Origin of the sequence: Staphylococcus sp. HMSC059F04 (assembly GCF_001812565.1) — a bacterium.
GTDB lineage: Bacteria > Bacillota > Bacilli > Staphylococcales > Staphylococcaceae > Staphylococcus > Staphylococcus lugdunensis.
In genome coordinates this window covers 1062-58647 of record NZ_KV809478.1, presented here as the reverse complement: position 1 = coordinate 58647, position 57586 = coordinate 1062, and the positions used below count along the sequence as shown (strand labels likewise).

Below are 57586 nucleotides of genomic sequence, written 5' to 3'. Positions count from 1 at the left end.
TGAGCCGCATTGAGACCGAGAGGTCTCTTTTTTTTATGCCAAAAATTGAAAAACAAGTCGATAAATAACGGCTTTGCGAAGAGAAAGCGATTGAAGCTGACGTATTCTGACCTATAGAAAATACAAATTAAATGCGATACTTCAAAAATGAAAAAGTTATTGCTTTTTTAAATGATTAAAATTATTTTAAAACATTTGCACTGAAACTTAGTTTTTAAGTCTACAAAATTCTCACTCATAGTCGTTTATGACGAGTGCGCTTATTAGTGCTTGGACATGATTAGACAAATCCTCATTTGAAATGCCACCAAACCCTAAAATAAAAGTAGGATAGCGCTCATTGGCATCATCGAAGTAATAGGGTTCCAGTTTAAGAGATATATTTGATGCGTTTTCTAGACATTGTTCCATTGTTAGCCCATTTATAACCCGAATGGTAAAATGCATGCCAGTTAATGCGCCATCAATCTTTAATTGGTTAGAGTAAGGTGCAAGTTGATTTAAAATATAAGTAAGTTTGTCGCGATAAATTTTTCTCATTTTATTTAGATGGCGTTCAAAACTGCCTGATGCCATAAATCTTTCGACGATATGTTGAATATGAACGGGAACTGTATTTCCTTCTTTATATGGATGATGATTATATATGTTTAATATTGGATAAGGTAAAACGATATACGCTATACGACAACTTGGAAATAGAGACTTAGAAAATGTACTAATATAAATAACTTTTCCTTTCGTGTCTAAACTTTGTAAAGCGGGTATCGGTTTGCCATAATATCTAAACTCAGAGTCGTAATCATCTTCAATAATATAACGTTTTTCTTGCTGCTGTGCCCATTGAATTAATTGGGTGCGTTTTTTTAAATTCATGATATGCCCCGTTGGAAATTGATGTGAAGGGGTAATATACAAAATATCATTATTGTATTCAAAGATGGGATCGACTTGGATGCCATCTTTTTCTACTATAACTTGTTTATAAGGCATCTGTTTCTTGTCTAATGTTTGTTTAATTGGTGGATAGCTTGGTTGTTCGATAATAAAGGAGCTATCTGATAGTACATCTGTAATCATATCGAGTAATTGTTCTGTAGAAGAACCGATAATAATTTGATTTGGATGACAAGTAACCCCTCTGCTGTTAAATAAATAATGGGCAATTTGTTGTCTTAATGCCAATTCACCCTGTGGATCTCCATGTTGTAAAAGGTCTATATTACTATCATCAAAAACATCTCGAGCATATTTTCTTAATGTATGCAATGGAAAGTTTTCAGCATCTATTTCAGCCAAGTTGAAGGCATAGCGGTAATGTGATTTTGGCGTTGACTTCTGAATGAAGTTGATTTCATGAAACCCTGATGTTTGTGGTACGACAGGCAGTGATTCGATATCTGATACATAATAGCCTGAACGTGGTTTGGCATAAATAAATCCTTCATCTAGTAAAAGTTGATAGGCATGTTCGATTGTTGTATGACTAAGTGATAAATGTTCACTTAATTGTCGCTTTGAAGGAAACTTTTCATTTGCCTGATAATGACCTTCAATAATTTGGGCTTTTAATTTTTCATAGAGTGATTGGTATAGTGCAGTTTTCTTCTTCATATCATCTGGCCTCTTTATTTATTATAAAATTGAACCTTTTTCAATATCAGTTTATCGTTTAGAATGGATTTAATCAATTAGAAAAGGGGCAATTTACATGTCTAAAATTGTAGGATCTGAAAGAGTTAAACGAGGTATGGCTGAAATGCAAAAAGGCGGCGTCATTATGGACGTTGTTAATGCAGAACAAGCTAGAATCGCGGAGGAAGCTGGAGCGGTTGCTGTTATGGCATTAGAGCGTGTGCCTTCTGATATTAGAGCGGCAGGAGGGGTAGCACGTAGCGCTAACCCTAAAATTGTTGAAGAAGTAATGAACGCTGTTTCTATACCGGTTATGGCTAAAGCACGTATTGGACACATTACTGAAGCGCGTGTGCTCGAAGCTATGGGGGTCGATTATATTGATGAATCTGAAGTATTAACACCAGCTGATGAAGAATATCATTTAAGAAAAGACCAGTTTACTGTACCGTTTGTTTGTGGGTGTCGTGATTTAGGTGAAGCCGCACGTCGTATTGGTGAAGGTGCAGCAATGTTACGTACGAAAGGTGAACCTGGAACTGGAAACATTGTTGAAGCAGTACGTCATATGAGAAAAGTAAATGCTGAAGTTAGTCGTTTAGTAGTAATGAACGACGATGAAATTATGACGTATGCTAAAGAATTAGGTGCGCCATATGAAATCTTGAAACAAATCAAGGATAGCGGTCGCCTACCAGTTGTTAACTTTGCTGCTGGAGGTGTAGCAACACCTCAGGATGCTGCTTTAATGATGGAATTGGGTGCAGATGGCGTCTTTGTAGGTTCAGGTATTTTCAAATCAGAAGATCCTGAAAAATTTGCGAAAGCGATTGTACAAGCGACGACACATTATCAAGATTATGAGTTAATTGGTAAATTGGCTGCAGAATTAGGAACAGCAGTGAAAGGCTTAGATATAAATAAAATTTCATTAGAAGAACGTATGCAAGAGCGTGGTTGGTAAGATATGAAGATAGGTGTATTGGCATTGCAAGGCGCTGTGCGTGAACATATTCGTCATATTGAATTAAGTGGTCACGAAGGCATAGCAATTAAAAGAGTAGAACAACTAGAAGAAATTGATGGATTGATTCTTCCTGGTGGTGAGTCAACCACACTTAGAAGATTGATGGATTTATATGGTTTTAAAGAAAAATTACAACAATCTAACTTACCTATGTTTGGCACATGTGCTGGCCTAATTGTATTAGCTAAACATGTCGAAGGTGAAACAGGGTATTTAAAAAAATTGGATATCACTGTAGAACGTAATTCGTTTGGTAGACAAGTAGATAGTTTTGAATCAGAACTTGATATTAAAGGCATTGCTGAAGATATAGAAGGTGTTTTTATTAGAGCACCACATATTGCTAGCGTAGAAGATGGCGTAGAAGTATTAAGTACTGTTGGCGATAAAATTGTTGCAGTTAAACAAGGGAACTATTTAGGTGTATCATTCCATCCTGAGTTAACGGATGATTATAGAGTTACGCAATACTTTATTGAACATATGGTCAAATAACATAGTCTTGTTGAAAGAGCACTCAAAAAATGAGTGCTCTTTTTTAATATAACCTATTAATATGAGACAATGATACGATGCAAGATTTGCTCTACATTAAATAGCTATTTTAAAATATTCGCTTTTTTATAAGAGATAGCAAGAAAGTATAAAAAAATGATGCTATAAGATGCCTACGATATAGGCTCTTATAGCATCACAAAACGATAATATGTCTATTTAATATTTATTTAAATAAAGAATCCAGCAATTGTTGCGGAGATAAATGAAACTAGTGTAGCACCGAACAATAATTTTAAGCCAAAGCGAGCAACAATATCACCTTTTTCAGAGTTAAGTGATTTAATGGCACCAGAAATAATTCCAATTGAGCTAAAGTTAGCGAATGATACTAGGAATACTGAAGTTACGCCTTTAGCGTGCGTTGAAATATCTGATAGTTTACCTAATGATTGCATAGCAACAAATTCATTAGAAAGCAGTTTTGTTGCCATAACTGAACCAGACTGTACAGCTTCGTTCCATGGAACACCAGATAGAAAGGCTAAAGGTGCAAAGACAAAGCCAATTAAAGTTTGGAAATCCCAAGAGACAGCGCCATGCGTTATGACACTTAAAAGACCACTAACGATACCGTTTAGTAATGCGATAATGGCGATATAGCCAATGAGCATTGCCCCAACGATAACCGCTACTTTAAATCCATCTAAAATGTACTCTCCTAACATTTCAAAGAAAGATTGATTTTTAGTTTCTGTTTCATCTACTAATAATTTATCTTCTTCTTCATTCACTTTATAAGGATTAATAATTGATGCAATAATGAAACCACCAAAAAGGTTAAGTACAACTGCCGTTACGACATACTTTGGTTCAATTAAAGTAAAGTATGCGCCAATAATTGAAGCTGAAACGGTAGACATAGCTGAAGCGGTTAATGTATATAACCGTTGTTTCGGTATGTAAGGTAATTGTTTTTTTAAAGAAATAAAAACTTCAGATTGCCCTAAGATGGCTGCGGCGACGGCATTATAAGATTCTAAACGTCCCATGCCATTGATTTTAGAAATTAACCAGCCTAACCCATTAATAATGAGTGGTAGGATGCGAGTGTATTGTAGTATGCCGATTAACGCAGAGATAAATACAATCGGTAATAAAACACTAAAGAAGAATGGAGGGTTTTTAGGATTAACAAATTTAAATCCACCAAAGACAAAGTTAACGCCTTCTGCAGCTTTTTGTAGTAAATAATTAAATCCGTTTGAAATTCCTCCGATGACATGTATACCTGCCGTCGTTTTAAGTAAAATAAAGGCGAATATAAATTGAATCACAAGTAACAAAGCGACGTACTTCCAACGAATATGCTTTCTATCTGAGCTAAATGCAAAGGCAAGCGCTAAGAAGAAAACGATTCCAATTATCCCAATGAGAATATGCATAGACCTGCTCCTTAATCTTTTTTCTAAATCTTATCATACAATAAATAGATGTGAACAAACACCTTTATTTTATAAATTGAAAAACAAATTGGTTGAAAATGGTCAAAGTTGGTCATATAATATAGTCAAAGAAGGTCAAAAGGGGTGATAAGCATGCACAATATGTCTGACATCATAGAGCAGTACATTAAAAAATTGTTTGAAGAAACGAATGGAGACGCTGTTGAAATACAACGAGCCAATATAGCACAGCGGTTTGATTGTGTGCCTTCTCAATTAAATTACGTTATTAAAACCAGATTCACCAATGAGCATGGTTATGAAATAGAAAGTAAACGTGGAGGCGGTGGATACATCCGAATCACGAAAATTGAAAATAAAGATGCAACGGGGTATATTAATCACTTGCTTCAATTAATTGGACCAACCATTTCACAGCAGCAAGGTTACTATGTTATTGACGGCTTGCTTGAAAAAGGTTTGATTAGTGAAAGAGAAGCTAAAATGATACAAGCTGTCATTGACCGTGAAACATTAAAAATGGATGTCATGTCTAGAGATATTATCCGAGCAAATATTTTAAAACGAATCTTACCGGTGATTAATTACTATTAATACTGAAAAATGCGAGGTGTTAAGACGTGCTTTGTGAAAATTGCCACTTAAATGAAGCAGAGGTAAAGCTTACGGTTAAAAGTAAAAATGGAACCAGTGAGAAATGGGTTTGTCCTGTTTGTGCACAAGGAGAAAATCCATGGAATCAGAATTACACATCTCATCACCAGTATCAAGATGATATTGAAGAAGCATTTGTTGTAAAGCAAATATTACAACATTTAGCTACAAAACATGGTATTGATTTTCAAAATGTTGCTTTTCAAGAAGAAAAACAGTGTGCAACTTGTCATATGACCTTAAAAGATATTGCGCATGTTGGTAAGTTTGGCTGTGCACAATGCTATGCTACCTTTAAAGATGACATTATTGATATTGTGAGACGGGTGCAAGGTGGACAGTATGAACATGTTGGGAAAACGCCGCATTCATCACATCAAAAATTAGCAATAAAAAAACAAATTGAAGAAAAATCACAATATTTAAATGTATTAATAGATGAACAAAAATTTGAAGAAGCTGCTCTTGTAAGAGATGAGATAAAAGCATTAAAGCAACAGAGTGAGGTGTTACATGATGAATGATTATAATATTAATCCTGATGATATATTGACCAATATCGAAACAGCACCAGTTGTTATGTCATCACGAATTCGCTTAGCACGTAATCTTGAAAATCATGTACACCCACTTATGTTTCCATCTGAACAAGAAGGTTTTCGAGTTATTAATGAAGTTCAGGATGCATTGCCAGATCTAGATTTACAACGTCTAGATCGCATGGACCAGCAAAGTAAGATGCAACTTGTTGCGAAACATTTAGTCAGTCCTGAACTAATTAAGCAACCAGCATCGGCAGTGATGACTAACGAGGATGAATCTCTTAGTATTATGATTAATGAAGAAGATCATATACGCATACAAGCGATGTCACCTGAGTTATCTTTGTCTGAATTATATACGAAAGCATCTGATATTGATGATTTACTCGATAAAGCGTTAGATATTAGTTACGATGAACATTTAGGGTACTTAACTACATGCCCAACCAATATTGGAACAGGCATGAGAGCAAGTATTATGTTACATTTGCCTGGTTTATCGATAATGAAACGAATGAATCGTATTGCTCAAACAATTAATCGTTTTGGCTTTACAATTCGTGGTATATATGGAGAGGGATCGCAGGTCTATGGACATATATATCAGGTTTCAAACCAACTAACTTTAGGGAAAACAGAACAAGACATCATCGATAATTTAACAGAAGTTGTTAATCAAATTATTAATGAAGAAATGCAAATTCGCGAACGGTTACACACATATAACCAAATTGAAACGTTGGATCGTGTTTATCGTTCGCTTGGTATATTACAAAATTGTAGAATGATTTCTATGGAAGAAGCATCCTATCGACTTAGTGAAGTGAAATTAGGAATTGATTTAGGATATGTACAATTGCAAGATTTTAATTTTAATGAATTAATGGTGAGTATTCAATCTGCTTTCTTGTATAACGATGAAGACGAGGACGATGAGAAATCCGTCAATGAGAAACGTGCAGATATTTTAAGAGCTCAGACCATATAGGAGGTAAATAGATATGTTATTTGGTAGATTAACTGAACGTGCGCAGCGTGTTTTAGCACATGCACGAGAAGAAGCTATTCGTTTGAACCACTCAAATATTGGTACTGAACACTTGTTATTAGGTTTAATGAAGGAACCTGAAGGTATTGCTGCCAAAGTATTAGAAAGTTTTAATATTACTGAAGATAAAGTGATTACCGAAGTCGAAAAACTTATTGGCCACGGACAAGAACAAGCTGGGACGTTAAGATATACACCTAGAGCTAAAAAAGTCATTGAATTATCAATGGATGAAGCTAGAAAACTTCATCACAATTTTGTTGGTACAGAACATATTTTATTAGGTTTAATTCGTGAAAATGAAGGTGTAGCGGCACGTGTTTTTGCAAATTTAGATTTAAATATTACGAAGGCACGGGCTCAAGTTGTGAAAGCATTAGGTAGTCCAGAGATGGGTACGAAAAATGCACAAACAAATAAATCTAATAATACACCAACGTTAGATAGCTTAGCGCGTGACTTAACGGTGATTGCTAAAGATGGCACATTAGATCCGGTTATCGGTAGAACAAAAGAGATTACACGTGTGATTGAAGTCTTGAGCCGTCGAACTAAAAATAATCCTGTACTTATTGGTGAACCAGGTGTAGGTAAAACAGCTATTGCTGAAGGTTTAGCACAAGCAATCATAAATAATGAAGTGCCAGAAACGTTAAAAGACAAACGTGTGATGTCATTAGATATGGGTACGGTTGTAGCAGGTACGAAATATCGTGGTGAGTTTGAAGAACGCTTGAAAAAAGTAATGGAAGAGATTCATCAAGCCGGCAACGTGATTCTATTTATTGACGAGTTACACACGCTCGTTGGTGCAGGTGGTGCAGAAGGGGCTATTGACGCTTCAAACATTTTAAAACCAGCACTTGCACGCGGCGAGTTACAATGCATTGGTGCAACTACTTTAGATGAATATCGTAAAAACATTGAAAAAGATGCCGCTTTAGAACGTCGTTTCCAACCGGTACAAGTTGATGAGCCGTCAGTTGAAGATACAATCGAAATTTTAAAAGGATTGCGTGATCGATACGAAGCACATCATCGTATTAACATTTCAGATCAAGCTTTAGATGCGGCCGCAAAATTAAGTGACCGCTATGTTTCAGATCGCTTCTTGCCTGACAAAGCCATTGATTTAATTGATGAAGCAAGTTCTAAAGTAAGATTAAGAAGTCACACAACACCAACAAATTTAAAATCAATTGAACAAGAAATTGAAACTGTAAAAAAAGAAAAAGATGCTGCAGTTCACGCTCAAGAATTTGAAAATGCAGCCAACCTTAGAGACAAACAATCTAAATTAGAAAAGCAATATGAAGATGCCAAAAAAGAATGGCAAAATGCGCAAGGTGGTAGTAACACAGAATTGTCGCAAGAAGATATTGCTGAAGTTATCGCCGGTTGGACCGGAATTCCTTTAACAAAAATTAATGAAACAGAATCAGATCGACTATTAAATCTCGAAGCGACATTACATGGTCGTGTCATAGGTCAAAATGACGCTGTGACATCAATTAGTAAAGCTGTGCGTCGTGCACGTGCCGGCTTGAAGGATCCTAAGCGTCCAATTGGTAGTTTCATCTTCTTAGGACCTACAGGGGTTGGTAAAACAGAATTAGCACGTGCATTAGCTGAAACAATGTTTGGTGAAGAAGATGCGATGATTCGTGTTGATATGAGTGAATTCATGGAAAAACATGCTGTGAGTCGCTTAGTTGGGGCGCCTCCAGGATATGTAGGCCATGATGACGGTGGTCAATTAACTGAAAAAGTAAGACGCAAACCATATTCAGTTATTTTATTTGACGAAATCGAAAAAGCGCATCCAGATGTATTTAATATTTTACTTCAAGTATTAGATGATGGACATTTAACAGATACGAAAGGACGTCGTGTAGATTTCCGCAATACTGTAATTATCATGACATCAAACGTTGGTGCCCAAGAGCTACAAGATCAACGATTTGCTGGATTTGGTGGTGCAAGCGAAGGTCAGGATTATGAGACAATTCGTAAGACAATGATGAAAGAGCTTAAAAATGCTTTCCGTCCAGAGTTCTTAAACCGTGTGGATGATATTATTGTTTTCCATAAATTATCTAAAGACGAATTAAAAGAAATTGTCACAATGATGGTTAATAAATTAACGCAACGTTTGTCAGAACAAGATATTCAAATTGAGGTAACAGACAAAGCGAAAGAAGTTATTGCTGAAGAAGGTTATGATCCGGAATATGGTGCTCGTCCACTCATTCGTGCAATTCAAAAAACAGTTGAAGATAATTTAAGTGAATTAATTTTAGAAGGTAATCAAATCGAAGGTAAAGCAGTGACTATCGATCATGATGGTACGGAGTTTAAATATGATATTCATGATAGAACTGCTAATTCTGAAGAAGAAATGACTCAAGCATAGAAAGACTAGAAATTAATGCGCTCGCTAGATAGATTTAGCGAGCGTTTTTTTCATTTTTAATATAAAATGAATAAATGTACATAAACTATAGGTAAAAAATAATTTTATTGTAGTTATTTGATATATTATTTGTTAAATGATGATTTCCTATCTATTTGAATCTCTAAACATTTGTCATAACCGTGTGCAATGTATAAAATGGATTTAATGAAAATTGTGGAGGTGCGAAAGTGGCCAAGAAGAAAATCATTTTTGAGTGTATGGCATGTGGCTATCAATCTCCTAAATGGATGGGTAAATGTCCTAATTGTGGTGCTTGGAACCAAATGGAAGAGATTATAGAACAGAAGGCTGCACATCCTAAACATGGGGTTAAAGCACAAACGGCTACCGGAAAAGTTCAAAAATTAAACAGTATTCAACATGAATCGACACCACGTGTGCAAACGAAATCTCAAGAGTTTAATCGTGTGTTAGGTGGGGGGATTGTTAGTGGTTCTTTAGTGTTGATTGGTGGAGATCCAGGTATCGGGAAATCAACACTATTACTACAAATCTGTGCCTCGCTTTCGCAACAATTAAACGTGCTGTATATTACAGGTGAGGAATCATTAAATCAAACAAAATTGAGAGCAGAACGCTTAGAGGAAGACTCTAGTCAATTAAATGTGTTAGCTGAGACAGATTTAGAAGTTATTCACCAAACCGTTTCAGAAACTAAGCCAGATATTTTAGTGGTGGACTCTATTCAGACGATTTACCATCCTGAGATTGCATCGGCACCCGGATCTGTTTCTCAAGTGCGTGAGAGTACTCAAAGTTTGATGAATATTGCGAAGCAGATGGATATTGCCACATTTATTGTAGGACATGTGACTAAAGAGGGGCAGATAGCTGGTCCACGATTGTTAGAACACATGGTAGATACAGTGCTTTATTTTGAAGGTGATGAACATCATGCGTATCGTATTTTACGTGCTGTTAAAAACCGTTTTGGTTCAACAAATGAAATGGGTATTTTCGAAATGAAGCAAAGTGGTTTGAAAGGTGTCAAAAACCCGTCCGAAATGTTTTTAGAAGAACGTTCAACAAATGTTCCGGGTTCAACAATTGTGTCGACAATGGAAGGAACACGACCATTACTTATTGAAGTACAAGCTTTAGTGACCCCAACAACGTTTAATAATCCACGACGTATGGCAACAGGTATTGACCATAACCGTCTGAGCCTGCTTATGGCAGTGCTTGAAAAGAAAGAAAATTATTTATTGCAGCAACAAGATGCATATATTAAAGTGGCAGGTGGTGTAAGATTAACAGAACCGGCTGTAGACTTAAGTGTAATTGTAGCAACTGCATCAAGCTTTAAAGATGAAGCGGTTGATGGTTTAGATTGTTATATTGGAGAAGTAGGTTTGACTGGTGAAGTCAGACGTGTGTCACGTATTGAACAACGCGTTCAAGAAGCAGCTAAACTAGGATTTAAACGTGTGATACTCCCTAAAACAAATATCGGCGGATGGACATTTCCTGACAATATACAAGTTATAGGTGTTTCGACAGTACATGAGGCATTGAAATATGCTTTTAAAGCTTAAAATTTTCATACACAGCCAAAGAGGTGAAAGTTGAATGGATATACTTAAATTTATAGTAGTAATCATCTACTTTATTGTTGGTGCTGCTCTAGGAATTCTTATTATTCCAGAAGTCGTCAATGATATAGGGGTTACAAGTTATCCAATTTTAAAAAATCATTATATAGATGGGTTGCTTGGTGCGCTCATATTCTTTATTATTTTTGGTTTTTTCATTAACCAAGTAACACAATTAATCCGCACTATGGAACAGTGGATTATGAAGAGAAGTGCTGTTGAAATACTATTTGCGACAATTGGTCTTATTATAGGATTACTTATTGCAGTTATGGCATCATTTATTTTAGAAATGATTGGCAACTCGATATTTAATCATTTTATACCAATTATTATTACATTAATTTTATGTTATTTAGGATTTCAATTTGGTTTAAAGAAACGAGACGAAATGTTGCTATTTTTACCCGAAAATATGGCGCGTTCAATGTCGCAAAGTCATCGTAGTGCGGTGCCTAAACTGTTAGATACAAGTGCTATTATTGATGGGAGAATACTAGAAGTGATTCGCTGTGGATTTATAGATGGTGAAATTTTAATTCCACAAGGTGTAATTAATGAGTTGCAGATTGTCGCTGATGCCAATGACAGCGTTAAGCGAGAAAAGGGACAACGTGGCTTAGACGTATTAAATCAACTCTATGATTTAGACTATCCAACGCGTGTAATCCATCCGCAAAAGTCACACAGCGATATTGATACCCTATTAGTTAAATTAGCACAGTCGTATCATGCGCATGTCATTACGACGGATTTTAATTTAAATAAAGTTTGTCATGTTCAAGGCATTCAAGCACTCAATGTGAATGACTTATCAGAAGCAATTAAACCCAATGTACATCAAGGTGACTACTTAAACATCTTACTCACAAAGATGGGGAAAGAGCCTGGACAAGGTGTTGGCTATCTTGATGATGGGGCAATGGTCGTCGTAGATAATGCAAAACAGTTGGTTGGTCAGCAAGTAGAATTAGAAGTAATTAGTCTGTTGCAGACGTCATCAGGTCGTATTGTCTTTGCTAAAAAAATTGATGATAACCTGTGATTAACAAACCAATCATTAAACATTAACAGTTTCATGTGAAACGTATACGAGCAAAATTTAGTGTGTACGAATTACATGAAACTTTTTTGTTATAAGGCAAGGATATGACAAAACATGGTACTTATCAAAGTACTGAATAAGTGCTACAATATATGAGAAAATATTGTCTTACCAACTGAACATGGCCCTGAAAGTTATTCACTAAGAATTAATGTAGCGGAAAGTTGATTTTTAAGAATAGCTTTTTCTTATTAACTTAAAAGATATGCGAAGTGTTGCGTAAGTGATGAAAACAAGAAATAAATGACGTAGGAGTGAATATAATGAGTAATCGCGTTAGAGTAAGATACGCACCAAGTCCAACTGGATATTTGCATATTGGCAATGCCAGAACGGCGCTATTTAATTATTTATTTGCGAAACATTATGATGGAGATTTCGTTGTTCGTATAGAAGATACGGACAGTAAACGTAATTTGGAAGACGGAGAAGCTTCACAATTTAATAATTTAAAATGGTTAGGCTTGGATTGGGATGAATCTGTAGATAAAGACAAAGGTTATGGCCCTTATCGTCAATCTGAAAGAGCAGATTTTTATAACCCACTTATTCAACAATTACTAGATGAAGATAAAGCTTATAAATGTTATATGACAGAAGAGGAATTAGAAGCAGAACGTGAAGCGCAAATCGCGCGTGGCGAGATGCCTCGATACGGTGGACAACATGCGCATTTAACAGAAGAACAACGTCAACAATTTGAAGCGGAAGGACGTCAACCAGCTATTCGCTTTCGTGTACCTCAAAATCATACGTATACATTTAATGACATGGTTAAAGGTGAAATTTCATTTGACTCAAATAATATAGGTGATTGGGTTATCGTTAAAAAAGACGGGGTGCCAACATACAATTTTGCAGTAGCTGTTGATGATCACTATATGGAAATATCAGATGTTATTCGCGGAGATGATCATGTTTCAAATACGCCAAAACAATTAATGATTTATGATGCGTTTGGTTGGGAACCGCCGCGTTTCGCACACATGTCATTAATCGTCAATGAAGAGCGCAAGAAACTAAGTAAACGCGATGGTCAAATTTTACAATTTATCGAGCAATATCGTGACTTAGGATATTTACCAGAAGCATTGTTTAACTTTATTACATTGTTAGGTTGGTCTCCTGAAGGTGAAGATGAAATCTTTTCTAAGGAAACGTTTATTAAAATCTTTGATGAAAAGCGTTTATCTAAATCACCAGCAATGTTTGATAGACAAAAATTAGCATGGGTTAACAACCAATATATGAAGACCAAAGATACTGAAACAGTATTTGAACTCGCGTTACCACATTTAATCAAAGCAAATCTAATTCCTGAGCAACCAAGTGAGGAAGATCGCGAATGGGGTCGAAAATTAATTGCCTTGTATCAAAAAGAAATGAGCTATGCAGGAGAAATTGTGCCATTGTCCGAAATGTTCTTTAAAGATATGCCAGAATTAGGTGCAGAAGAACAAGAAGTAATCAATGGTGCGCAAGTTCCTGAATTAATGCAACATTTGTATGGCAAACTCGAAGCGCTAGAACCATTTGAAGCTGCAGAAATCAAAAAAACAATCAAAGAAGTTCAAAAAGAAACAGGTATTAAAGGTAAACAATTATTTATGCCAATACGTGTTGCTGTTACTGGACAAATGCATGGTCCTGAACTGCCAAATACAATTGAAGTGTTAGGTAAAGACAAGGTGTTAAGTCGTCTGAAACAATATGTATCATAGGAAGTCATGTTCGAGTGAGGAACTACTTGAAATTTTGAGCTAAACGACATATGATTAGAGTTGTATCGTCCACAAAGGATTAGTAAATAATGATATTGTGCTATAGAGAATGTACGGTTGGTGAAAGTACATCACAATAGTTATGGAATGCACCTTTGTGTAGACAATTGAATAATATAAACGAGAGTAAAGTGATATACTGATATTGCTTTACTGAATTAAGAGTGGAACCGTGCAAAAGCGCCTCTAACATCATACTTGTTAGAGGCGTTTTTTCATAAGAAACGTTTAAAGAACAAATTGATGTTATTAAATGGGCAAGGAAAGAAATAAGTTATTATGAAATCGGGGAGGAGATTATCTTGCTAAGAAGAATGAGAGACGACGTTAAAATGGTCTTTGAGCAAGATCCAGCAGCAAGAACAACATTTGAAGTAATCACTACGTATGCTGGGCTTCATGCGGTATGGAGTCATTTAATTGCACATAAATTATATAATAAGAAAAGATATGTACTAGCACGTATTATTTCACAAATTTCACGCTTTTTTACTGGTATAGAAATACATCCTGGTGCACAAATTGGCAAGCGCCTATTTATTGACCATGGCATGGGTGTAGTCATTGGTGAAACATGTACGATTGGAGACAACGTCACGATTTATCAAGGCGTTACGTTAGGTGGAACTGGAAAAGAAAAGGGTAAACGCCATCCAGACATTGGAGACAATGTTTTAATTGCAGCTGGATCGAAAATTTTAGGCAATATTCAAATTGAGTCGAACGTCAATATTGGCGCAAACTCTGTAGTATTGCAATCTGTACCTAGTTATACAACTGTAGTGGGTATTCCAGGACATATTGTAAAACAACAGGGTAAACGAATCGGGAAAACATTTGATCACCGTAACTTACCGGATCCATTATATGAGCAAATTAAGCAGCTAGAAAAACAACTAGAAAAAGCCAAGAACGGAGAGATTAAAGATGATTACATTATATAATACATTGACACGTCAAAAGGAAGTATTCAAACCCATAGAACCTGGGAAAGTTAAAATGTATGTCTGTGGGCCGACCGTATATAACTATATTCATATAGGGAATGCACGACCAGCGATTAACTATGATGTAGTACGTCGCTACTTTGAATACCAAGGGTATGACGTAGACTACGTCTCAAATTTTACTGATGTTGATGATAAACTTATTAAACGTTCACAAGAACTGAATGAATCCGTTCCTGAAATTGCTGATCGTTATATTCAAGCATTTTATGAAGATGTTGGTGCTTTAAACGTTAAGAAAGCCACTTCAAATCCACGTGTGATGGACCATATGGAAGATATCATTGAATTCATTAAAAATTTAGTCGACGAAGGTTATGCCTATGAAAGTCATGGAGATGTCTATTTTAGAACACGTAAATTTGATGGCTATGGTAAATTAAGCCATCAGTCTATTGACGACTTAAAAGTAGGCGCTCGCATTGAAGCGGGTGAACAAAAAGAAGATGCTTTAGACTTTACATTATGGAAAAAAGCTAAGCCTGGTGAAATTAGCTGGTCTAGTCCCTTTGGAGAAGGGCGCCCAGGGTGGCATATTGAGTGCTCTGTGATGGCATATCATGAACTTGGTAAGACCATTGATATTCATGCTGGAGGCTCCGATTTACAATTTCCTCATCATGAAAATGAAATTGCGCAATCAGAAGCACATAATCATGCACCATTTGCAAATTATTGGATGCATAACGGTTTTATCAACATAGACAATGAGAAAATGAGTAAGTCATTGGGGAATTTTATATTAGTGCATGATATCATCAAGGAAATTGATCCTGATGTCTTGCGTTTCTTTATGATTAGCGTACACTATCGCAGTCCAATCAACTATAATATGGAACTTGTTAGTGCAGCTAAAAGCGGCCTAGAACGCATTCGCAATAGCTATCAATTAATTGAAGAGCGTGAAACAATAGCTACCAATATTGTTGAACAAACAGACTACATTGAACAAATTGATGAAATATTAAAACAATTTGAGCAAGTGATGAATGATGATTTTAATACAGCTAATGCGGTAACTGCATGGTATGATTTAGCAAAATTAGCCAATAAATATGTATTGGAGAAATCAACTTCAACCGCAGTAATCGAGCGTTTTAAAGAAGTGTATCAAATATTTAGTGATGTACTAGGCGTTCCTTTAAAAGGTCAAGAAGCAGATGTACTATTAGATGAAGAGATAGAGCAAATGATTGCTGAGCGTGATGAAGCACGTAAAAATAAAGATTTTGCGAGAGCAGATGAAATTAGAGATACATTAAAGGCACAACATATTATTTTGGAAGACACGCCTCAAGGTGTGAGATACAAACGTGGCTAATATGGATATAAAATTATTAAATCCACTAACATTAGCTTACATGGGTGATGCGGTTTTAGATCAACATGTTAGAGCATATATTGTGTTGAAATTACGCAGCAAACCTAATCGTCTTCATCAAGCAGCTAAACGCTATGTCTCAGCTAAAAGTCAGGCACAAACACTAGAAAAATTATTAGCACAGCAGTGGTTTACAGAAGAAGAATTAGATATCGTTCGGCGTGGTCGCAATGCCAAAAGCTATACAAAAGCTAAAAATACTGATATTCAAACGTATCGTAAAAGCTCTGCAATAGAAGCAGTGATTGGCTTCTTATACTTAGAGCAACGAGAGCAGCGTCTTAATTCACTATTAACAGAAATCATTCACATTGTTGACGAAAGAGAGGGAAGATAGCATTGGAAGATCATATAATAGTAGGTCGTCATGCCGTAAAGGAAGCCATTGTCACTGGTCATACAATAAATAAAATACTGATTCAAGAAGGTATTAAAAAACAACAAATCAAAGAAATTTTAACAAACGCAAAAACTCAAAAATTAGTCGTGCAAACAGTGCCAAAATCTAAATTAGATCATATGTCAGATGCGCCTCACCAAGGTGTTGCAGCCTTGATTGCACCATATGAATACGCCGATTTTAACCATTTTATTAAAATGCAACAACAAAAGGAAAGCCTATCTACGGTCATTATTTTAGATGGATTAGAAGATCCACATAACTTAGGTTCTATTTTGCGGACAGCAGATGCAACAGGTGTGGATGGTATTATTATTCCTAAACGTCGTTCAGTAGCGTTAACACAAATTGTAGCTAAAGCATCTACAGGAGCGATTCAGCATATACCTGTAATGCGTGTAACTAATTTATCTCAGACAATTGACGATTTGAAAGCGCATGGTTTTTGGATTGTAGGAACAGAAGCAGATAATGCCACAGACTATAGAGACATGGCAGCTGATATGTCATTAACAATTGTCATTGGTAGTGAAGGCCAAGGGATGAGCCGTCTAGTTAAAGATAAATGTGATTTTTATATTAAAATTCCAATGGTCGGTCACGTGAATAGTTTAAATGCATCCGTGGCAGCTGGTTTGATGATGTATGAAGTATATCGTAAACGTCATTCATATGGAGACAAATAATGAAGCAAAAATATTTAGTTATAGACGGTTATAATATGATTGGCCAATCGCCAGAGTTGATGACCATTGCTAAAGAAAGCCTTGAAGAAGCACGCGAACAATTGTTGGATGCCATAGCGAATTATAGCGCTGTGATAGCTGATGAAGTGGTATGTGTCTTCGATGCATATGAACAATCAGGTATTGAACGTGAATATATGTATCATGGTGTAAAGATTATTTATACAAAAGAAAAAGAAACCGCAGATAGCTATATCGAACGTTATGTCTATGACTTATATAATAAACATACAACGCATATTACGGTTGTGACGAGTGATATGAGCGAACAGCATGCAATTTTTGGAACAGGTGCTTATCGTGTATCATCTCGAGAAATGTGGCGCGAATTAAAAGAAATGGAAATAACAGTAACAAAGTCGTTAGATGACTTTAGTCAATCAAAACCTAGAACTCGAATACCGTTATCTGATGATATACTTACTGAATTTGAAAAAATACGTCGAGGTCATCATCACAAACACTAGTATTGTGATATTGCCGAAATCCTATATCAGGGTATAAAATTTAGCACATAACTCTTATTGGAAAGTAGGCGACAAACATAACTGGTAGACATCTTGAAAGCGCGTTTAAAATGTACCGAGAGTGTGACAATAAAGATGATGCTTTTGCAGAACTTGTGAATTTGTGGAAACCCATTATTATTAATAAGCTTAAAAAGGTAGATTATTACCTAAATGATATCGACGATTTATATCAAGAGGTCTTAATTAAACTTTACTTGGTCATTGATCGCTATGACACACAACAAGATAAACCATTTGAGTATTATGTGAATTGTGTTATTAGGTCAGTTAAATATGATTATTTACGTAAACAATATGCCTATCATAAACGAATACAAAGCATGATTAAAGAGAGTCATGTAAACGTATATTACAATCAACATGTGAATCCTGTTGAAATAAAAATGTTACAACGCGCAGATTTAATGAATATATTTGAACACACGAAGTATTTTACTAAGGTAGAAAAAAGGGTGTTTTACGCGCTGATTGCAGGATATAAACCATTAGAAATTGCACGAATACTTAAGTTACAACGCAAAGCGGTTTACAATAGTATACAACGTTGTAAAATGAAATTATATAAAGTGATATTAAAGACTACGGAATGAGTTTTATTGATCATATTGTTTCATAGCTTCGTTTGACATTTAAGCCTAAATATAGGTATAGTATATTGGTATTAAAATGTGTAAGGGTGAATAAATGTGAAAAAAGTCCCTTTAAATTGCGATGTTTGTGGCAATAGAAATTATCATGTTCCAAAGAAAGATGGCTCAGCATCAAGGTTAACACTTAAAAAATATTGTCCAAGATGTAACTCACATACAGTACATAAAGAATCGAAATAATACTATTAGTGCTATGAAAAGTGGTTATTCGATGTTGCAACATGAGACAACGTATAGGCTAGTTAATGAGTGAGAGTATGGAGGTTGTTTTTGATGGCTAAAGACAAAAACAAAGAAAAAGATAACTTTTTCAAAGGCGTTAAGTCTGAAATGGAGAAAACAAGTTGGCCAACGAAAGAAGAATTATTCAAATACACTGTTATTGTAGTATCTACAGTGCTATTCTTTATGGCTTTTTTCTATGTTTTAGATATCGGTATCGGAAATCTTATTGAATTATTTAGATAAAAGTAAGGAGTGACAACATGTCTGAAGTAGTTGGTGCTAAACACTGGTATGCAGTGCACACATATTCTGGATATGAGAATAAAGTTAAAAAGAATTTAGAAAAAAGAGTCGAATCAATGAATATGACAGAACAGATTTTTAGAGTTGTCATACCCGAAGAGGAAGAGACTCAAGTCAAAGATGGCAAAGCTAAAAAAGTAGTTAAAAAGACATTTCCAGGATACGTTTTAGTGGAACTCATCATGACAGACGAATCATGGTATGTCGTGCGAAATACTCCTGGCGTTACTGGATTCGTTGGTTCTGCAGGCGCAGGATCTAAGCCGAATCCATTACTACCTGACGAAGTTCGTTTTATATTAAAACAAATGGGTCTTAAAGAAAAAACAATAGATATAGAATTAGAGATTGGCGAGCAAGTGCGTATCAAATCAGGTCCGTTTTCTAATCAAGTTGGAGAAGTTCAAGAGATTGAAGCAGATAAATTTAAATTAACTGTGTTAGTAGATATGTTTGGCAGAGAAACACCAGTAGAAGTTGAATTTGATCAAGTAGAAAAGCTTTAAAGTAAAGCCTCGACACTGGAACTGTGTTAATAAATGTTGAACGCTTTAAATGTTGAAATATTACTATTGATTTTTGTAACGAAAAGGTGTTAAAATAATGTGGTCGCGTTTTTAAGACGCTCATTTCGTCACGAAATGTTTGAGTGGGAGGGCAAAACTGAGCCCTGTGACCACATCACGATATCAAGGAGGTGCACATCGTGGCTAAAAAAGTAGAAAAAGTAGTTAAATTACAAATTCCTGCAGGGAAAGCAAATCCAGCACCACCAGTTGGACCAGCATTAGGTCAAGCAGGTGTGAACATCATGGGATTCTGTAAAGAATTCAACGCACGTACGCAAGAACAAGCAGGTTTAATCATTCCGGTAGAAATCAGTGTATATGAAGATCGTTCATTTACATTTATTACAAAAACTCCACCGGCTCCAGTACTACTTAAAAAAGCAGCTGGCGTAGAAAAAGGTTCAGGTGAACCTAACAAAACTAAAGTTGCTACAGTTACTAAAGAACAAGTACGTGAAATTGCTAATTCTAAAATGCAAGATTTAAACGCTGCAGACGAAGAAGCAGCTATGCGTATTATTGAAGGTACTGCTCGTAGCATGGGTATTACTGTAGAATAATTAAGAATTTAAACTTGAAATGAATTGATAGACGATAACAGCAGATAACGAAATGGCAACCAACGCTATTGTCTTCGATGGATTTAAGTGAAATTGGGTGAACATCTTCTCCCAAAATTAACATAGATATCATCAGTTATCTGCTCTTAACTTGTGTGATACGCAAGTGAAATGTGGGAGGAAATTCCGCTAAAACCACTAAAGGAGGAAGAATAATGGCTAAAAAAGGTAAAAAGTATCAAGAAGCAGCTAGCAAAATTGATCGTACGCAACACTACAGTGTTGAAGAAGCAATTAGCTTAGCTAAAGAAACTAGCGTAGCGAACTTTGATGCATCAGTTGAAGTTGCATTCCGTTTAGGTATTGATACACGTAAAAATGATCAACAAATCCGTGGTGCAGTTGTACTACCAAACGGAACTGGTAAATCACAACGTGTATTAGTATTTGCGAAAGGTGATAAAATCACTGAAGCAGAAGAAGCAGGCGCAGATTATGTAGGTGAAGCAGAATATGCTCAAAAAATCCAACAAGGTTGGTTTGATTTCGATGTAGTTGTTGCTACACCTGACATGATGGGTGAAGTTGGTAAATTAGGTAGAGTATTAGGACCAAAAGGTTTAATGCCTAACCCTAAAACTGGCACTGTTACGATGGACGTTAAAAAAGCTGTTGAAGAAATCAAAGCAGGTAAAGTTGAATACCGTGCTGAAAAAGCAGGTATTGTTCACGCTACTATCGGTAAAGTTTCATTTGATACTGATAAATTAATTGAAAACTTTAACGCATTACAAGACGTTTTAGCAAAAGCAAAACCAGCTTCAGCTAAAGGTACTTACTTCAAATCCGTTGCTGTTACTACAACAATGGGTCCTGGCGTTAAAGTTGATACTTCATCATTTAAATTATAATTATATAATGACTTCAAAGACTGGCAACTTTTGCTAGTCTTTTTTAAAAAAACGATTGACATATTACAATAACAACGTTATATTAATTATTGTGATTATTTTACCTAAGACAGTAGGAGTTAATTATAACTTAAAAATCAATCCTACCGAGGCTAAAATTGACTTGAACGTGATGATTAATTGATCTTTCAAGCACTTTTTGCCGTGGGTAGAAAGTGCTTTTTTTATTGCTATTAAAAAAAGCACCGAACAAATTTAAATGGAGGTGTCTGAATGTCTGCTATCATTGAAGCAAAAAAACAACTTGTTGACGTTATTGCTGATCAACTTAAAAATTCAGTATCAACTGTCGTTGTCGATTACCGTGGTTTAACAGTTGCAGAAGTAACAGAATTGCGTTCACAATTACGTGAAGCTGGTGTTGAGTATAAAGTATACAAAAACACAATGGTTCGTCGTGCAGCTGAACAAGCAGGTATCGAAGGCTTAAACGATTTCTTAACAGGTCCTACAGCAATTGCAACTTCAACTGAAGATGTTGTAGCACCAGCGAAAGTTATCGCAGGTTTTGCAAAAGAACACGAAGCTTTAGAAATCAAAACAGGTGTCATGGACGGTAGTATTATATCAGCAGAAGAAGTTAAAACTGTTGGTTCATTACCTTCACACGACGGTCTTGTATCTATGCTTTTATCAGTATTACAAGCTCCAGTCCGCAACTTCGCTTATGCAGTTAAAGCTGTTGGAGAACAAAAAGAAGAAAGCACTGAGTAATTGCGCATAAATTTTAAAATAACGGAGGAATTATAAAATGGCTAATCAAGAACAAATCATTGAAGCAATTAAAGAAATGTCAGTTTTAGAATTAAACGATTTAGTAAAAGCAATTGAAGAAGAATTTGGTGTAACTGCAGCAGCTCCAGTAGCAGCAGCAGGTGCAGCTGGTGGCGGAGACGCAGCAGCAGAAAAAACTGAATTTGATGTTGAATTAACTTCAGCTGGTTCATCTAAAATCAAAGTTGTTAAAGCAGTTAAAGAAGCAACTGGCTTAGGATTAAAAGATGCTAAAGAATTAGTAGATGGCGCTCCTAAAGTAATTAAAGAAGGCCTTGCTAAAGACGAAGCTGAAAAACTTAAAGAACAATTAGAAGAAGTAGGCGCGACTGTAGAATTAAAATAGTTCTCTCGTCTAAACTTAATATAGGTTAAGATAAATGAGATACATCGTTTGAATGTAGGAAGACTTAACCTAAATGCTTTGAGAAATGAAAACCCCGTTATCACGATAACGGGGTTTAGTTCATTTTCAGAATACAGTGGTACTTAATTAACGCATCCAAGTAGTTCAAGAAAAATGAAAAAATACACGAATAATATGTACTTTTTATGCTCATGGAGTAAGAATACACGGTGATAATTCTTTAATACAAATCTATAAAGGAAAGAGGTGGGCTTATGAGTCATTATTATGATGAGCGCCCAGACGTTAAAAGTAATCAACAAACCATTGTTTACTCATATCAGCACGATAAATTACAGCTAGTGACAGATGCAGGTGTCTTTTCTAAAGATAAGGTAGATTTCGGCTCTGACTTGCTAATTCAAACGTTTTTGAATGAACATCCGCCTGGTCCGAGTAAGTCGATTGTTGATGTTGGATGTGGATATGGTCCTATTGGCTTAACCATAGCAAAGGTCTGTCCGCACCATAAAGTGACAATGCTTGACGTTAACCAACGCGCATTAGCACTAGCTGAAAAAAATAGTAAGCATAATCAAATTGATAATGTCATTATTAAAGAAAGCGATGGTCTTTCTGCAGTAAAGCATAACGCTTGTGATTATATTTTAACTAATCCGCCAATTAGAGCTGGTAAAGAAGTTGTTCATCGAATTTTTGCTGAAGCATATGACAGGTTAAGGACACAGGGTGAGCTGTTCGTTGTCATACAAAAGAAACAAGGTATGCCATCCGCTAAAAAGAAATTGGCTGAACTATTTGATAATGTAGAAGTCGTCACAAAGAATAAAGGATATTATATATTAAGAAGTTCAAAAGGTTGATTTAATATTCGTATTCTGATATAGTTATAAAATGTAAAAATTTATGTTCAATAAGTGTGTACTTTTACCTAATAAGAGTAAGTGGAACAGGAATAACATGAAACGGAAATGGTGTCATCTTTAGTGTTGCCGTTTTCTTTTTGTCTTGTTAGCACACTTTTAAATGGACGGTAGCACACAATATTTGAGGGGTGAATCTGTTTGGCAGGTCAAGTTGTCCAATATGGAAGACATCGTAAACGTAGAAACTACGCGAGAATTTCAGAAGTATTAGAATTACCAAACTTAATAGAAATTCAAACTAAATCTTATGATTGGTTCCTAAAAGAAGGTTTACTAGAAATGTTCCGTGATATCTCACCAATTGAAGATTTCACAGGTAACCTATCATTAGAGTTTGTAGATTACAGATTAGGTGAACCAAAGTATGATTTAGAAGAATCGAAAAATCGTGACGCTACTTATGCTGCACCTCTTCGTGTTAAAGTGCGTCTCGTTATAAAAGAAACAGGTGAAGTTAAAGAGCAAGAAGTATTTATGGGAGACTTCCCATTAATGACAGATACAGGTACGTTTGTTATTAATGGTGCAGAGCGTGTTATTGTATCACAATTAGTACGTTCACCATCCGTTTACTTTAATGAAAAAATTGACAAAAACGGACGAGAAAATTATGATGCTACAATCATTCCTAACCGTGGTGCCTGGTTAGAATACGAAACAGATGCTAAAGATGTTGTCTATGTTCGTATTGATAGAACTCGTAAATTGCCATTAACTGTCTTATTACGCGCATTAGGCTTTTCAACTGATCAAGAAATTGTTGAGTTGTTAGGCGATAACGAATACTTGCGTAATACGTTAGAAAAAGACGGAACAGAAAACACTGAACAAGCGTTATTAGAAATTTATGAACGTTTACGTCCTGGTGAACCACCAACAGTTGAAAATGCAAAAAGTTTATTATATTCTCGCTTCTTCGATCCGAAACGCTATGATTTAGCAAGCGTTGGACGTTATAAAGCGAACAAAAAATTGCATCTAAAACACCGTTTATTTAATCAAAAATTAGCAGAGCCTATCGTAAACAGCGAAACAGGTGAAATTGTTGCTGAAGAAGGTACTGTATTAGATCGTCGCAAATTAGACGAAATTATGGACGTTCTTGAAACAAATGCGAATAGTGAAGTATTCGAATTAGAAGGAACAGTAATAGACGAACCGGTTGAAATTCAATCAATCAAAGTCTATGTACCAAATGATGAAGAAGGTCGTACAACAACGATAATTGGTAATGCTTTACCAGATTCAGAAGTGAAATGTATCACACCTGCAGATATTATTTCTTCTATGAGTTACTTCTTCAACTTATTAGCTGGCATTGGTTACACGGATGATATCGATCATTTAGGTAACCGTCGTTTACGTTCAGTTGGTGAGTTATTGCAAAACCAATTCCGTATTGGTTTATCAAGAATGGAACGTGTTGTGCGTGAAAGAATGTCAATTCAAGATACAGAATCTATCACACCACAACAATTAATTAATATTAGACCAGTTATTGCATCAATTAAAGAATTCTTTGGTAGTTCTCAATTATCACAATTCATGGACCAAGCTAACCCATTAGCAGAATTAACACACAAACGTCGTTTATCTGCGTTAGGACCTGGTGGTTTAACACGTGAACGTGCACAAATGGAAGTTCGTGACGTGCATTATTCTCACTATGGCCGTATGTGTCCGATTGAAACACCAGAGGGTCCAAACATTGGTTTGATTAACTCATTATCTAGTTATGCGCGTGTCAACGAGTTTGGCTTTATTGAAACGCCTTATCGTAAAGTAGATATTGATACAAATGCAATCACAGACCAAATTGACTACTTAACTGCTGATGAAGAAGACAGTTATGTCGTCGCACAAGCGAACTCTCGCCTTGATGAAAATGGTCGTTTCTTAGATGATGAAGTAGTATGCCGTTTCCGCGGTAATAATGCTGTTATGGCTAAAGAAAAAATGGACTACATGGATGTATCACCTAAACAAGTTGTTTCAGCTGCGACAGCATGTATTCCATTCTTAGAGAACGATGACTCTAACCGTGCATTGATGGGTGCAAACATGCAACGTCAAGCAGTTCCGTTGATGAACCCTGAAGCGCCGTTCGTAGGAACAGGTATGGAGCATGTTGCTGCTCGTGACTCTGGTGCTGCGATTACTGCAAAATACAGAGGTCGTGTAGAACACGTTGAATCTAATGAAATCCTAGTGCGTCGATTAATTGAAGAAAATGGAAAAGAATATGAAGGCGAACTTGATCGCTATCCATTAGCGAAGTTTAAACGCTCTAACTCTGGTACATGTTATAACCAACGTCCAATTGTTTCTATTGGCGACGTTGTAGAATACAATGAAATTCTAGCTGACGGTCCATCAATGGAGCTTGGTGAAATGGCATTAGGCCGCAACGTTGTAGTTGGTTTCATGACTTGGGACGGCTATAACTATGAAGATGCTGTCATCATGAGTGAACGTTTAGTCAAAGATGACGTTTACACATCTATTCATATTGAAGAATATGAATCAGAAGCACGTGATACGAAATTAGGGCCTGAGGAAATCACACGTGATATTCCTAACGTCTCTGAAAGTGCACTTAAAAACTTAGACGATCGCGGTATTGTTTATGTAGGTGCAGAAGTTAAAGATGGCGATATTTTAGTAGGTAAAGTAACGCCTAAAGGTGTCACAGAGCTAACAGCTGAAGAACGTCTATTACATGCAATCTTTGGTGAAAAAGCACGTGAAGTGCGTGACACTTCATTGCGTGTACCACATGGTGCTGGCGGTATTGTGCTAGATGTTAAAGTCTTCAACCGTGAAGAAGGAGATGACACACTTTCTCCAGGTGTTAACCAATTAGTACGCGTATATATTGTGCAGAAACGTAAAATACACGTTGGGGACAAAATGTGTGGTCGTCATGGTAACAAAGGTGTCATTTCTAAGATTGTTCCAGAAGAGGACATGCCTTATTTACCAGATGGACGTCCAATTGATATTATGTTAAACCCACTTGGTGTGCCATCACGTATGAACATTGGACAAGTTCTAGAGTTGCATTTGGGTATGGCTGCTAAAAACTTAGGTATTCATGTTGCGTCACCAGTATTTGATGGTGCTAACGATGAAGATGTATGGTCAACAATTGAAGAAGCTGGTATGGCACGTGACGGTAAAACCGTATTATATGATGGCCGTACAGGTGAGCCATTCGACAACCGTATCTCAGTTGGAGTTATGTACATGCTTAAACTTGCACATATGGTTGATGACAAATTACATGCTCGTTCAACAGGTCCATACTCATTAGTTACACAACAACCACTTGGTGGTAAAGCACAATTTGGTGGACAACGTTTTGGTGAGATGGAAGTATGGGCACTTGAAGCTTATGGTGCTGCCTATACATTGCAAGAAATCCTTACTTATAAATCTGATGATACGGTAGGCCGCGTTAAAACATACGAAGCTATCGTTAAAGGTGAAAACATTTCTAGACCAAGTGTTCCTGAATCATTCCGTGTATTGATGAAAGAACTTCAAAGTTTAGGTTTAGATGTGAAAGTGATGGATGAGCACGATAACGAAATCGAAATGGCAGATGTTGAAGATGAAGATACAACAGAGCGCAAAGTAGATTTGCAACAAAAAGATGCGCCACAATCTCAACAAGAAGAAACTGCTGATTAGTCAATATATTAGATATAAGGAATGGTGTTAGGAACAAGTGCTACGGATGTTTAAACATAATGTGTTTTGAGTTGCATCCATCCTAACCTTTCCTTAATTTCAATAGATGTAAATCAATCAAATGGCACAGCTAATCTAAATTGAAGGAGGTAGGCTCCTTGATTGATGTAAATAATTTCCATTATATGAAAATCGGTTTAGCCTCACCTGAAAAAATTCGTTCATGGTCATATGGTGAAGTGAAAAAACCAGAAACAATTAATTATCGTACGTTAAAACCAGAAAAAGATGGCTTATTCTGTGAGAGAATATTCGGCCCAACTAAAGATTGGGAATGTAGTTGTGGTAAATACAAACGTGTGCGTTATAAAGGCATGGTTTGTGATAGATGTGGTGTTGAAGTCACTAAATCTAAAGTTCGTCGTGAAAGAATGGGACATATTGAATTAGCAGCTCCTGTATCTCATATTTGGTACTTCAAAGGTATCCCAAGTCGTATGGGTCTGTTATTAGACATGTCTCCTAGAGCATTAGAAGAAGTTATCTATTTCGCTTCATATGTTGTCGTCGATCCAGGTCCAACTGGTTTAGAAAAGAAAACTTTATTATCTGAAGCTGAATTTAGAGACTACTATGACAAATATCCAGGACAATTCGTTGCTAAAATGGGTGCAGAAGGCATTAAAGATTTATTACATGAAATTGACCTTGATGAAGAGCTTAAGCAATTACGTGATGAATTAGAATCAGCAACTGGTCAAAGATTGACACGTGCAATTAAACGTTTAGAAGTTGTTGAATCTTTTAGAAATTCTGGCAATAAACCTGAGTGGATGATTTTAGATGTACTTCCAATTATTCCACCAGAAATCCGTCCTATGGTTCAATTAGACGGGGGCCGTTTTGCTACAAGTGACTTAAATGACTTATATCGTCGTGTCATTAATCGTAATAATCGTTTAAAACGTTTATTAGATTTAGGTGCGCCTGGTATTATCGTGCAAAATGAAAAACGTATGTTGCAAGAAGCAGTAGATGCTTTAATTGATAATGGACGACGCGGACGCCCAGTTACTGGACCAGGTAACAGACCTTTGAAATCTCTTTCTCATATGTTGAAAGGTAAACAAGGTCGTTTCCGTCAAAACTTACTCGGTAAACGTGTTGACTATTCAGGACGTTCAGTTATCGCAGTAGGTCCAAGCTTGAAAATGTACCAATGTGGTTTGCCAAAAGAAATGGCGCTCGAATTGTTCAAACCTTTTGTTATGAAAGAGTTAGTACAACGTGAAATTGCCACAAACATTAAAAATGCGAAAAGTAAAATTGAACGCATGGATGATGAAGTTTGGGATGTATTAGAAGATGTTATTAGAGAACATCCGGTTCTGTTAAACCGTGCGCCTACGCTTCATAGACTAGGTATTCAAGCATTTGAACCAACATTAGTAGAAGGTCGCGCAATTCGACTTCACCCACTTGTAACAACAGCTTACAATGCGGACTTTGATGGTGACCAAATGGCTGTTCACGTACCATTATCTAAAGAAGCTCAAGCAGAAGCACGTATGCTTATGCTGGCTGCACAAAATATTTTGAACCCTAAAGATGGTAAACCAGTTGTTACGCCATCACAAGATATGGTATTAGGTAACTACTACCTTACTTTAGAGCGCAAAGATGCAATTAATACTGGTGCTATTTTTAACGATACAAACGAAGTGTTAAAAGCATATGCCAATGGCTATGTACACTTGCATACACGTATCGGTGTACATGCTGGGTCATTTAACAACCCGACATTTACTGAAGAACAAAATAAAAAAATCTTAGCTACATCTGTAGGTAAAGTCATTTTTAATGAAATTATTCCAGAATCATTTGCGTATATTAATGAACCATCACAAGCAAATTTAGAAGACAAAACACCTGATAAATATTTTGTTGATCCATCACAATTAGGTGAAGGTGGACTTAAAGCATTCTTTGAAGAACAAGAATTGACTGAGCCATTCAACAAAAAATTCTTAGGTAATATTATTGCTGAAGTCTTTAATAGATTTAGCATTACTGATACATCAATGATGCTTGACCGTATGAAAGACTTAGGTTTCAAATTCTCATCAAAAGCAGGTATTACTGTAGGTGTCGCAGATATCGTTGTATTACCAGACAAAAAAGATATCTTAGATGAACATGAAAAACTTGTTGATCGAGTAACAAAACAATTCAATCGTGGTTTAATAACAGAAGATGAACGTTATAATGCAGTCGTTGAAATTTGGACAGATGCTAAAGACCAAATTCAAGGCGAATTAATGCAATCACTTGAGAAAACAAACCCAATCTTTATGATGAGTGATTCAGGTGCGCGTGGTAACGCATCTAACTTTACGCAATTAGCTGGTATGCGTGGTTTAATGGCTGCGCCATCAGGTAAAATTATTGAGTTGCCAATCACTTCTTCATTCCGTGAAGGTTTAACCGTATTAGAATACTTCATTTCTACCCATGGTGCACGTAAAGGTCTTGCCGATACAGCGCTTAAAACAGCTGACTCTGGTTACCTTACTCGTCGTCTTGTTGACGTTGCACAAGATGTTATTGTACGTGAAGAAGACTGTGGCACTGACCGTGGTTTACTTGTATCTGATATTAGAGAAGGTACAGAAATGATTGAACCGTTTATCGAACGTATCGAAGGTCGCTATTCTAAAGAAACAATTCGTCACCCTGAAACGGATGAAATTATCATTCGTCCTGATGAATTGATTACAGCTGAAATCGCGAAGAAAATTACCGATGCAGGTATTGAGCAAATGTACATCCGTTCAGCATTTACTTGTAACACACGTCACGGCGTATGTGAAAAATGTTATGGTAAAAACCTTGCGACAGGTGAAAAAGTTGAAGTGGGTGAAGCAGTTGGAACAATTGCTGCTCAATCAATTGGTGAACCAGGTACGCAGCTTACAATGCGTACATTCCACACAGGTGGTGTAGCAGGTAGCGATATCACTCAAGGTCTTCCACGTATCCAAGAGATTTTCGAAGCGCGTAATCCAAAAGGACAAGCTGTGATTACTGAAATCGAAGGTGTTGTTGAAGATATTAAATTAGCGAAAGACCGTCAACAAGAAATTGTTGTTAAAGGCGCAAACGAAACAAGATCTTACCTTGCTTCAGGTACTTCAAGATTAAAAGTAGAAGTAGGACAATCAGTTGAACGAGGAGAAGTATTAACAGAAGGTTCAATTGAGCCGAAAAACTTCTTAGCTGTGGCTGGTTTAAATGCTACTGAAAGTTACTTGCTTAAAGAGGTACAAAAAGTTTATCGTATGCAAGGTGTAGAAATCGATGATAAACACGTTGAAGTAATGGTTAGACAAATGCTACGTAAAGTGCGTATTATCGAAGCTGGCGACACTAAATTATTACCAGGTTCACTTGTAGATATTCACCACTTTACAGACGCAAACCGCGATGCATTTAAACAACGTAAACGCCCAGCAACAGCCAAACCAGTGTTGTTAGGTATTACTAAAGCATCTCTTGAAACAGAAAGCTTCTTATCAGCGGCTTCATTCCAAGAAACAACACGTGTCCTTACAGATGCAGCTATCAAAGGTAAACGTGATGACTTACTTGGACTTAAAGAGAATGTTATTATTGGTAAACTTATCCCAGCTGGTACAGGTATGAGACGATACAGTAGCGTTAAATACGATAAAACCACTGTTCCAGTAGCTGAACAAACAGAAGAACAATTAACAGACAAATAATAAAATTGACTGGGACATTTCCTGAAAAAATAGCTAGTAAATGCGGTTTTTGTAACGTCATTTACTAGCTATTTTATTTACAATACTTGTATTGAAAGCTCACTTGCTTAGTCGACACTTCTGAGTGTGGTCCCAACTTGTTGGAAATATTTGTTTCTGACACTATGATTTTCAATCAATTTTGCTATTATATATTGACTGTAATAAAGTTAAGTGTTATTATTGTAAAGGTTGATGCAAGCAGAACTTTGGAGGATGTTCATGTCTAATGAAAAAGTTGCACGCTTTAACAAACAACACGTTGTAGTTGGTCTTAAAGAAACGCTCAAGGCGTTAAAGAAAGATCAAGTTACAGCATTGATTATTGCAAAAGACGTCGAAGTATTTTTATTATCTCGCGTGTTTAGCTATGTCAATCACACAAATATACCTGTTTATTATTTCGAGAGTAAACAAGCTCTTGGCAAATATGTAGGTATTAATGTTAATGCGACAATTGTTGCATTATTGAATGAGAATTAGTAAGTATTTGCTTACTAACTTTTATTTAACCTTAAAATGAACCACCTGGATGTGTGGGATTAAAAAGTGAAGAGAGGAGGACATACTCAATGCCAACTATTAACCAATTAGTACGTAAACCAAGACAAAGCAAATCTAAGAAATCAGATTCACCAGCTTTAAATAGAGGTTTCAACAGTAAAAAGAAACAATTTACTGACTTAAATTCACCTCAAAAACGTGGTGTTTGTACGCGTGTAGGAACAATGACTCCTAAGAAACCTAACTCAGCGTTACGTAAATATGCACGTGTGCGTTTATCAAATAACATTGAAATCAACGCATACATCCCTGGTATCGGACACAACTTACAAGAACACAGTGTTGTACTTGTTCGTGGTGGACGTGTAAAAGACTTACCAGGTGTGCGTTACCATATTGTACGTGGTGCACTTGATACTTCAGGTGTTGATGGACGTAAACAAGGTCGTTCATTATACGGAACTAAAAAACCTAAAAACTAAGTTTAAGATTGTGTAAATTTTAAATGAGAAAACTAAAAATATACTATAATGTGAAGGGAGGATTTTAATTATGCCTCGTAAAGGATCAGTACCTAAAAGAGACGTATTACCAGATCCAATTCATAACTCTAAGTTAGTTACGAAATTGATTAACAAAATTATGTTAGACGGTAAACGTGGAACAGCACAAAGAATTCTTTATTCTGCTTTCGACTTAGTTGAACAACGCAGCGGTCGAGATGCATTAGAAGTATTCGAAGAAGCAATCAATAATATTATGCCAGTATTAGAAGTTAAAGCTCGTCGTGTAGGTGGTTCTAACTATCAAGTACCAGTTGAAGTTCGTCCAGAACGTCGTACAACATTAGGTTTACGTTGGTTAGTAAACTATGCGCGTCTTCGTGGTGAAAAAACGATGGAAGATCGTTTAGCTAACGAAATTTTAGATGCAGCTAATAATACAGGTGGTGCAGTTAAGAAACGTGAGGATACTCACAAAATGGCTGAAGCGAACAAAGCATTCGCGCACTACCGCTGGTAAAATGAAAGCTTTTACCCTGAGCGTGCTCCAATCCATTGGTTTACCAGTGCTGGTACATGCTTAGGGCATCGCCATATCTAAAGTACTTATTCAGTAAATACTGGAAGGAGAAAAAATACATGGCAAGAGACTTTTCTTTGAAAAATACTCGTAACATCGGTATCATGGCTCACATTGATGCTGGTAAAACAACTACGACTGAACGTATTCTTTATTACACAGGTCGTATCCACAAAATTGGTGAAACACATGAAGGTGCTTCACAAATGGACTGGATGGAACAAGAGCAAGATCGCGGTATCACTATTACGTCAGCTGCTACAACTGCGCAATGGAATGGTCACCGTGTTAACATCATCGATACACCAGGACACGTAGACTTCACTGTTGAGGTTGAACGTTCTTTACGTGTACTTGATGGTGCTGTTACTGTACTTGATGCACAATCAGGTGTAGAACCACAAACTGAAACAGTATGGCGCCAAGCTACAACTTATGGCGTACCTCGTATTGTATTCGTAAACAAAATGGATAAATTAGGTGCGAACTTTGACTACTCTGTAAGCACATTACATGATCGCTTACAAGCAAATGCACAACCTATCCAATTACCAATTGGTGCTGAAGATGACTTTGAAGCAATCATCGACTTAGTCGAAATGAAATGTTTCAAATACAACAATGATTTAGGTACTGAAATTGAAGAAATCGAAATCCCAGATAGCCATAAAGAAAAAGCTGAAGAAGCACGTGCAACATTAATTGAAGCCGTTGCTGAAACAAGCGATGAGTTAATGGAAAAATATCTTGGTGACGAAGAAATTACTGTTCCTGAATTAAAAGAAGCGATTCGTGAAGCTACTACAAATGTAGAATTTTACCCAGTACTTTGCGGTACAGCTTTCAAAAATAAAGGTGTTCAATTAATGCTAGATGCAGTAATTGACTATTTACCATCACCATTAGATGTTAAACCAATCATTGGTCACCGTTCTGAAAATCCAGACGAAGAAGTTATCGCGAAAGCAGACGATGATGCAGAATTTGCTGCATTGGCTTTCAAAGTAATGACTGACCCTTATGTTGGTAAATTAACATTCTTCCGTGTGTACTCAGGTACATTATCATCTGGTTCATACGTGAAAAACTCTACAAAAGGTAAACGTGAACGTGTAGGTCGTTTATTACAAATGCATGCAAACTCACGTCAAGAAATTAGTACCGTGTACTCAGGCGATATCGCTGCTGCGGTAGGTCTTAAAGACACAGGTACAGGTGATACTTTATGTGGTGAGAAAAATGACATTATCTTGGAATCAATGGAATTCCCAGAACCTGTTATCCACTTATCAGTTGAACCAAAATCTAAAGCTGACCAAGATAAAATGACAACAGCTTTAGTTAAATTACAAGAAGAAGACCCAACATTCCATGCACATACCGATGATGAAACTGGACAAGTTATCATTGGTGGTATGGGTGAATTACACTTAGACATCTTGGTTGACCGTATGAAAAAAGAATTCAACGTTGAATGTAATGTAGGTGCGCCGATGGTTTCTTACCGTGAAACATTCAAAAAAGCTGCACAAGTTCAAGGTAAATTCTCTCGTCAATCTGGTGGACGTGGTCAATACGGTGATGTTCACATTGAATTTACACCTAATGAAACTGGCGCTGGTTTCGAATTCGAAAACGCAATCGTTGGTGGTGTAGTTCCTCGTGAATACATTCCATCAGTTGAAGCAGGTCTAAAAGATGCTATGGAAAATGGTGTCTTAGCTGGTTATCCACTAATTGATGTTAAAGCTAAATTATTTGATGGTTCATACCATGATGTCGATTCATCAGAAATGGCCTTCAAAATTGCTGCATCATTAGCGCTTAAAGAAGCTGCTAAAAAATGTGATCCAGTTATCTTAGAACCAATGATGAAAGTTACAATCGAAATGCCTGAAGAATACATGGGTGATATCATGGGTGACGTAACAGCTCGTCGTGGACGTGTTGATGGTATGGAACCTCGTGGTAATGCACAAGTTGTTAACGCTTATGTACCGCTTTCAGAAATGTTCGGTTATGCAACATCATTACGTTCTAACACACAAGGTCGCGGTACTTACACAATGTACTTTGACCACTATGCAGAAGTTCCAAAATCAATTTCTGAAGAAATCATTAAGAAAAACAAAGGCGAATAATTTAACTTGTTTTAACCGTGCTAACTAGGTTAAAATACACTTTGAGTTAAAACAGCTTTGCTCACGCTTTTACAATTGATTTTTTGTAGAAAATGCATTATAAAGGAATTATGAATTTCTTTGAGGCAACTCAATCTATTATATTCTCATGATGGTGAGAAACTGTCATGAGAGATAATATTGAAATAACTTTTAACTAGAAGAGGAGAGATTTAATAATGGCAAAAGAAAAATTCGATCGCTCAAAAGAACATGCCAATATTGGTACTATCGGTCACGTTGACCATGGTAAAACTACTTTAACAGCTGCAATTGCAACTGTATTAGCAAAAAATGGTGACACTGTAGCACAATCATACGACATGATTGACAATGCTCCAGAAGAAAAAGAACGTGGTATTACAATCAATACTGCACACATCGAATATCAAACTGATAAACGTCACTATGCGCACGTTGACTGCCCAGGACACGCTGACTATGTTAAAAACATGATTACTGGTGCTGCTCAAATGGACGGCGGTATCTTAGTAGTTTCTGCTGCAGATGGTCCAATGCCACAAACTCGTGAACACATTCTTTTATCACGTAACGTTGGTGTGCCAGCATTAGTAGTATTCTTAAACAAAGTTGACATGGTTGACGATGAAGAATTATTAGAATTAGTAGAAATGGAAGTTCGTGATTTATTAACTGAATATGACTTCCCAGGTGACGATGTGCCTGTAATCGCTGGTTCAGCATTAAAAGCTTTAGAAGGCGACGAAAAATACGAAGCTAAAATCTTAGAATTAATGGATGCAGTTGATAACTACATTCCAACTCCAGAACGTGACTCTGACAAACCATTCATGATGCCAGTTGAGGACGTATTCTCAATTACTGGTCGTGGTACTGTTGCTACAGGCCGTGTTGAACGTGGTCAAATCAAAGTCGGTGAAGAAGTTGAAATTATTGGTATCCACGATACTACTAAAACAACTGTTACTGGTGTAGAAATGTTCCGTAAATTATTAGACTACGCTGAAGCTGGTGACAACATCGGTGCGTTATTACGTGGTGTTGCTCGTGAAGATGTACAACGTGGACAAGTATTAGCTGCTCCAGGTTCAATTACACCTCACACTAAATTTAAAGCTGACGTATATGTTTTATCTAAAGATGAAGGTGGACGTCATACACCATTCTTCTCAAACTACCGCCCACAATTCTATTTCCGTACTACAGACGTAACTGGTGTTGTTAACTTACCAGAAGGTACAGAAATGGTTATGCCTGGCGACAACGTTGAAATGACAGTTGAATTAATCGCTCCAATCGCTATCGAAGACGGAACTCGTTTCTCAATTCGTGAAGGTGGACGTACTGTAGGATCAGGCGTTGTAACTGAAATCATGGAATAATTTAATTATTCAAAGCTCCCTTTAGGGGGCTTTTTTAGATTTAGAATTGTTATATAAGTAAAAGCTACGCCATGACGATACTTGATTGTATCTTTGATGGCGTAGCTTTTTCAGTTAAAAAACATGTTCTAATTCTAGTATTTTTAAGAAGACACTAGCCGCATACTTAAATGCGGACTCATCAATATCAAAATGTGGATTATGATGAGGTGCTGTTATTCCTTTATCTACATTGCCACATCCCGTTAAGAAAAAGGCGCCTGGACGCACTTTTAAATAGTGAGAAAAGTCTTCTCCAATCATCATTAAATCAGACTCGTTAAATCTTAAGTGCAAGTCATTCGATGCTTGTTTCACTTGAGCATATGCTTGTGGATGATTATGCACTGGTAAATAGCCTTTAATGTATTCTAAATCATAAGTAATATCATTGGCTAAAGCTAGTCCCTGTAGTAGTTTGTCCATACGCATTTCGACGTGCTCTTGTATGTCAGTATCAAATGTTCGCACGGTACCTTTACAGAAAGCACTATCAGGAATAACACTATCAGATGAACCAGCTTGAATCATACCAAATGTTAATACAGCTTCTTTAACAGGGTCTATCGTACGAGAAATAATTTTTTGTGCACTTAATATAAATTCAGCCATAATAACGATAGGATCTATCGTTTCATGTGGCTTTGCACCGTGTCCACCTCTGCCTTTTATGGTAACTGAGAATTCGTCAGGGCTTGCCATGATTGCACCGGGTCTAGAATAAATCGTGCCTGTTTCATAACCACTCCATAAGTGTGTGCCATAAATTTTATCAACATCTTGTAAACAGCCATCTTCTATCATTTCTTGAGAACCGCCAGGCATGATCTCTTCACCATATTGGAATATGCAGACGACATTCCCTTTTAACAAATGACGATGCTCATGAATAATTTCTGCTACACCAAGTAAAATAGCGGTATGACCATCATGACCACAAGCATGCATAAAGCCTTCATGTCGCGATTTGTAAGGCACATCATTCAATTCTGTTACAGGTAATGCATCGAAATCAGCGCGAAAGGCTATAGTAGGGCCTTCTTCATTCCCTTTGAAAGTCGCCTTAATACCATTGCGGCCAACTGGGGCTTCGATATCACAGTCAAGATGGCTAAGTTGATTTAAAATATAATTATGAGTCCAAGTTTCTTCGAATGATGGTTCGGGATACTGATGCATATAGCGACGCATTTGAATCATTCGATTTTCTTTATGACTCGCTAATTGAAACCAATCTAACACGTGTTTCACTTCCTCCATTATGTTCGTATTTCTTAGTATATCAGACTCTGCACGAGCGATATAGATGTGAATAAAAATCTTTTATTTATAAAATTGATTATGCCATTTTTATATTAGGCTGGACATAAATTTCACAATAATATTCCGTATGATTGACTCGCTTGCTTAGGGGAAGTTTCAGCTTGTCCTATTCGCTTAAGTGTCTCACTAAAATACAGGGTATTTATATGAGTTTTCATATTTAAAATACTTTAAAAAAACAAGGCACTTTTATAGCATTTAATCAATGTTACTAAACAAAATGAACGAGCTACCTTATGTATAAAAACGATAACATGAGGCATCATAAACTATTAATAGAAACTTCAGTTTTAATCCCTTTAGTTAGAAATAACACTCGAAAGAAATACTTTGACAGTGCTATTTTAATTCGTTACAGTTATATCCCAAACTGAGGGATTGATTTAATAAATGAAAAAATAATCATACTGCAATAATGATAAGGCTTTCATGAGCGATTAAAATAAGGTATGATAAATGTGAAATTCGAATACAAGGGGGACATATTTGTGGTTCAATCATTACACAACTTTTTAGAAGAAAATATTCAATATTTAAAAGACAACGGTTTATATAATGAAATCGATTCAATCGAAGGTGCCAATGGTCCTGAAATTACTATTAATGGTAAAACGTATATTAACCTATCTTCAAATAATTACTTAGGACTGGCTACTAACGGAGATTTAAAAACGGCAGCTAAATCGGCAATCGATTCACATGGTGTAGGCGCAGGTGCTGTACGCTCAATTAATGGTACATTAGACTTACATGATGAGTTAGAAGAAACATTAGCGCAGTTTAAAGGAACTGAAGCAGCCATCGCATATCAATCTGGGTTTAATTGCAATATGGCTGCAATTTCGGCAGTCATGAACAAAAATGACGCGATTTTATCAGATGAATTAAACCATGCTTCAATTATTGATGGTTGCCGATTATCTAAAGCTAAAATCATTCGTGTAAATCACTCAGATATGGATGACTTAAGAGCTAAAGCTAAAGAGGCTGTTGAATCTGGTAAATATAATAAAGTAATGTATATTACTGATGGCGTATTTAGCATGGATGGTGATGTTGCCAAGTTACCTGAAATTGTAGAAATTGCTGAAGAGTTTGGTTTAATCACTTATGTGGATGATGCACATGGTTCAGGAGTTATGGGTAATGGTGCTGGAACCGTTAAACATTTTGGTTTACAAGATAAGATTGATTTCCAAATCGGTACACTTTCTAAGGCCATTGGTGTTGTTGGTGGTTACGTAGCAGGTACGAAAGCGTTAATAGATTGGTTAAAGGCACAATCTAGACCATTTTTATTCTCTACATCATTAGCCCCTGGTGATACGAAAGCTATTACAGAAGCTGTAAAAAAATTAATGGCTTCTACTGAGTTGCATGACAAACTCTGGGATAATGCACGATATCTAAAAGACGGATTAGCAAAACTCGGCTTTAATACAGGTGAATCAGAGACACCAATTACTCCGGTTATTATTGGAGATGAAAAAGAAACTCAAGAATTTAGTAAACGCTTAAAAGACGAAGGTATATATGTAAAATCAATCGTCTTTCCAACAGTACCACGTGGCACTGGTCGAGTAAGAAATATGCCTACTGCAGCGCATACGAAAGAAATGTTAGATAAAGCAATTGCGGCTTATGAAAAAGTAGGTAAAGCATTAGGCACAATCGAATAGTGTAAACTATCATTATCCACTGGCTACAAAGCTAGTGGATGTTTTTTATGGAGTGAAATGCTAAACTGAAATGCGTAAACACACTTGTATGGAGGTCTGGGAATGTTAGTTATAAATGAACAAGATCAACAGCAATTATTGAATATGAAAGAAGTGATCGATGAAGTTGCTCATGCACTGAAAGCTTTTTCAGAGGGAAAGACAGAAACACCATTACGCTATGTATTACCATTTAATAATGAAAATAAATATTTGGTTATGCCTGCGCTTTCAGATGAGTTAAAAATTGTTGGTATCAAAACTGTAACATTTGCACCAGAAAATCCTGAAAAAGGTAAAAAAACAATTACTGGTTCTGTATTATTAAGTGACTATGAGACTGGAGAAACACTAGCTGTGTTAGATGGGAATTATTTAACCAAAATTCGCACAGGTGCTATTTCTGGTGTTGCAACTAAATACTTAGCACGTAAAGAAGCTAAAACATTATGCGTGATAGGTGCAGGGGACCAAGCACAAGGATTAGTGGCTGCAGTTATGGCAGTGAGAAAAATAGATACTGTTCATTTTTCAAGTCGTACTAAAGAAAAAGTCAATCAATTCGCAGATACTGTTGCTAAAAATTATCACGTTACAACAAAAGTTTTTAATGTGGCCGATGATGCTATGGAAAAAGCCGACATTATTGTAACTGCTACGAATTCTAGTTACCCAGTTTATTCTCGTTCGCTAAAGCCTGGAGTGCATTTAAATGCGGTAGGTTCATTTAAGCCAGATATGCAAGAATTACCATCAGAATCAATGTTAGTTGCTAATAAAATTGTTGTAGAATCGGTTGAAGCAGCCATGGAAGAGACAGGGGATTTAAAAGTACCACAAGATGAAGGTTTAATTACAGTAAACTCACTGTATGGAGAGTTAGGTGATATTGTAGCGGGAAACATTCCAGGACGTGAAGACAATAAAGAAGTAACGCTATTTAAATCAGTTGGATTAGCAATTGTCGATATTGTCGTTGCACATTATTTTTATAAGAAAGCACTAAAAAACAGCAATAAATCATAAAATATGTTGAAACAAGTGCTTCAATAAAAATAAATTAACACAACACCAAACGTGAAGATTGTTAGTCTAAACTAAAGCTAATAACGGCAATTAAATTAATGAAAGAGAGATATTTTGTATGTTAGAACTGAGACCATTACGCAACAAAGATGAAGTTGCTTTAAGACATTATGTAGAAGCGTGGTATCATAACAATGAACCGATTGTGCCTAACAATACTGATTTAGCCAACTACACTTCCTTTAAACATATGGTTGAGGAATTGAATAACAAAGGTGTACATAAGGATTGGGTTCCTACAACAACACTATTTTGTTTTAAAAATGATGAAATTGTTGGTGCGGTAGATATTCGACATCAGTTAAATCAACGTTTGACCAATATAGGCGGTCATGTAGGTTATGGTGTAGTGAAATCTCAGAGAGGTCAAGGCATCGCTTTATATATGCTCAAAGAAGCGAAGAAAATATTGAAAGAATTGAATGTTGATAAAGTTTTAATGACGTGCAATCCTAAAAATTATGCGTCTCAAGCAGTTATAAAGCATTGTGCTGGCTATGAAATAGCACCTTATATTAAGAAAAATGGGCAGTTAGTCAGCCGTTTTGAAATTCCGAATGATTGAAGGTTAAAATATGAAAGAATTAAAAGTTGTATATGCATTAATTCAAAATGAAGATGGACAAGTCTTACTTGTACATAACACAGACGGTGGAGGTTGGTCATTGCCTGGAGGTAAAGTTGAGCCGGAAGAAACGTTAGTAGAGGCTGTAAAGAGAGAAATTATGGAAGAAACAGGTTTGGAAGGACAAATTGGTGATATATTAAGTATTAATGAGGGCAAGTCACGATCCATGGATGTCCACACACTATTCTTTATGTTTCGTGTAACGGTTACGTCATTTGAGACTCAAATCCAGGTGCCAAATGAAATATCCACAGTACGTTGGATGACGATAAGAGAAGCGGATGAGAAATTAATTTATTATCAACAAAGTTTAGCAGAACTGTTGAAAAATAGAGCAACTTACGATTATGAAGGTTATGTATCGTAAAAATAAAGGATGATAGAAGGTCTGTCTCAATAGGCCATTTATCATCTTTTTTATATCTTTATGATTAACTGAATCATATTTTTAACAATAATACAGGCAACAATTAAAATAATGAGACTTGAAATCTTATTTAACAGGGTGATATATTTACCTGTTTTATCGAGATGACCGATGACTTTACCAATAATTGCTAATAAAATAAACCAAAACCAAGAAACACTTATTGTTGCAAATGTAAACCACCATTTGTCTAGACCTTGATATAATGTTGAACTTGTACCAATGACTCCAATAGTATCTATAATAGCATGTGGATTAAGTAATGATACTGATAAAGTAAAACTAATTTGCTTCTTAGCAGACATAGGAGGTTGTGATTTTAAATCAGCCGGTTGTTCACGCCACAATGACCTAGCGATATATAATAAAAAAATGAAGCCAACAAGAAAAATGACGAGTTGTAACATAGGCAGTGAGATTAAGATAAGTGATACGCCTAGAACGGCTAGCAATATTAACACGCTATCACACAATCCTGCTGTGATAATGACAGGCAGTGTGCTTATGAAATGCTTATGATTAGCGCCTTGATTAAACACAAAGACATTCTGTGCGCCTAAAGGTAAAATTAAGCCTAATGCTAATAAAAAGCCATGGGAGATTGCTTGAAACATGTGAGTAACACGTCCTTTCAAGAATTTACTCAGCATATTATAAGTTCAATAAGTGGTAAAGACATTGTCGGAAACGCCTGACATCTTATGCGCTTAAAAATGAGTCAGTCGCAATAAATGAGTTTAGATTTAGAAGATTATGATAGCTAAAAATTAGTGGATTAAGTAATTGCTAATTAATAAAGATAATGCAATAGACATCAAGGAATAGCGTACACTTAAAAGTGCAGCATATTCCCAATTGCTATTGTTGGGTAGAAAACATACATATTATTGTCCCTGTTTTCTACCCGGCGTCAAAAGTTTATAAATAGTTTTACAATGAACTGTAAAATCGCAAGGCAATGAAGTAAAACTAGGACTGCCTTTTATTTATAAATTTTAATTTAGCACAATGTAAATCAAAAAACAATATGTAATTACTGTGAATTTTTATATCAGGATTCATTATTGAATGAAAAGAACCTAGTTTCGAATGTTTAATGAGTATCGAAATATCACTTAATAACAATCATATTTATAATAAATTGAATGTTTGATGAATTAAAAAGCTAATATTTTAAAATTAGTTAGTAAAAATGTACTTTGTGTATATACATGTAAGCGTTTTTATATTATAATATTTGTGTAAATACAGGTAATGTACATATAGTAAGGACAAAAATACTTTTAGCAAAAACAAAGGGAGCGTATATTTTTATGAAAAGAATAATGATTACGGGTGCTTTAGGACAAATTGGTACGGAATTAGTAGGTAAATGCAGAGAAATTTATGGCACAGACAATGTTTTAGCTACTGATATTAGAGAGCCTGAAGCAGATTCACCTGTGAAAGATGGTCCTTTTGAAATTTTAGATGTGACTGATAAGGATCGTATGTTTGAGATTGTTAAGGATTTTGAAGCAGATTCATTGATGCATATGGCTGCTTTATTATCAGCGACTGCTGAGAAAAAACCGTTATTAGCATGGGAATTAAATATGGGTGGACTTATGAATGCGCTAGAAGCAGCAAGAGAATATGACTTGCACTTCTTTACGCCAAGTTCAATAGGTGCTTTTGGTAGCTCAACACCAAAAGTAAATACGCCACAAGTGACCATCCAACGACCAACAACGATGTATGGTGTGAATAAAGTAGCTGGAGAATTATTATGCCAATATTACTATGAAAAGTTTGGTGTAGATACACGTAGTGTCAGATTTCCAGGGCTTATATCTTATGTTAAAGAACCAGGGGGCGGCACGACTGATTATGCTGTTGAAATATACTTTAAAGCTGTTCGTGAAGGGCGTTACACTAGCTATATAGCTAAAGACACATATATGGATATGATGTTTATGGATGACGCGATTGATGCTATCATCAAACTAATGGAAGCAGATAGTGAAAATTTAGTAACACGCAATGGTTATAATCTTAGTGCAATGAGCTTTGAACCAGAAATGCTCAAAGAAGCGATTCAACAATACTATCCAAATTTTGTTTTAGATTATGAAGTGGATCCAGATCGTCAAGGCATTGCGGATACTTGGCCTGACAGTATTGATACAAGTTGTTCACGCAATGAATGGGGCTTTAATCCTCAATATGATTTACCTAAGATGACTAAGATTATGCTTCGAGCAATTGAAGCGAAAGATAAAGCATAAATATATCTTCAAACACGATGCATATCAATAAAAAATAGGATAACTCTTACCTCATAAGCTTGAAAAATGCTTAAGGGGTAAGAGTTTTGTTATGCTTGTTAAATAACGGTTAATATTCTGATATATTTTGAATTTTTAGAAAATTTTATTGAAAGACGCCGTTGAGATTGCTATAATTACATATAATTATTGATAACGGAAATTTTTAGGAGGCAATATTCATGTCAGAAAAAGTAAAATTTGTAGAACGTCAAGCACTTAAAGAAAAACCAGATACTGCTGGTTTAGGATTTGGACAATATTTCACAGATTACATGCTCAGTTATGACTATGATACCGATAAAGGTTGGCATGATTTAAAAATCGTACCGTATGCACCATTAGAAGTATCACCAGCCGCACAAGGTTTACATTATGGACAAGCCGTTTTTGAAGGGTTAAAAGCATATAAAACGAATGATGAGGTTGTCTTATTCCGTCCAGACCAAAATTTTAAACGTATTAACGATTCTTTAGCACGTTTAGAGATGCCGAAAATTGATGAAGATGTATTATTAGAGGGATTAAAACAATTAGTTGATGTAGAACGCGACTGGGTACCAGAAGGAGAAGGTCAATCATTATATATTCGACCATTTGTTTTTGCAACGGAAGGTATCCTTGGTGTGCGCCCATCACACCAATATAAATTATTAATTATTTTATTACCATCAGGTGCATATTATGGTGGAGACACATTGAAATCAACAAAGATTTATGTCGAAGATGAATATGTACGTGCCGTACGCGGTGGTGTTGGATTTGCTAAAGTAGCAGGAAACTATGCTGCAAGTTTACTCGCACAAAGTAATGCGAATAAGCTAGGTTATGATCAAGTATTGTGGTTAGATGGTGTTGAACAAAAATATGTTGAAGAAGTAGGTAGTATGAACATCTTCTTCGTTGAAAACGGAAAAGTAGTTACGCCAGCATTAAATGGTAGTATCTTACCTGGTATTACACGCAAATCAATCATCGAATTAGCTAAAGAATTAGGCTATGAAGTTGAAGAACGTAAAGTATCCGTTGATGAATTATTTGAAGCATACGATAAAGGTGCTTTAACTGAAGTGTTTGGTTCAGGTACAGCAGCAGTCATTTCACCAGTAGGAACATTACGTTATGAAGACCGTGAAATTGTAATTAACAATAACGAACCAGGAGAAATTACTAAAAAATTATACGATACTTACACAGGCATTCAAAGTGGTAAATTGGAAGATAAACACGGTTGGCGTGTGGTTGTTCCTAAATATTAATAGGTTATTAGAATTAAACAGGATGGGACATCAATGTCTCTGACAAGTTGAAGAGGGAGCGGGATAGAATTCATTATGAATTCGTATTCTCGCTCCCTTCATTATTCATATGAAGTGTCATTAAGACAAAGCTCAATGCTTTTAAGTATCAAGTATTTTAGGATTTATGTTCAACCTGCTTTAAATTTCTTGAAATAAAAAGAGAAGATTTAACATTTTTATTAAATTATAGCTTTGATTAGAAAAACAATGTCATTCATACTTAGGTACTGAATGTTTTTTATCAACAACGCATACTTTTTTGTGTCATTATTGAATCATAATTACAGCTTGGTATATAGAGTGGTTGTGTAGGAAAAATTAACCAAAAAGATTTTAGAAGAGATTAAAATAAAAGTGACAATAATATATTGAGGTGAGCAAAATGAATGATTTATTTGGTTTCATAACTAAAGTTATTGATTTCTTACGTAGTATTCTTGTCAACGGTGAACCTAGAAGATAACCAACGAAAAAACTCCTTAAGTATACTGAGCCTCAAATGATGCGTCTTGGTTTAGTACACTAATTAAAGAGCTTGTTTCCCAAAAAGGGAACAAGCTCTTTGATTTTTTATAAACTATGAAGTTAAACAATGGTTAATTATTTTATTTAAATAATAAAATACGTAGACTGTGTAGTAATATTTTAAAGTTATAAAACGAGAGAACACTCATCCATAACATGGTTTGGAGAGTGTTCTCGATTTGTATCAATATATTTGTTGCCATTACATAAATAAATATTTAATTTCTATAATACTAGCTACAACTACTAAGTTGTTTTTTTAGTATAAAGATATATTGGGGTACCTGCTAACGTAATAGCTATCCCAATAAACGCTAGTATCGGTTGTGTAATTAAGGTATTAACTAGAACGAATATACCGGCAATAAGCGCGATACCAGGAATAAATGGATACAATGGCACTTTGTACGGACGGGGCAACTCTGGTTCTCGACGTCGTAACAAGAATACGGCTATAAATGCCATACAATAAAATGACCATATAACGAATATCAGCATATTTGTAATCGTATCAAAAGCGCCAAGTAAAATCATTACTGTAGCAATGATTACTTGTATCATGCCACCAAACCATGGTGCTTTTGTAGGTGTTAAGCTTGAGAATAGACGTTTAAATGGCAAGCGATTATTTTGCGCCATTGCGTATGGAATACGCATGCCTGTCATAGTATAACCATTCATTGTTCCATAGACTGATATTAAAATACCAATGGTAACCAGTTTACCGCCAATTGGTCCAAACAATAGGTTAGAAGCATCACTGGCAGCATTTAAGTTACCGGCAATATGAGAAATAGGTAATGTCATTAAAAATGCAGCATTTATTAATAAATATACTAGCATAATACAACCTATACCTATTGCGATAGCGCCAGGTAAATCTTTGCGTGGATTTTTAAGTTCTCCTGCAATATTTCCTACGTGAATCCAGCCATCATATGCAAACATCGTTGCTAGCAATCCACTACCAAGTGCTGTGAAGAAACCTGAATGCGTGCCGTTTTCTATAGGGAACAATGAGAAGTCTACATTGCTGCTATTGAACCAGCCGAATACTACGATAACGGCAATAGGAATAAGTTTGATTACTAAAGTTACGGATTGTAGAATACCACCGACTTTAGAACCCATGCAGTTAAATGCTAATATTGATACAGCACTAAGAAAGGCAATGGGAATAATCCAAGCTGGACTTAAATGAAACAAATTAATCAGTTGTGTCCCAAAGACAATCGCTAGTGCTGCGATATTGGCTGGGAAGTAAATAAAGGCTTGAGCCCACCCGGATAAAAAGCCCCAAAAATCACCATAGGTATATTCAATATATTTGGTGAGGCCTCCCGTTTCTGGGATAGCCGCAGCCAATTCAGCACCTGTTAGTCCCGCACAAATGGTCATGAGACCACCTAAGAACCATACAAGCATAGCCATACTTGTTGAGCCTGTTACTTCTGTTACATTGGATACTTTAAAAAATACACCTGATCCAATTACAGATCCCATAACAAGAGAAAGTGCTGCAAAAAAACCAATATTTTTCTTTAAATCTGTTGAGTTTGTATTCATGGTGCGACCTCCAATTTACGGGATTGAACTAGCCAACGACACCTTTACTAGTATCTGCAGGTTTTAATAAGTGATCAATAATATTTGATACACGACTTAAGTCAACGTTACCACCAGAAACTAGGGCAACAACATTTTTATCTTTAACCCAGCGAGGGTCTATTTTTCCACTAAGTAATGCGGCTGTTGGTAATGCACCAGCACCTTCAGTAATAATTTTGGTTCGTTGCATAAGTGTTTTCATCGCATTAGAAATTTCTTCTTCAGAAACTAAAATAAATTCATCTACTAATTCTTTTGTTATTTCAAATGTTTTATCACCTGGAATAGCAACTTCTGTGCCATCAGCGATTGTATGATCATTATATTGTGAAACGATTTCACCTTGTTTAATTGATTCAGCCATACCATGAACATTTTCGGATTGTACACCAATAATATGGATAGATGAATTAAATGATTTTAAAGCAGTTGCGACACCAGAAATAAGACCGCCGCCACCAACTGGAACAATCACGGTATCAACATCCCAAATCGCATCTAAGATTTCTAAGCCAATCGTACCTTGACCAGCCATAACTTCTGGATCGTTATAAGGATGTACGATTGTCATTCCTTTTTCTTTTGCCAACTCTTCCATATATAATCGAGAGTCATTAAAGGTTTCACCTTTTAAAATAACTTTGGCACCATAACCACGTGTAGCCTCTTGTTTAGAAATAGGTGCTTCTTCTGGCATAATAACTGTAACATCAACGCCAAGTAATTTCCCTGTTAAAGCTAAACCTTGCGCATGGTTTCCTGCTGATGCTGTAATGATACCTTTAGCTTTTTCTTCATCAGTAAGATGCATAACTTTATTAGCAGCACCTCTATATTTAAAAGAACCTGTAAATTGCATATTTTCTAGTTTTAAATAAACGTTACCACCAGTTGTATTATTACTTAAATACATAGATTGTATAAGAGGAGTTTGTCGAGCAATACCTTTTAATTTCATTTTAGCTTCTTGAATGGTACGTATATCACAGTAACCTGCTGTTTTTATTACTTCACTATTCATCGTCATAGATAAAACATCCTTTAATTTAAGTTATATTTTTGTAAAATTATATTTTGGAACTATGATTTAAATACAATGTGTTAACTAAGTGCTAAAGTATTTTATTTTAAAACAGAAGATAGTTCTTCATAAGTCATATCATGAGAAGTTGCAAGTCCTTGGTTAGTTACATGACCACGATAAATGTTAACGCCTGTTGCTAATACGGCATCATCTTTAATTGCTTGGTCGATACCTTTTTGACTAATTGCCATTAAGTAGTCAATATTACCAGCAGCTAGCACCATAGTAGATGTACGTGGAACAGCGCCTGGTTGGTTTGGCACGGCATAATGAACAACGCCGTCTTCTACATAAACAGGATCACTAATTGTTGTTGGGTGAATACCTTCAACCGTACCACCTTGGTCAATAGCGATATCGATTAATACTGAACCGGTTTTCATTGATTTAACCATGTCACGAGTAACTAATTTTGGTGGTTTTTGACCAGGTAATAAGATTGTTGAAATAAAGACATCAGCTGTTTTAATATGTTCAGCTAAATTTTCTTGTGTTGATTTAACAACGGTAACTTTATCATCTTTGAAATGTTGTTCTAACCATTCAATTCTTTCGTCTTTAAGCTCGATAATTGTAACTTCTGCTTGTAGTCCTAAAGCGATTGTAGCAGCGTTTACTGCAGCTGATCCTCCACCGAAAATAACAACTCTACCTGATGGAATACCTGAAATTGCATCTATACCAGAAATGAGAATACCTTTACCTTGATGTTGAGCTTCTAAATAATAAGCACCCATTAACATAGAACGGCGACCAGCAATTGCGCTCATAGGTGCAAGTAAAGGTGCAGCACCATCTTTTTCTATTGTTTCGCCACCAATAGCTGTGACACCTGCTTTTTGCATAGCCTCTACCGTTTCTTTAGATGATGCAAGATGTTGGAAGCCCCAGATGACTTGTCCTTCTTTGAAAAATTTAAATTCTTTTGCATCAGGTTCTTTAACTTTGACAATCAAGTCTGCTGTCCAACATTCTTCATGCGTAACGATTGTTGCACCAGCAGCTTCATATGCATCATCATAAAAGCCTGAGCCTACACCTGCATCATGCTCAACCATCACTTGATTACCAGCTTTTACTAATTTTTCAGCATTTTCTGGTGTACAAGCGACACGACCTTCTCCGGGTTTAAGTTCTTTTACAATTCCAATTTTCACTATTAAAACGCTCCTTTGTGATTTTTTTCACAAAAAATATACATCGCGAGAGCACCATTTGTCAAACGCTTTCATATATAGTAATTTTACATTAAACATGCCCGATTCCTTGATACACATAGGTATAAATACATTTTAGTTCGTGAAAATTCTTTTAAATAAGAAAATTATGAATCTTTGATATTTTGAGATTAATTGTAATTTTAAACTAAAAATAAATTTGAACTTAGAATTTTTTGAGATGAAATAAAAAGTAATCCGAAGTGATATGATGTTTTTTATTTTATAACTATTTCAATTAGATTTATTTTTTAATTAAGTAAAATTCGGAAATTTTGTAAAAAGGTGAGAATGATAAAAAGGTAGCTAAATCGTTACATGGAATAGAGGGATTCCTACAATACAAAAGGGTATCGTGATTCATAAAGAGATGGTTGACTAGGTTGAATTTTTACAGCGTTGAATAGTTAAGATGATTACGAGGAAGTCCAAAGATTTTGTAACTTAATAAAATAGCATATTTTTGTTGTGAGCCTCATATTTATATTACAATAGACATAAACTTAGATAAATAACATATTGGGAGCGTGTCTCATTATATGGAATGGATATTATTTGATAAAGATGGTACGTTAATTGAATTTGATAAAAGTTGGGAAAAAATTGGATTGCGATTGGTGGATCAGTTTTTAGAAACTTTCCCAGTAGCAAATAAAGAAACAGCGCATCGTCAATTGGGTATTATAGATGATGCTATTGTTCCCAGTTCGGTTATGGGTTCAGGTTCATTAGATGAAATCATAACGGCATTTGGTGATCTTGCTGGACAAGATGTTTCTAAATGGACACGTACGGCAAGCCAAAGTTTAATAGATGAACGTCAACCTGAACATAACTGGATTACTGGTGTTTATGAGACAATTCAGCAGTTGCGTGTTAAAGGGTATAAAATTGGTATTGTAACGAGTGATACGAAAAAGGGAACACTTCAGTTTTTAGAAGAGACAAACTCAAGTGAACTGTTTGATTTAGTTATTTCTACGGAAACGCATGCAGCAGAAAAACCAGACCCAAAAGTGTTAGCACCGTTATTTGAAGCTTTTGATGTGAAACCAGAAGCGGTTACAATCATAGGAGACACAAATAATGATATGAAGACTGCTACCAATGCACATTTGGGCTTAGCAATTGGTGTGTTATCTGGCATAGCTACACGAGAAGAATTAACTAACGCAGATGTAATTGTGGAGGATGCATCACAAGTTTTTGATATTATAGAAAAACATCAATAAAGAAAATTTGTGGCATCATTATGTTTTAGGCTATGAACTTTATATTGGTGGTAGGTTGACTGGATTGAAAATACGCTGATACCAAGCTATTTTCAATCCTAGTCAATCTTGCCAGGACGGGACTACGAATTCGTAGTTCTGCTCCCTATTTTTCTAGGAATTTTATCCCAGGCTGTTCACTTTGTTTGCTTAATTCGTTCAATGTCTAGTATCTACTTGACGATGCGTTTGAATAACATGTGCAATTTTTTCAATAATAGGATTTAATGAATCTGGATTTTCATGAATATCATAGTCATTAATATTGACTCGGATTACAGGACAAGCATTGAAATTATTAATCCAATCTTCATAACGTTTAAATAATTTTTTCCAATAATCAGGTTCTGTGTTGATTTCCATATCACGTCCACGTTGTTTAATGCGTTCAATGACTTCGTCATAGTTACACTCTAAATAAATTAAAACGTCTGGTTTAGGAAAATAAGGTGTCATGACCATGGCATTAAATAGTTCGGAATAAGTTTGGAAATCTTCAGGACTCATTGTTCCTTGTTCTTGATGCATTTTAGCGAAGATATCAACATCTTCATAAATAGAGCGGTCTTGTATAAACCCACCGCCATATTCAAACATGCGTTTTTGTTCTTTAAAGCGTTCAGCTAAAAAATAGATTTGTAGGTGAAAACTCCAACGTTCAAAGTCATCATAAAATTTATCAAGATACGGATTTTGGTCGACATTTTCAAAGGACGTTTTAAAATTGAGTTTATCTGCTAGTGCCCGTGTCAGTGTGGATTTACCAACACCCACTGTACCAGCAATTGTTATAACAGCGTCTCGAGGAATAAGTGTCTTAGTCATTTGTCAATTCTCCTAGCAAAGGTTTAATTTGAGTTAATATATCAGCATAATCTTCAGGGTTATGTACAAAATCGATATGTGTCGTATCAATTTGAATAACGCGAGCACCCTGTGCTTTTAGCGTTTCATAAAAGTGGTGGTATTCTTGTTGCAATGTCAATAAGTAATCATCTTCTATATGAGATTCAAAGCTGCGTTGTCTTTGCGCAATTCGTTGTTTCAATACACTTAGCTCAGCATCAAGAAAGATAATCATATTGGGTAATACTAAATCTTCAGTAATAATGTCGTAAATACGTTCAAATTTATCGAATTCACTAGCGTTGAGCGTATTACGGGCAAAGATTTTATTTTTATAAATATGATAATCACTGACAACACCATGTTGTAATGTTTTAAGATCATTTAATTGTTTATATCGGTTACATAAGAAGAACATTTCAGTTTGAAAGCTCCACTTACTAATATCTTCATAGAAATCTGATAAAAATGGATTTTCATCAACGATTTCTTTTTCTTCATAATAATCAAGTGTTTGGCTTAATTGATGAGCCAAAGACGATTTACCAACGCCGATTGGCCCCTCAATCGCAATAAAAGGTTTGTTCATAATCACTTCTCCAAATGTTAAAATAGATATTGAATATTGTATCATAAGTGAGGTAGCAGACATATGAGAAACGATGAATATTACATGAAAATAGCTATAGCAGAGGCTCGAAAAGCTGAGGCTATTGGAGAAGTTCCCATTGGCGCCGTGATAGTTAAAGACACACAAGTGATTGCACGTGCACATAACTTACGTGAAACCTCACAACAGCCTACTGCACATGCAGAACATATTGCAATTGAACGCGCCTCGGAAGTATTAGGTAGTTGGCGTTTAGAAGCGTGCACGCTCTATGTCACTTTAGAACCATGCGTGATGTGTGCAGGTGCGATTGTGATGAGTCGTATACCTCGAGTAGTCTACGGTGCGATTGATCCTAAAGGCGGCTGTAGTGGTAGTTTGATGAATTTATTAGAACAACCACAATTTAATCATCAAGCTATTGTCAAAACAGGTGTACTTGAACAAGAATGTGGTCAATTGTTGCGATCATTTTTTCAACGGCTTAGAGAAAAAAAGAGAAGACAATTCAAGTCATAATACAAAGTGTGTGAAGTTTGTTAGAATAAGAAGGGTAAGAGATACTTACAATTTTTGGACATCATTTTATAGTATATAAAACATAAATTAACTTAACTACAAAAAATGAAATGAGGTTAATGAATGATAAAGTTAATAGCTACAGACATGGATGGCACACTACTAAATGCTGCTCATGAAGTTTCTGAAGAAAATATTAAAGCAATTAAATATGCGCAACAACAAGGTGTAACTGTGGTGATTGCTACAGGCCGAGCTTTCTATGAGGCAAGTACACCAATTGCGGAAACCGATTTATGTGTACCATTTATTTGTTTAAATGGTGCAGAAGTACGAGATGAGACATTTAACATTTTGCATACATCCCATCTTAATCATGAGTTAACACAGCGCATTCAGAATGTGTTAAAAGATCACGATACGTATTATCAAATCTACACCAATAGAGGGATTTATACAGAAAATCCAGATAAAGATTTAGAAATATACATGGATATAGCTAAGCATGCGGGTCAACAAGGTGATATCGATAAGATTAGAGCGGGAATTCAAAAACGCATCGATAATGGTACGCTTAACATTGTTAAAAATTATGATGATATCGAAGAAATTCCAGGCGAGATTATTATGAAAATATTAGCATTTAATCCAGACCTAGAAAAATTAACTAAGATAGAACAATTATTAGCACAATCACCAAATTTAGCAGTTTCATCATCAGCAAGAGGCAATTTAGAAATTACGCACTCTGATGCACAAAAAGGTATCGCATTAGAAACGATTGCTGAACAGTTACGTATAGATTTAGCAGATGTTATGGCAATTGGTGATAATTTAAATGACATGTCAATGCTAGAACGTGTAGGGTATCCAGTAGCGATGGCTAATGCCACACAAGCAGTGAAAGATGCGGCAGTATATGTAACAGACACCAATGAACAAAGTGGTGTAGGTAAAGCCATAATGAAATTATTGCAAAGCGAAAATAAATAAGGAGTGTTTTTTAGAATGAAAGGATTAATTATTGTGGGTAGTGCACGTGTCAATTCTCATACGAATGCACTGGCAAAATACTTACAACAGCTTTTTGATAATCACCAGGTAGAATGCGAAATCTTTGATTTAGCAGAAAAGCCATTACATCAATTAGACTTTTCAGGAACAACACAAGCTGCTAACACAATCAAAGAAAATGCTAAAGTGTTACAAGAAAAAGCTATGGTAGCAGATTTTATGATTCTAGGCACACCAACGTATCATGGTTCCTATTCTGGTATTTTAAAAAACGCGTTAGATTTCTTGAATATGGATCACTTCAAAATGAAGCCAATTGGATTAATAGGCAATAGTGGTGGCATTTTAACGTCAGAACCATTATCTCATCTACGTTTAATTGTACGCAGTTTACTAGGTATTGCAGTGCCAACACAAATTGCAACACACGATCATGATTATGGAACAGCAGCTGATGGTACATACTATTTACAAGATGATGAATTCCAATTACGTGCTAAATTATTTGTTGATCAAATTGTATCATTTGCTAACAATAGCCCATACGAACATTTAAAATAATAAGACAAAACATTTCAGTTTTGATACGCACCCCAAAAGTTAGATTTAATTTCTAATTTTTAGGGGTGTGTTTTTATATTGGAATGGTTGTTTTAGAAGACTTGAACAGTTTTATATAGATTGGTTAACAACAGTATACTATATTAATTAAAAATTAAATAAAAATATTCTATTATGTATTGTTTGGCATATATTTAGGTGATAATATAATTAATAGAGTGACTTTTAGACTTAAACAACAAGGAGTGATCATCAATGAAGTCCAAATCAAACAAGAATTTAGGTTTGAGTCCGATAAAACAAAATAAATACTCAATTCGTAAATTCAAATTAGGTGCAGCGAGTGTGACCGTAGCATCTTTATTAATCTTTGGTACGGCAGGCGTTGCTAAAGCAGCTGAAGTACATGGTGCTGATAAAGCTCAACAAGCTGAACATGTTGCTAATGTAGCTAAATCAGACACAGCTAAAGCAACACCAGTAGCAAGTACACAACAAAATGAAGTGAAAACTTCTGAAGCGCCAAACACTGCTAAAGCGCCAAACACTGCTAAAGCTGTTACTGATAAAGAAGCAATAACACCAACAGCCGCACCGAAAGAAGACAAAGTTGTAAGCGATAAAGTAACAACGCAAGACAAAAAAGAAACACGTGGATACAAAGCGAATAATACAGAACCACAAAAAGGAACTAACGCTATCGCTAATACCGGTAAACACGATCCACGTAATGGACAAGCAATTCCAGGATATGGCACAAGTAGCTTCCGTGATGGAGGAAATACGGTGTCTATTGATGGTGGAAAAATTACAGCTAGTGGACATGTAAATGTTGACGACCGTGTCAATACGACAACTGGTATCAGCTATGACTATACGCTTAATTTTAAAGAAGGCGCTTTTCATGAAGGCGACACATTTAAAATAGGTATTAAAGAATTAGGTGAAGATACACGTTTACCTAAAGAATTAAAAGCAGATGATGGCACTACTTTTGCAATCCGTGATTCATACAAAAGCTTATATAACAACCCTAATACGAATCAAATACCATTCTTCTCTCAACGTAACCCAGGTACAATCGACGAAAAACGCTCTTGGCATTTACAAAGTAGAGGTACATTTTTAGAAGGGGTTTATAAATTTACAAAAGAAGTAGAAAAATTAAAAAATCTACACTTTTCATTTAGTAATAAAGATGGATTACGATTCCCAGAAGTAACTAAAGATAAAAGAGTGACAGGTGCAATTTTAGTTAATGATCAAGTGATAGCATCTAAAGATTATACAGTGGTCGGACAAGCAATTTCACCGGCACCAGTTAATTTAAACAAAGCTGTTATAGATACTAGTGGTGACATTAACATTGACAAAGATGGCACCGTTAAAAGTAAATGGGAAAATTTACGTTTAAATACTAATGGTAAAACATTTACAACAAATACAACGTTTACAGTGACATTACCAGATACAGGTATGAACTCATTTGAAAAGGTTGGAGATTTTAATGAAACAGGCGTTATGATTGTAGAGGTAGCAAGCAATGCTTCCAATTCAGTAGCCAATGAAAATGATGTTGTATTAAAAGCACCTAAAGAGGATCCATCACGAATTGCTAAAGTTCGTGTAGAAAGTGTTCAACCTAATAAGTTAGTATTTAAACTTGTTTCTGGTCAGTTAGATCCAAACAAGGTATATGTTTTTCTACTTAAAAATATGGGTGTAGAACGAAAAGTTAACAGCACAACGTTGAACTATTTAAGCCCTGACAAATCTTCAATTAGTGAGCAGGGAGCAACATTTGAAGTTACAAAAGATGGACAAAGATTGACAGACACATACACTACAACTGCAGGAGTAAACTGGAATGTAGTTGGTGATCGTACTAAACTTAATACTGGAGCTAGTCTTGCATTCTATGATGTTACATCAAGATATATTGACGGCAGTGGCAACCTATTAATTTCAGCTGATCCAGCTGTTGAACATGGTTTAGCATCTGTGGATGAGTTTAATACACATAATCCACAACCAAACTTTAATGAAGCTCAAGTTGGTAATCCAGATAATAGTCATGCAACAATTACGACTACAAACGGTTCAAATAAAAAAGTCACAGATATTACGCCACCTTATCTTATTAAAAAAGATGGTAAATATTATGTGTTTAACCAATATTTAACAAAAAGTAATTATTATCAAAACACAAGAACTTCTGGTACAATCGAACATTCTCCAGTGAACGTTGTAGCACAATATGCGAATGCAAAATTCGGTACAGTATCAGTAGGTTATGAAATTAAAGACTCAAATGAAAAACTAAAAGCTGATGAAGTCATTCGTGATGGTTCTGCTCAATTAACTAACATCGTAGGTAATCAATACACAGTTCCAAGTGATAAAGTGCCAAATACGATTGAAAAAGACGGTATCCTTTATGTATTAAGTAAAGTTCCTACTGATGCACCTTCAAATGCAACAGGTCAAATCGCAGAAACACCGACACGTGTAGTTTATAAGTACACTAATGCATATGTATCTGTAACACCAGAAAATCCTGGTCATCCAGGTCAACCGATTGACCCAAATAACCCTAGTATCGTTTGGCCACGTTATACAGATTTAGCATCATTAACAAAATCAGTCACTCGAACAATTAAATATGTAGATGCTGAAAATACAAGTAAAGTGTTACATGCACCAGTTATTCAAACAGTTAAATTTACGCGCACACCAATTGTTAACGTAGTAAATGGTCGCATTGTTGGCTATGATGAAGACGGCAATGGCACAATTGATACGACATCAGCTGAGAATGCTTGGGTTCCAGAAAATTCAGAAGCTACAACTTGGCCTGAACAAACTTCACCAAAAGCAAATGAGTTAACTGAACAAGGTTATCATGAAACAACGACACCTTCAGTGGCAGCAGTAAGTGTTAATGCCTCTACAATCTCAACAGAAGTATTAGTTAAATATCAACGTCAAGACAAAGAAAAATATGAACCAACGCCTGGTCAAATTAATCATGATTATGGTACGCCGACAACAGCAGATGAAGTTAAAAATTCAGTTAAAGTGCCGGGTTATCCTACAAGTGTTGGTACACCAACAATAACAGTAGATAATCCAAATCAAATACCAAATGGTCAAACACCAGGTACAGTAGTTATTCCAGTAACTGTAACGTACCCAGACGGTTCAAAAGATAAAACAACAGTTACTGTTGTAACAGGAAACCCTTTAAAAGATGCATATGAACCATCTACTAAACCAATAAACAAACCATTTGGTACGCCAACAACAGGGGACGAAGTTAAAAAAGCAGTAACAGTACCAGATTACCCAAGTTCAAAAGGTACACCAGAAGTCACAATTGATGACCAAAGTAAAATACCAAATGGTCAAACCCCAGGTACACACAATGTACCAGTGACAGTGACATATCCAGATGGCTCGAAAGATCATGTGAATGTTCCTGTTAATGTTGGTGATCCAGATAGCAGTAGACACGAACCAAAAGTAACACCAATCACAAAAGACTTTGGTACACCAACAACAGCGGATGATGTAACTAAAGCAGTAATCGTGCCAGATTATCCAAGCTCAAAAGGCACACCAACAGTAA

Annotated in this window: 50 protein-coding genes and 1 other annotated feature; of the genes, 41 read left to right on the top strand and 9 right to left on the bottom strand. The window is 35.9% G+C overall.

Features of this window, described 5'->3' with window-relative positions; all coding sequences use genetic code 11:
• Nucleotides 1-231 precede the first annotated feature (231 nt).
• Nucleotides 232-1614 (bottom strand): MocR-like pyridoxine biosynthesis transcription factor PdxR, encoded by a 1383-nt coding sequence (locus tag HMPREF2864_RS09010; RefSeq protein ID WP_070545698.1) that lies wholly within the window; start codon nucleotides 1612-1614, stop codon nucleotides 232-234.
• Between the two features lie 97 nt (nucleotides 1615-1711).
• On the opposite strand from HMPREF2864_RS09010, the gene pdxS reads away from it, so the two are divergent.
• Entirely contained in the window at nucleotides 1712-2599 is an 888-nt protein-coding gene (gene pdxS, locus HMPREF2864_RS09005) for a pyridoxal 5'-phosphate synthase lyase subunit PdxS (protein WP_070572189.1), read from the top strand.
• Between the two features lie 3 nt (nucleotides 2600-2602).
• Nucleotides 2603-3157, top strand: a complete 555-nt coding sequence (gene pdxT, locus HMPREF2864_RS09000) for a pyridoxal 5'-phosphate synthase glutaminase subunit PdxT (RefSeq protein ID WP_002459959.1) — start codon at nucleotides 2603-2605, stop codon at nucleotides 3155-3157.
• A gap of 230 nt (nucleotides 3158-3387) precedes the next feature.
• Here pdxT and HMPREF2864_RS08995 read toward each other — a convergent pair whose 3' ends face one another.
• Entirely contained in the window at nucleotides 3388-4602 is a 1215-nt protein-coding gene (locus tag HMPREF2864_RS08995; RefSeq protein ID WP_002459958.1) for a NupC/NupG family nucleoside CNT transporter, read from the bottom strand.
• A 153-nt stretch (nucleotides 4603-4755) separates the two neighbouring features.
• Between HMPREF2864_RS08995 and HMPREF2864_RS08990 the strand changes: the two genes are divergently transcribed.
• The 28 genes from HMPREF2864_RS08990 (at nucleotide 4756) to tuf (ending at nucleotide 35875) form a co-directional block, all read left to right on the top strand.
• Complete coding sequence (locus tag HMPREF2864_RS08990) at nucleotides 4756-5217, top strand: CtsR family transcriptional regulator (protein WP_002459957.1); 462 nt, start codon at nucleotides 4756-4758, stop codon at nucleotides 5215-5217.
• A gap of 26 nt (nucleotides 5218-5243) precedes the next feature.
• On the top strand, nucleotides 5244-5801 hold the full coding sequence (locus HMPREF2864_RS08985) for a UvrB/UvrC motif-containing protein (protein ID WP_070545708.1): 558 nt from the start codon (nucleotides 5244-5246) through the stop codon (nucleotides 5799-5801).
• Nucleotides 5794-6807 carry a protein arginine kinase gene (locus HMPREF2864_RS08980; RefSeq protein WP_002492974.1) on the top strand — a complete coding sequence of 338 codons (1014 nt, stop codon included), beginning with the start codon at nucleotides 5794-5796 and terminating at the stop codon, nucleotides 6805-6807. The genes HMPREF2864_RS08985 and HMPREF2864_RS08980 overlap by 8 nt, the downstream gene beginning before the upstream one ends.
• Before the next feature lie 13 nt (nucleotides 6808-6820).
• Entirely contained in the window at nucleotides 6821-9280 is a 2460-nt protein-coding gene (locus tag HMPREF2864_RS08975; RefSeq protein WP_070572187.1) for an ATP-dependent Clp protease ATP-binding subunit, read from the top strand.
• Between the two features lie 230 nt (nucleotides 9281-9510).
• Entirely contained in the window at nucleotides 9511-10878 is a 1368-nt protein-coding gene (radA, locus tag HMPREF2864_RS08970) for a DNA repair protein RadA (protein ID WP_002459953.1), read from the top strand.
• A gap of 34 nt (nucleotides 10879-10912) precedes the next feature.
• Nucleotides 10913-11980: a PIN/TRAM domain-containing protein gene (locus tag HMPREF2864_RS08965; protein WP_070572185.1), complete on the top strand. Its 1068-nt coding sequence runs from the start codon at nucleotides 10913-10915 to the stop codon at nucleotides 11978-11980.
• 323 nt (nucleotides 11981-12303) lie between these two features.
• Nucleotides 12304-13761, top strand: coding sequence for a glutamate--tRNA ligase (gene gltX / locus HMPREF2864_RS08960; protein ID WP_002459951.1), 1458 nt, complete (start codon nucleotides 12304-12306; stop codon nucleotides 13759-13761).
• 356 nt (nucleotides 13762-14117) lie between these two features.
• Nucleotides 14118-14765 (top strand): serine O-acetyltransferase, encoded by a 648-nt coding sequence (gene cysE, locus HMPREF2864_RS08955; protein WP_172412359.1) that lies wholly within the window; start codon nucleotides 14118-14120, stop codon nucleotides 14763-14765.
• Nucleotides 14749-16149 (top strand): cysteine--tRNA ligase, encoded by a 1401-nt coding sequence (gene cysS / locus HMPREF2864_RS08950; protein ID WP_002459949.1) that lies wholly within the window; start codon nucleotides 14749-14751, stop codon nucleotides 16147-16149. The genes cysE and cysS overlap by 17 nt, the downstream gene beginning before the upstream one ends.
• A gap of 1 nt (nucleotide 16150) precedes the next feature.
• Nucleotides 16151-16546: a Mini-ribonuclease 3 gene (locus HMPREF2864_RS08945; protein ID WP_037540504.1), complete on the top strand. Its 396-nt coding sequence runs from the start codon at nucleotides 16151-16153 to the stop codon at nucleotides 16544-16546.
• A gap of 2 nt (nucleotides 16547-16548) precedes the next feature.
• Entirely contained in the window at nucleotides 16549-17295 is a 747-nt protein-coding gene (gene rlmB, locus HMPREF2864_RS08940; RefSeq protein ID WP_070572183.1) for a 23S rRNA (guanosine(2251)-2'-O)-methyltransferase RlmB, read from the top strand.
• Nucleotides 17295-17822: an NYN domain-containing protein gene (locus HMPREF2864_RS08935; protein WP_002459946.1), complete on the top strand. Its 528-nt coding sequence runs from the start codon at nucleotides 17295-17297 to the stop codon at nucleotides 17820-17822. The genes rlmB and HMPREF2864_RS08935 overlap by 1 nt, the downstream gene beginning before the upstream one ends.
• 110 nt (nucleotides 17823-17932) lie before the next feature.
• The gene (locus HMPREF2864_RS08930) at nucleotides 17933-18475 is read left to right on the top strand and encodes a sigma-70 family RNA polymerase sigma factor (RefSeq protein ID WP_002479466.1); all 543 of its coding nucleotides are present in this window, start codon (nucleotides 17933-17935) and stop codon (nucleotides 18473-18475) included.
• A gap of 96 nt (nucleotides 18476-18571) precedes the next feature.
• Nucleotides 18572-18715: a 50S ribosomal protein L33 gene (rpmG, locus tag HMPREF2864_RS11930; protein ID WP_002459944.1), complete on the top strand. Its 144-nt coding sequence runs from the start codon at nucleotides 18572-18574 to the stop codon at nucleotides 18713-18715.
• Nucleotides 18716-18808: 93 nt separating this feature from the next.
• Nucleotides 18809-19003, top strand: a complete 195-nt coding sequence (gene secE / locus HMPREF2864_RS08925) for a preprotein translocase subunit SecE (RefSeq protein WP_002459943.1) — start codon at nucleotides 18809-18811, stop codon at nucleotides 19001-19003.
• 17 nt (nucleotides 19004-19020) lie between these two features.
• Entirely contained in the window at nucleotides 19021-19569 is a 549-nt protein-coding gene (gene nusG / locus HMPREF2864_RS08920) for a transcription termination/antitermination protein NusG (RefSeq protein ID WP_002459942.1), read from the top strand.
• A 200-nt stretch (nucleotides 19570-19769) separates the two neighbouring features.
• The gene (rplK, locus tag HMPREF2864_RS08915; protein WP_002459941.1) at nucleotides 19770-20192 is read left to right on the top strand and encodes a 50S ribosomal protein L11; all 423 of its coding nucleotides are present in this window, start codon (nucleotides 19770-19772) and stop codon (nucleotides 20190-20192) included.
• A 215-nt stretch (nucleotides 20193-20407) separates the two neighbouring features.
• The gene (rplA, locus tag HMPREF2864_RS08910) at nucleotides 20408-21103 is read left to right on the top strand and encodes a 50S ribosomal protein L1 (RefSeq protein WP_002479465.1); all 696 of its coding nucleotides are present in this window, start codon (nucleotides 20408-20410) and stop codon (nucleotides 21101-21103) included.
• 85 nt (nucleotides 21104-21188) lie between these two features.
• Nucleotides 21189-21337: a sequence feature (ribosomal protein L10 leader region), on the top strand.
• A gap of 39 nt (nucleotides 21338-21376) precedes the next feature.
• A complete protein-coding gene (rplJ, locus tag HMPREF2864_RS08905; protein WP_070545721.1) occupies nucleotides 21377-21877 on the top strand; it encodes a 50S ribosomal protein L10 in 501 nt (166 codons plus the stop codon).
• Nucleotides 21878-21914: 37 nt separating this feature from the next.
• The gene (rplL, locus tag HMPREF2864_RS08900; protein WP_002459938.1) at nucleotides 21915-22283 is read left to right on the top strand and encodes a 50S ribosomal protein L7/L12; all 369 of its coding nucleotides are present in this window, start codon (nucleotides 21915-21917) and stop codon (nucleotides 22281-22283) included.
• Between the two features lie 275 nt (nucleotides 22284-22558).
• Entirely contained in the window at nucleotides 22559-23167 is a 609-nt protein-coding gene (locus tag HMPREF2864_RS08895) for a class I SAM-dependent methyltransferase (protein ID WP_070545723.1), read from the top strand.
• 201 nt (nucleotides 23168-23368) lie between these two features.
• Nucleotides 23369-26923 carry a DNA-directed RNA polymerase subunit beta gene (gene rpoB / locus HMPREF2864_RS08890; RefSeq protein ID WP_070572181.1) on the top strand — a complete coding sequence of 1185 codons (3555 nt, stop codon included), beginning with the start codon at nucleotides 23369-23371 and terminating at the stop codon, nucleotides 26921-26923.
• 185 nt (nucleotides 26924-27108) lie between these two features.
• Nucleotides 27109-30705, top strand: coding sequence for a DNA-directed RNA polymerase subunit beta' (gene rpoC / locus HMPREF2864_RS08885; RefSeq protein ID WP_161510814.1), 3597 nt, complete (start codon nucleotides 27109-27111; stop codon nucleotides 30703-30705).
• 261 nt (nucleotides 30706-30966) lie between these two features.
• Nucleotides 30967-31227: a ribosomal L7Ae/L30e/S12e/Gadd45 family protein gene (locus HMPREF2864_RS08880; RefSeq protein ID WP_002479463.1), complete on the top strand. Its 261-nt coding sequence runs from the start codon at nucleotides 30967-30969 to the stop codon at nucleotides 31225-31227.
• A gap of 89 nt (nucleotides 31228-31316) precedes the next feature.
• The gene (rpsL, locus tag HMPREF2864_RS08875) at nucleotides 31317-31730 is read left to right on the top strand and encodes a 30S ribosomal protein S12 (RefSeq protein WP_002459933.1); all 414 of its coding nucleotides are present in this window, start codon (nucleotides 31317-31319) and stop codon (nucleotides 31728-31730) included.
• A 70-nt stretch (nucleotides 31731-31800) separates the two neighbouring features.
• Nucleotides 31801-32271, top strand: a complete 471-nt coding sequence (gene rpsG / locus HMPREF2864_RS08870) for a 30S ribosomal protein S7 (protein WP_001137495.1) — start codon at nucleotides 31801-31803, stop codon at nucleotides 32269-32271.
• A 119-nt stretch (nucleotides 32272-32390) separates the two neighbouring features.
• Complete coding sequence (gene fusA / locus HMPREF2864_RS08865) at nucleotides 32391-34472, top strand: elongation factor G (RefSeq protein WP_002479461.1); 2082 nt, start codon at nucleotides 32391-32393, stop codon at nucleotides 34470-34472.
• A gap of 218 nt (nucleotides 34473-34690) precedes the next feature.
• The gene (gene tuf, locus HMPREF2864_RS08860) at nucleotides 34691-35875 is read left to right on the top strand and encodes an elongation factor Tu (RefSeq protein WP_002459931.1); all 1185 of its coding nucleotides are present in this window, start codon (nucleotides 34691-34693) and stop codon (nucleotides 35873-35875) included.
• 114 nt (nucleotides 35876-35989) lie between these two features.
• Here the strand turns inward: tuf and HMPREF2864_RS08855 are convergent, their stop codons facing one another.
• Nucleotides 35990-37156: a M20 family metallopeptidase gene (locus tag HMPREF2864_RS08855; protein ID WP_002479460.1), complete on the bottom strand. Its 1167-nt coding sequence runs from the start codon at nucleotides 37154-37156 to the stop codon at nucleotides 35990-35992.
• Nucleotides 37157-37725: 569 nt separating this feature from the next.
• Between HMPREF2864_RS08855 and HMPREF2864_RS08850 the strand changes: the two genes are divergently transcribed.
• The 4 genes from HMPREF2864_RS08850 to HMPREF2864_RS08835 all read left to right on the top strand — a co-directional run bounded on the left by HMPREF2864_RS08850 (nucleotide 37726) and on the right by HMPREF2864_RS08835 (nucleotide 41036).
• Nucleotides 37726-38916: a glycine C-acetyltransferase gene (locus HMPREF2864_RS08850; protein ID WP_070545726.1), complete on the top strand. Its 1191-nt coding sequence runs from the start codon at nucleotides 37726-37728 to the stop codon at nucleotides 38914-38916.
• A gap of 102 nt (nucleotides 38917-39018) precedes the next feature.
• Nucleotides 39019-39981, top strand: coding sequence for an ornithine cyclodeaminase family protein (locus HMPREF2864_RS08845; protein WP_002459928.1), 963 nt, complete (start codon nucleotides 39019-39021; stop codon nucleotides 39979-39981).
• A 118-nt stretch (nucleotides 39982-40099) separates the two neighbouring features.
• Nucleotides 40100-40606, top strand: coding sequence for a GNAT family N-acetyltransferase (locus HMPREF2864_RS08840; RefSeq protein WP_002459927.1), 507 nt, complete (start codon nucleotides 40100-40102; stop codon nucleotides 40604-40606).
• A gap of 10 nt (nucleotides 40607-40616) precedes the next feature.
• Nucleotides 40617-41036 carry an NUDIX hydrolase gene (locus tag HMPREF2864_RS08835; protein ID WP_070545729.1) on the top strand — a complete coding sequence of 140 codons (420 nt, stop codon included), beginning with the start codon at nucleotides 40617-40619 and terminating at the stop codon, nucleotides 41034-41036.
• A 50-nt stretch (nucleotides 41037-41086) separates the two neighbouring features.
• On the opposite strand, the gene HMPREF2864_RS08830 is transcribed toward HMPREF2864_RS08835, so the two are convergent.
• The gene (locus HMPREF2864_RS08830) at nucleotides 41087-41710 is read right to left on the bottom strand and encodes a LysE/ArgO family amino acid transporter (protein WP_070545732.1); all 624 of its coding nucleotides are present in this window, start codon (nucleotides 41708-41710) and stop codon (nucleotides 41087-41089) included.
• 699 nt (nucleotides 41711-42409) lie between these two features.
• On the opposite strand from HMPREF2864_RS08830, the gene HMPREF2864_RS08825 reads away from it, so the two are divergent.
• Both HMPREF2864_RS08825 and HMPREF2864_RS08820 read left to right on the top strand, forming a co-directional pair.
• Nucleotides 42410-43363 (top strand): NAD-dependent epimerase/dehydratase family protein, encoded by a 954-nt coding sequence (locus HMPREF2864_RS08825; protein WP_070545735.1) that lies wholly within the window; start codon nucleotides 42410-42412, stop codon nucleotides 43361-43363.
• Between the two features lie 221 nt (nucleotides 43364-43584).
• Nucleotides 43585-44661 carry a branched-chain amino acid aminotransferase gene (locus HMPREF2864_RS08820; protein ID WP_070545740.1) on the top strand — a complete coding sequence of 359 codons (1077 nt, stop codon included), beginning with the start codon at nucleotides 43585-43587 and terminating at the stop codon, nucleotides 44659-44661.
• Between the two features lie 813 nt (nucleotides 44662-45474).
• Here HMPREF2864_RS08820 and HMPREF2864_RS08815 read toward each other — a convergent pair.
• The 3 genes from HMPREF2864_RS08815 to HMPREF2864_RS08805 all read right to left on the bottom strand — a co-directional run bounded on the left by HMPREF2864_RS08815 (nucleotide 45475) and on the right by HMPREF2864_RS08805 (nucleotide 49077).
• Nucleotides 45475-46794 carry an APC family permease gene (locus HMPREF2864_RS08815; RefSeq protein WP_002459922.1) on the bottom strand — a complete coding sequence of 440 codons (1320 nt, stop codon included), beginning with the start codon at nucleotides 46792-46794 and terminating at the stop codon, nucleotides 45475-45477.
• A 28-nt stretch (nucleotides 46795-46822) separates the two neighbouring features.
• A complete protein-coding gene (gene tdcB / locus HMPREF2864_RS08810; protein ID WP_002459921.1) occupies nucleotides 46823-47863 on the bottom strand; it encodes a bifunctional threonine ammonia-lyase/L-serine ammonia-lyase TdcB in 1041 nt (346 codons plus the stop codon).
• 95 nt (nucleotides 47864-47958) lie between these two features.
• Complete coding sequence (locus tag HMPREF2864_RS08805) at nucleotides 47959-49077, bottom strand: alanine dehydrogenase (RefSeq protein ID WP_070545743.1); 1119 nt, start codon at nucleotides 49075-49077, stop codon at nucleotides 47959-47961.
• A 599-nt stretch (nucleotides 49078-49676) separates the two neighbouring features.
• Here HMPREF2864_RS08805 and HMPREF2864_RS08800 point away from each other — a divergent pair.
• Entirely contained in the window at nucleotides 49677-50369 is a 693-nt protein-coding gene (locus tag HMPREF2864_RS08800) for an HAD family hydrolase (protein WP_070545746.1), read from the top strand.
• A 198-nt stretch (nucleotides 50370-50567) separates the two neighbouring features.
• Here HMPREF2864_RS08800 and HMPREF2864_RS08795 read toward each other — a convergent pair whose 3' ends face one another.
• A complete protein-coding gene (locus HMPREF2864_RS08795) occupies nucleotides 50568-51233 on the bottom strand; it encodes a deoxynucleoside kinase (RefSeq protein ID WP_002459918.1) in 666 nt (221 codons plus the stop codon).
• A complete protein-coding gene (locus HMPREF2864_RS08790) occupies nucleotides 51226-51843 on the bottom strand; it encodes a deoxynucleoside kinase (RefSeq protein WP_002492985.1) in 618 nt (205 codons plus the stop codon). The genes HMPREF2864_RS08795 and HMPREF2864_RS08790 overlap by 8 nt, the downstream gene beginning before the upstream one ends.
• A gap of 63 nt (nucleotides 51844-51906) precedes the next feature.
• On the opposite strand from HMPREF2864_RS08790, the gene tadA reads away from it, so the two are divergent.
• From tadA to HMPREF2864_RS08770, 4 genes are all read left to right on the top strand, one after another.
• Nucleotides 51907-52383, top strand: coding sequence for a tRNA adenosine(34) deaminase TadA (tadA, locus tag HMPREF2864_RS08785; protein WP_002459916.1), 477 nt, complete (start codon nucleotides 51907-51909; stop codon nucleotides 52381-52383).
• Between the two features lie 123 nt (nucleotides 52384-52506).
• On the top strand, nucleotides 52507-53376 hold the full coding sequence (locus tag HMPREF2864_RS08780) for a Cof-type HAD-IIB family hydrolase (protein ID WP_002459915.1): 870 nt from the start codon (nucleotides 52507-52509) through the stop codon (nucleotides 53374-53376).
• A gap of 15 nt (nucleotides 53377-53391) precedes the next feature.
• Nucleotides 53392-53958 carry an NADPH-dependent FMN reductase gene (locus HMPREF2864_RS08775; protein WP_070545749.1) on the top strand — a complete coding sequence of 189 codons (567 nt, stop codon included), beginning with the start codon at nucleotides 53392-53394 and terminating at the stop codon, nucleotides 53956-53958.
• A 255-nt stretch (nucleotides 53959-54213) separates the two neighbouring features.
• Nucleotides 54214-57586 (top strand): Rib/alpha-like domain-containing protein (locus tag HMPREF2864_RS08770; protein WP_141752082.1); only part of this gene is annotated, 3373 nt, incomplete at its 3' end.

Coding starts and splice junctions, on each gene's coding strand:
- pdxS (WP_070572189.1), top strand. CDS start 1,712: ATGTCTAAAATTGTAGGATCTGAAAGAGTTAAACGAGGTATGGCTGAA.
- HMPREF2864_RS08800 (WP_070545746.1), top strand. CDS start 49,677: ATGGAATGGATATTATTTGATAAAGATGGTACGTTAATTGAATTTGAT.
- rpsG (WP_001137495.1), top strand. CDS start 31,801: ATGCCTCGTAAAGGATCAGTACCTAAAAGAGACGTATTACCAGATCCA.
- nusG (WP_002459942.1), top strand. CDS start 19,021: ATGTCTGAAGTAGTTGGTGCTAAACACTGGTATGCAGTGCACACATAT.
- HMPREF2864_RS08795 (WP_002459918.1), bottom strand. CDS start 51,233: ATGACTAAGACACTTATTCCTCGAGACGCTGTTATAACAATTGCTGGT.
- cysS (WP_002459949.1), top strand. CDS start 14,749: ATGATTACATTATATAATACATTGACACGTCAAAAGGAAGTATTCAAA.
- rplL (WP_002459938.1), top strand. CDS start 21,915: ATGGCTAATCAAGAACAAATCATTGAAGCAATTAAAGAAATGTCAGTT.
- HMPREF2864_RS08935 (WP_002459946.1), top strand. CDS start 17,295: ATGAAGCAAAAATATTTAGTTATAGACGGTTATAATATGATTGGCCAA.
- HMPREF2864_RS08775 (WP_070545749.1), top strand. CDS start 53,392: ATGAAAGGATTAATTATTGTGGGTAGTGCACGTGTCAATTCTCATACG.
- HMPREF2864_RS08975 (WP_070572187.1), top strand. CDS start 6,821: ATGTTATTTGGTAGATTAACTGAACGTGCGCAGCGTGTTTTAGCACAT.
- gltX (WP_002459951.1), top strand. CDS start 12,304: ATGAGTAATCGCGTTAGAGTAAGATACGCACCAAGTCCAACTGGATAT.
- HMPREF2864_RS08930 (WP_002479466.1), top strand. CDS start 17,933: ATGTACCGAGAGTGTGACAATAAAGATGATGCTTTTGCAGAACTTGTG.
- HMPREF2864_RS08825 (WP_070545735.1), top strand. CDS start 42,410: ATGAAAAGAATAATGATTACGGGTGCTTTAGGACAAATTGGTACGGAA.
- HMPREF2864_RS08880 (WP_002479463.1), top strand. CDS start 30,967: ATGTCTAATGAAAAAGTTGCACGCTTTAACAAACAACACGTTGTAGTT.
- HMPREF2864_RS08995 (WP_002459958.1), bottom strand. CDS start 4,602: ATGCATATTCTCATTGGGATAATTGGAATCGTTTTCTTCTTAGCGCTT.
- HMPREF2864_RS08980 (WP_002492974.1), top strand. CDS start 5,794: ATGAATGATTATAATATTAATCCTGATGATATATTGACCAATATCGAA.
- rpsL (WP_002459933.1), top strand. CDS start 31,317: ATGCCAACTATTAACCAATTAGTACGTAAACCAAGACAAAGCAAATCT.
- rplA (WP_002479465.1), top strand. CDS start 20,408: ATGGCTAAAAAAGGTAAAAAGTATCAAGAAGCAGCTAGCAAAATTGAT.
- tadA (WP_002459916.1), top strand. CDS start 51,907: ATGAGAAACGATGAATATTACATGAAAATAGCTATAGCAGAGGCTCGA.
- HMPREF2864_RS08820 (WP_070545740.1), top strand. CDS start 43,585: ATGTCAGAAAAAGTAAAATTTGTAGAACGTCAAGCACTTAAAGAAAAA.
- HMPREF2864_RS08790 (WP_002492985.1), bottom strand. CDS start 51,843: ATGAACAAACCTTTTATTGCGATTGAGGGGCCAATCGGCGTTGGTAAA.
- tdcB (WP_002459921.1), bottom strand. CDS start 47,863: ATGACGATGAATAGTGAAGTAATAAAAACAGCAGGTTACTGTGATATA.
- HMPREF2864_RS08990 (WP_002459957.1), top strand. CDS start 4,756: ATGCACAATATGTCTGACATCATAGAGCAGTACATTAAAAAATTGTTT.
- HMPREF2864_RS08835 (WP_070545729.1), top strand. CDS start 40,617: ATGAAAGAATTAAAAGTTGTATATGCATTAATTCAAAATGAAGATGGA.
- rplJ (WP_070545721.1), top strand. CDS start 21,377: ATGTCTGCTATCATTGAAGCAAAAAAACAACTTGTTGACGTTATTGCT.
- rpoC (WP_161510814.1), top strand. CDS start 27,109: ATGAAAATCGGTTTAGCCTCACCTGAAAAAATTCGTTCATGGTCATAT.
- HMPREF2864_RS08965 (WP_070572185.1), top strand. CDS start 10,913: ATGGATATACTTAAATTTATAGTAGTAATCATCTACTTTATTGTTGGT.
- HMPREF2864_RS08840 (WP_002459927.1), top strand. CDS start 40,100: ATGTTAGAACTGAGACCATTACGCAACAAAGATGAAGTTGCTTTAAGA.
- HMPREF2864_RS08815 (WP_002459922.1), bottom strand. CDS start 46,794: ATGAATACAAACTCAACAGATTTAAAGAAAAATATTGGTTTTTTTGCA.
- pdxT (WP_002459959.1), top strand. CDS start 2,603: ATGAAGATAGGTGTATTGGCATTGCAAGGCGCTGTGCGTGAACATATT.
- secE (WP_002459943.1), top strand. CDS start 18,809: ATGGCTAAAGACAAAAACAAAGAAAAAGATAACTTTTTCAAAGGCGTT.
- HMPREF2864_RS08945 (WP_037540504.1), top strand. CDS start 16,151: ATGGATATAAAATTATTAAATCCACTAACATTAGCTTACATGGGTGAT.
- HMPREF2864_RS08895 (WP_070545723.1), top strand. CDS start 22,559: ATGAGTCATTATTATGATGAGCGCCCAGACGTTAAAAGTAATCAACAA.
- tuf (WP_002459931.1), top strand. CDS start 34,691: ATGGCAAAAGAAAAATTCGATCGCTCAAAAGAACATGCCAATATTGGT.
- HMPREF2864_RS08780 (WP_002459915.1), top strand. CDS start 52,507: ATGATAAAGTTAATAGCTACAGACATGGATGGCACACTACTAAATGCT.
- HMPREF2864_RS08845 (WP_002459928.1), top strand. CDS start 39,019: ATGTTAGTTATAAATGAACAAGATCAACAGCAATTATTGAATATGAAA.
- HMPREF2864_RS08830 (WP_070545732.1), bottom strand. CDS start 41,710: ATGTTTCAAGCAATCTCCCATGGCTTTTTATTAGCATTAGGCTTAATT.
- fusA (WP_002479461.1), top strand. CDS start 32,391: ATGGCAAGAGACTTTTCTTTGAAAAATACTCGTAACATCGGTATCATG.
- HMPREF2864_RS09010 (WP_070545698.1), bottom strand. CDS start 1,614: ATGAAGAAGAAAACTGCACTATACCAATCACTCTATGAAAAATTAAAA.